This window comes from Bradyrhizobium sp. SRL28 (genome assembly GCF_018596315.1).
Classification (GTDB): domain Bacteria; phylum Pseudomonadota; class Alphaproteobacteria; order Rhizobiales; family Xanthobacteraceae; genus Bradyrhizobium.
Genome location: NZ_JAHEAG010000024.1, coordinates 57,672 through 114,435, shown reverse-complemented (window position 1 = coordinate 114,435; position 56,764 = coordinate 57,672). Strand labels below are relative to the sequence as shown.

The 56,764-nt window shown below is 63.2% G+C and carries 52 protein-coding genes and 2 pseudogenes (2 of these 54 only partly in view); 36 read left to right on the top strand and 18 right to left on the bottom strand.

Translation table 11 applies throughout. The features are described from left to right. Positions 1–304: the beginning of an MFS transporter gene (locus KIP88_RS32235; RefSeq protein WP_214492184.1), read on the bottom strand. The gene continues 1,061 nt to the left of window position 1, outside the view; 304 of the gene's 1,365 nt are visible here — the first part of the coding sequence; it begins with the start codon at positions 302–304; its stop codon lies beyond the left edge, outside the window. Between the two features lie 238 nt (positions 305–542). Then, the gene (locus tag KIP88_RS32230) at positions 543–1,388 is read right to left on the bottom strand and encodes a uroporphyrinogen-III synthase (protein ID WP_214492183.1); all 846 of its coding nucleotides are present in this window, start codon (positions 1,386–1,388) and stop codon (positions 543–545) included. Between the two features lie 143 nt (positions 1,389–1,531). Here KIP88_RS32230 and purU point away from each other — a divergent pair, with 143 nt between their 5' ends. After that, positions 1,532–2,395: a formyltetrahydrofolate deformylase gene (gene purU, locus KIP88_RS32225; protein ID WP_214492182.1), complete on the top strand. Its 864-nt coding sequence runs from the start codon at positions 1,532–1,534 to the stop codon at positions 2,393–2,395. Between the two features lie 112 nt (positions 2,396–2,507). Here purU and KIP88_RS32220 read toward each other — a convergent pair whose 3' ends face one another. Beyond that, positions 2,508–2,786 carry a hypothetical protein gene (locus tag KIP88_RS32220; protein WP_214492181.1) on the bottom strand — a complete coding sequence of 93 codons (279 nt, stop codon included), beginning with the start codon at positions 2,784–2,786 and terminating at the stop codon, positions 2,508–2,510. 407 nt (positions 2,787–3,193) lie between these two features. Between KIP88_RS32220 and KIP88_RS32215 the strand changes: the two genes are divergently transcribed. The 7 genes from KIP88_RS32215 to KIP88_RS32185 all read left to right on the top strand — a co-directional run bounded on the left by KIP88_RS32215 (position 3,194) and on the right by KIP88_RS32185 (position 10,139). Beyond that, a complete protein-coding gene (locus KIP88_RS32215; protein WP_374226535.1) occupies positions 3,194–4,318 on the top strand; it encodes an ABC transporter substrate-binding protein in 1,125 nt (374 codons plus the stop codon). Positions 4,319–4,461: 143 nt separating this feature from the next. Further along, positions 4,462–5,331, top strand: coding sequence for a branched-chain amino acid ABC transporter permease (locus tag KIP88_RS32210; RefSeq protein WP_214492179.1), 870 nt, complete (start codon positions 4,462–4,464; stop codon positions 5,329–5,331). Between the two features lie 7 nt (positions 5,332–5,338). Further along, positions 5,339–6,370, top strand: a complete 1,032-nt coding sequence (locus KIP88_RS32205; RefSeq protein WP_214492178.1) for a branched-chain amino acid ABC transporter permease — start codon at positions 5,339–5,341, stop codon at positions 6,368–6,370. Next, positions 6,367–7,119: an ABC transporter ATP-binding protein gene (locus KIP88_RS32200; RefSeq protein WP_214492177.1), complete on the top strand. Its 753-nt coding sequence runs from the start codon at positions 6,367–6,369 to the stop codon at positions 7,117–7,119. Before KIP88_RS32205 ends, KIP88_RS32200 begins: the two co-directional genes overlap by 4 nt. Next, complete coding sequence (locus tag KIP88_RS32195; protein ID WP_214492176.1) at positions 7,112–7,825, top strand: ABC transporter ATP-binding protein; 714 nt, start codon at positions 7,112–7,114, stop codon at positions 7,823–7,825. The genes KIP88_RS32200 and KIP88_RS32195 overlap by 8 nt, the downstream gene beginning before the upstream one ends. Positions 7,826–7,845: 20 nt before the next feature. Beyond that, positions 7,846–8,964: a cobalamin-independent methionine synthase II family protein gene (locus KIP88_RS32190; protein ID WP_214492175.1), complete on the top strand. Its 1,119-nt coding sequence runs from the start codon at positions 7,846–7,848 to the stop codon at positions 8,962–8,964. 38 nt (positions 8,965–9,002) lie between these two features. After that, positions 9,003–10,139, top strand: a complete 1,137-nt coding sequence (locus tag KIP88_RS32185) for an NAD(P)/FAD-dependent oxidoreductase (protein WP_214492174.1) — start codon at positions 9,003–9,005, stop codon at positions 10,137–10,139. Here the strand turns inward: KIP88_RS32185 and KIP88_RS32180 are convergent. Continuing rightward, complete coding sequence (locus KIP88_RS32180; RefSeq protein WP_214492173.1) at positions 10,048–11,892, bottom strand: caspase family protein; 1,845 nt, start codon at positions 11,890–11,892, stop codon at positions 10,048–10,050. The two genes, KIP88_RS32185 and KIP88_RS32180, sit on opposite strands and share 92 nt — an antisense overlap. A gap of 185 nt (positions 11,893–12,077) precedes the next feature. Here KIP88_RS32180 and KIP88_RS32175 point away from each other — a divergent pair, with 185 nt between their 5' ends. The 5 genes from KIP88_RS32175 (at position 12,078) to KIP88_RS32155 (ending at position 18,251) form a co-directional block, all read left to right on the top strand. After that, on the top strand, positions 12,078–13,430 hold the full coding sequence (locus tag KIP88_RS32175; RefSeq protein WP_214492192.1) for a hypothetical protein: 1,353 nt from the start codon (positions 12,078–12,080) through the stop codon (positions 13,428–13,430). Positions 13,431–13,487: 57 nt separating this feature from the next. Next, positions 13,488–14,681, top strand: a complete 1,194-nt coding sequence (gene metK, locus KIP88_RS32170; protein ID WP_214492172.1) for a methionine adenosyltransferase — start codon at positions 13,488–13,490, stop codon at positions 14,679–14,681. Between the two features lie 90 nt (positions 14,682–14,771). Continuing rightward, the gene (gene ahcY, locus KIP88_RS32165; protein ID WP_214492171.1) at positions 14,772–16,202 is read left to right on the top strand and encodes an adenosylhomocysteinase; all 1,431 of its coding nucleotides are present in this window, start codon (positions 14,772–14,774) and stop codon (positions 16,200–16,202) included. Positions 16,203–16,475: 273 nt separating this feature from the next. Beyond that, a complete protein-coding gene (locus KIP88_RS32160; protein ID WP_214492170.1) occupies positions 16,476–17,942 on the top strand; it encodes an NAD(P)/FAD-dependent oxidoreductase in 1,467 nt (488 codons plus the stop codon). 156 nt (positions 17,943–18,098) lie between these two features. After that, entirely contained in the window at positions 18,099–18,251 is a 153-nt protein-coding gene (locus KIP88_RS32155) for a hypothetical protein (protein WP_214492169.1), read from the top strand. Positions 18,252–18,995: 744 nt separating this feature from the next. Here the strand turns inward: KIP88_RS32155 and KIP88_RS32150 are convergent. Continuing rightward, positions 18,996–19,160, bottom strand: coding sequence for a hypothetical protein (locus KIP88_RS32150; RefSeq protein WP_214492168.1), 165 nt, complete (start codon positions 19,158–19,160; stop codon positions 18,996–18,998). Between the two features lie 170 nt (positions 19,161–19,330). Here KIP88_RS32150 and KIP88_RS32145 point away from each other — a divergent pair, with 170 nt between their 5' ends. Then, a complete protein-coding gene (locus tag KIP88_RS32145; RefSeq protein ID WP_374226534.1) occupies positions 19,331–19,660 on the top strand; it encodes a hypothetical protein in 330 nt (109 codons plus the stop codon). 23 nt (positions 19,661–19,683) lie between these two features. Here the strand turns inward: KIP88_RS32145 and KIP88_RS32140 are convergent, their stop codons facing one another. Continuing rightward, positions 19,684–20,130, bottom strand: coding sequence for a hypothetical protein (locus KIP88_RS32140; RefSeq protein WP_214492167.1), 447 nt, complete (start codon positions 20,128–20,130; stop codon positions 19,684–19,686). A 372-nt stretch (positions 20,131–20,502) separates the two neighbouring features. Further along, positions 20,503–20,817 carry an EthD family reductase gene (locus tag KIP88_RS32135; protein WP_214492166.1) on the bottom strand — a complete coding sequence of 105 codons (315 nt, stop codon included), beginning with the start codon at positions 20,815–20,817 and terminating at the stop codon, positions 20,503–20,505. Between the two features lie 435 nt (positions 20,818–21,252). Between KIP88_RS32135 and KIP88_RS32130 the strand changes: the two genes are divergently transcribed. After that, the gene (locus KIP88_RS32130) at positions 21,253–22,266 is read left to right on the top strand and encodes a fatty acid desaturase (protein WP_214492190.1); all 1,014 of its coding nucleotides are present in this window, start codon (positions 21,253–21,255) and stop codon (positions 22,264–22,266) included. Positions 22,267–22,350: 84 nt separating this feature from the next. Here KIP88_RS32130 and KIP88_RS32125 read toward each other — a convergent pair whose 3' ends face one another. The 3 genes from KIP88_RS32125 to galE form a co-directional block, all read right to left on the bottom strand. Beyond that, positions 22,351–23,052 carry a fumarylacetoacetate hydrolase family protein gene (locus KIP88_RS32125; RefSeq protein ID WP_214492165.1) on the bottom strand — a complete coding sequence of 234 codons (702 nt, stop codon included), beginning with the start codon at positions 23,050–23,052 and terminating at the stop codon, positions 22,351–22,353. A gap of 45 nt (positions 23,053–23,097) precedes the next feature. Continuing rightward, complete coding sequence (locus tag KIP88_RS32120; protein WP_214492164.1) at positions 23,098–24,918, bottom strand: ABC transporter ATP-binding protein; 1,821 nt, start codon at positions 24,916–24,918, stop codon at positions 23,098–23,100. Between the two features lie 103 nt (positions 24,919–25,021). Continuing rightward, complete coding sequence (gene galE / locus KIP88_RS32115; RefSeq protein ID WP_214492163.1) at positions 25,022–26,035, bottom strand: UDP-glucose 4-epimerase GalE; 1,014 nt, start codon at positions 26,033–26,035, stop codon at positions 25,022–25,024. Between the two features lie 184 nt (positions 26,036–26,219). On the opposite strand from galE, the gene KIP88_RS32110 reads away from it, so the two are divergent. Continuing rightward, positions 26,220–27,266: a glycosyltransferase family 4 protein gene (locus KIP88_RS32110; RefSeq protein ID WP_214492162.1), complete on the top strand. Its 1,047-nt coding sequence runs from the start codon at positions 26,220–26,222 to the stop codon at positions 27,264–27,266. On the opposite strand, the gene waaF is transcribed toward KIP88_RS32110, so the two are convergent. Further along, positions 27,248–28,315, bottom strand: coding sequence for a lipopolysaccharide heptosyltransferase II (waaF, locus tag KIP88_RS32105; protein WP_214492161.1), 1,068 nt, complete (start codon positions 28,313–28,315; stop codon positions 27,248–27,250). The genes KIP88_RS32110 and waaF overlap by 19 nt on opposite strands. Positions 28,316–28,496: 181 nt before the next feature. Here waaF and rfaD point away from each other — a divergent pair, with 181 nt between their 5' ends. From rfaD to KIP88_RS32075, 6 genes and pseudogenes are all read left to right on the top strand, one after another. Further along, positions 28,497–29,474, top strand: a complete 978-nt coding sequence (rfaD, locus tag KIP88_RS32100; RefSeq protein ID WP_214492160.1) for an ADP-glyceromanno-heptose 6-epimerase — start codon at positions 28,497–28,499, stop codon at positions 29,472–29,474. 18 nt (positions 29,475–29,492) lie between these two features. Beyond that, positions 29,493–30,965 carry a D-glycero-beta-D-manno-heptose-7-phosphate kinase gene (gene rfaE1 / locus KIP88_RS32095; protein ID WP_214492159.1) on the top strand — a complete coding sequence of 491 codons (1,473 nt, stop codon included), beginning with the start codon at positions 29,493–29,495 and terminating at the stop codon, positions 30,963–30,965. Positions 30,966–31,039: 74 nt separating this feature from the next. After that, a pseudogene (locus KIP88_RS32090) lies at positions 31,040–31,477 on the top strand (O-antigen ligase family protein); the annotation flags it as partial. 26 nt (positions 31,478–31,503) lie between these two features. Next, on the top strand, positions 31,504–32,790 hold the full coding sequence (locus tag KIP88_RS32085; RefSeq protein WP_214492189.1) for an O-antigen ligase family protein: 1,287 nt from the start codon (positions 31,504–31,506) through the stop codon (positions 32,788–32,790). Positions 32,791–32,878: 88 nt separating this feature from the next. Continuing rightward, on the top strand, positions 32,879–34,795 hold the full coding sequence (locus tag KIP88_RS32080) for an SDR family NAD(P)-dependent oxidoreductase (RefSeq protein WP_214492158.1): 1,917 nt from the start codon (positions 32,879–32,881) through the stop codon (positions 34,793–34,795). A gap of 46 nt (positions 34,796–34,841) precedes the next feature. Next, complete coding sequence (locus KIP88_RS32075) at positions 34,842–36,044, top strand: glycosyltransferase family 4 protein (protein ID WP_214492157.1); 1,203 nt, start codon at positions 34,842–34,844, stop codon at positions 36,042–36,044. On the opposite strand, the gene KIP88_RS32070 is transcribed toward KIP88_RS32075, so the two are convergent. Continuing rightward, positions 36,041–37,063 (bottom strand): glycosyltransferase family 4 protein, encoded by a 1,023-nt coding sequence (locus KIP88_RS32070; protein WP_214492156.1) that lies wholly within the window; start codon positions 37,061–37,063, stop codon positions 36,041–36,043. The genes KIP88_RS32075 and KIP88_RS32070 overlap by 4 nt on opposite strands. Before the next feature lie 29 nt (positions 37,064–37,092). After that, the gene (locus tag KIP88_RS32065; protein WP_214492155.1) at positions 37,093–38,052 is read right to left on the bottom strand and encodes a lysylphosphatidylglycerol synthase transmembrane domain-containing protein; all 960 of its coding nucleotides are present in this window, start codon (positions 38,050–38,052) and stop codon (positions 37,093–37,095) included. Between the two features lie 181 nt (positions 38,053–38,233). Between KIP88_RS32065 and KIP88_RS32060 the strand changes: the two genes are divergently transcribed. The 7 genes from KIP88_RS32060 to KIP88_RS32030 all read left to right on the top strand — a co-directional run bounded on the left by KIP88_RS32060 (position 38,234) and on the right by KIP88_RS32030 (position 47,772). Beyond that, positions 38,234–39,223 carry an NAD-dependent epimerase gene (locus KIP88_RS32060; protein WP_214492154.1) on the top strand — a complete coding sequence of 330 codons (990 nt, stop codon included), beginning with the start codon at positions 38,234–38,236 and terminating at the stop codon, positions 39,221–39,223. Between the two features lie 7 nt (positions 39,224–39,230). Continuing rightward, positions 39,231–40,643, top strand: a complete 1,413-nt coding sequence (locus KIP88_RS32055) for a mannose-1-phosphate guanylyltransferase/mannose-6-phosphate isomerase (RefSeq protein WP_214492153.1) — start codon at positions 39,231–39,233, stop codon at positions 40,641–40,643. A 161-nt stretch (positions 40,644–40,804) separates the two neighbouring features. After that, positions 40,805–41,821 (top strand): Gfo/Idh/MocA family protein, encoded by a 1,017-nt coding sequence (locus tag KIP88_RS32050; protein WP_214492152.1) that lies wholly within the window; start codon positions 40,805–40,807, stop codon positions 41,819–41,821. Between the two features lie 30 nt (positions 41,822–41,851). Beyond that, a complete protein-coding gene (locus KIP88_RS32045) occupies positions 41,852–43,003 on the top strand; it encodes a DegT/DnrJ/EryC1/StrS aminotransferase family protein (protein ID WP_214492151.1) in 1,152 nt (383 codons plus the stop codon). 36 nt (positions 43,004–43,039) lie between these two features. Beyond that, positions 43,040–44,581 (top strand): murein biosynthesis integral membrane protein MurJ, encoded by a 1,542-nt coding sequence (gene murJ / locus KIP88_RS32040; RefSeq protein WP_214492150.1) that lies wholly within the window; start codon positions 43,040–43,042, stop codon positions 44,579–44,581. 330 nt (positions 44,582–44,911) lie between these two features. Further along, the gene (locus KIP88_RS32035) at positions 44,912–47,221 is read left to right on the top strand and encodes a xanthine dehydrogenase family protein molybdopterin-binding subunit (protein ID WP_214492149.1); all 2,310 of its coding nucleotides are present in this window, start codon (positions 44,912–44,914) and stop codon (positions 47,219–47,221) included. A gap of 104 nt (positions 47,222–47,325) precedes the next feature. Next, complete coding sequence (locus KIP88_RS32030) at positions 47,326–47,772, top strand: cytochrome c (protein WP_214492148.1); 447 nt, start codon at positions 47,326–47,328, stop codon at positions 47,770–47,772. Between the two features lie 82 nt (positions 47,773–47,854). Here the strand turns inward: KIP88_RS32030 and KIP88_RS32025 are convergent, their stop codons facing one another. Then, positions 47,855–48,277, bottom strand: a complete 423-nt coding sequence (locus KIP88_RS32025; protein WP_214492147.1) for a CHRD domain-containing protein — start codon at positions 48,275–48,277, stop codon at positions 47,855–47,857. 166 nt (positions 48,278–48,443) lie between these two features. On the opposite strand from KIP88_RS32025, the gene KIP88_RS32020 reads away from it, so the two are divergent. Then, positions 48,444–49,379: a cytochrome c gene (locus KIP88_RS32020; RefSeq protein WP_214492146.1), complete on the top strand. Its 936-nt coding sequence runs from the start codon at positions 48,444–48,446 to the stop codon at positions 49,377–49,379. A 20-nt stretch (positions 49,380–49,399) separates the two neighbouring features. Here KIP88_RS32020 and KIP88_RS32015 read toward each other — a convergent pair whose 3' ends face one another. Continuing rightward, positions 49,400–50,215: a J domain-containing protein gene (locus KIP88_RS32015; RefSeq protein WP_214492145.1), complete on the bottom strand. Its 816-nt coding sequence runs from the start codon at positions 50,213–50,215 to the stop codon at positions 49,400–49,402. Positions 50,216–50,500: 285 nt separating this feature from the next. Here KIP88_RS32015 and KIP88_RS32010 point away from each other — a divergent pair, with 285 nt between their 5' ends. Together KIP88_RS32010 and KIP88_RS32005 are read left to right on the top strand one after the other, a co-directional pair. After that, on the top strand, positions 50,501–50,797 hold the full coding sequence (locus KIP88_RS32010; RefSeq protein ID WP_249791162.1) for a lanthionine synthetase LanC family protein: 297 nt from the start codon (positions 50,501–50,503) through the stop codon (positions 50,795–50,797). A gap of 178 nt (positions 50,798–50,975) precedes the next feature. Continuing rightward, positions 50,976–51,338, top strand: coding sequence for a DUF6665 family protein (locus KIP88_RS32005; RefSeq protein ID WP_214492144.1), 363 nt, complete (start codon positions 50,976–50,978; stop codon positions 51,336–51,338). A gap of 33 nt (positions 51,339–51,371) precedes the next feature. On the opposite strand, the gene KIP88_RS32000 is transcribed toward KIP88_RS32005, so the two are convergent. Both KIP88_RS32000 and KIP88_RS31995 read right to left on the bottom strand, forming a co-directional pair. Then, positions 51,372–52,409, bottom strand: coding sequence for an Ldh family oxidoreductase (locus KIP88_RS32000; protein WP_283848545.1), 1,038 nt, complete (start codon positions 52,407–52,409; stop codon positions 51,372–51,374). 113 nt (positions 52,410–52,522) lie between these two features. Further along, a complete protein-coding gene (locus KIP88_RS31995) occupies positions 52,523–52,768 on the bottom strand; it encodes an Lrp/AsnC ligand binding domain-containing protein (protein ID WP_214492143.1) in 246 nt (81 codons plus the stop codon). A gap of 160 nt (positions 52,769–52,928) precedes the next feature. On the opposite strand from KIP88_RS31995, the gene thiD reads away from it, so the two are divergent. Beyond that, positions 52,929–53,729, top strand: coding sequence for a bifunctional hydroxymethylpyrimidine kinase/phosphomethylpyrimidine kinase (gene thiD, locus KIP88_RS31990; RefSeq protein WP_214492142.1), 801 nt, complete (start codon positions 52,929–52,931; stop codon positions 53,727–53,729). A gap of 277 nt (positions 53,730–54,006) precedes the next feature. On the opposite strand, the gene KIP88_RS31985 is transcribed toward thiD, so the two are convergent. Beyond that, entirely contained in the window at positions 54,007–54,582 is a 576-nt protein-coding gene (locus tag KIP88_RS31985; protein ID WP_214492141.1) for a hypothetical protein, read from the bottom strand. A gap of 90 nt (positions 54,583–54,672) precedes the next feature. On the opposite strand from KIP88_RS31985, the pseudogene KIP88_RS31980 reads away from it, so the two are divergent. From KIP88_RS31980 to KIP88_RS31970, 3 genes and pseudogenes are all read left to right on the top strand, one after another. Further along, positions 54,673–54,883 (top strand): annotated as a pseudogene (locus KIP88_RS31980) (bifunctional hydroxymethylpyrimidine kinase/phosphomethylpyrimidine kinase); the annotation flags it as partial. A gap of 293 nt (positions 54,884–55,176) precedes the next feature. Then, the gene (locus KIP88_RS31975) at positions 55,177–55,989 is read left to right on the top strand and encodes a UDP-2,3-diacylglucosamine diphosphatase (RefSeq protein WP_214492140.1); all 813 of its coding nucleotides are present in this window, start codon (positions 55,177–55,179) and stop codon (positions 55,987–55,989) included. Beyond that, positions 55,986–56,764, top strand: the 5' portion of a protein-coding gene (locus KIP88_RS31970) for a glycosyltransferase family 1 protein (protein WP_214492139.1). The gene runs 280 nt beyond the window's last position; 779 of the gene's 1,059 nt are visible here — the first part of the coding sequence; it begins with the start codon at positions 55,986–55,988; its stop codon lies beyond the right edge, outside the window. The genes KIP88_RS31975 and KIP88_RS31970 overlap by 4 nt, the downstream gene beginning before the upstream one ends.

The following is a 56,764-nucleotide window of genomic DNA, read 5'->3' as shown; positions in this document are numbered from 1 at the left end:
TACGCAGCAGCGTCTTGCGCGCTCCGATCCTCTCCAGCAACAGGTTGCTCGGAACTTCGAACAGAAAGTATCCCACGAAGAAGATGCCTGCGCCGAGCCCGTAGACGGCATCGCCAAAGGGCAGCGTCTGCTTCATCTGCAGTTGCGCGTAGCCGATGTTGATGCGGTCGAGGTAGGCGATCATGTAGGCGATCAGCAGCAACGGAAGGATCCGCCAATTGACCTTCGAATAGATCGATTCGACGGCCCCAACATTGGGCGGCAGTGGTTGTGATCGTTCGGCGGTTGCTGCGGTCGTGCTCATGAAGCCCCCGTAGTTGGTGTCGCGTATCCTCAAGATGCGGATTCAACGACACCTCTTTGGGTGTCTTTACGTCGAGCAGGCCGGCGACCTCAGCCGCTGGGACAGGAGCCTTGACCTGTTGCTCATCGCGCTCAGCGATCTCCGACAATTGGACCAAGGGTCTCGCGTGTCAACAACTCGTTCTTGCGTTCAGACTCTGTCGGTGTGTGGATGGTGCGGCGATTGCGCGCCGCTCTGGTCAGTTTCCTTCAGCCGCGCGCGGCGGGTTCTTGCCAAGCGCCGCCGCCATCGCCGAGATCAGCGGCCGCATGAAGAACGCGTCTTCAGCCGGATAGATGTCGGTGCGCAGGCCGTGCGATTTGAGTTCGTCCGATACTGCCGGTCCGACGGACGCGATAGGCGTACATTCAAGCCCTTCGCGTAGCCGGTCCTCGCAGCCTCTTGCGCGGGCGACCTCGATCAGGCGGCGGATCTGGCCGAGATTGGTCAGCGCGATCGCATCGATGCGACCTTCCGCCATCTCGTCGATCGCGGTGATGATGTTGGCGTCGGCGGCCTGGGCGTCATAGGCATAGGGCAGCACGGTATCGACCTCGGCGCCTTGCGCCTTGATCGCGCCGATCAGGACGCTGTGATCCTTGTCAGGGTAAAGCTGCAGGCCGAGGCGATGGCCGCCAAGATCGAGGCGCGACAGCATCTCGGCGATGCCTTCGGAGGTTGGCATTTCCGTCGTCATCTGCGGTTCCAGCCCGATTTCGCGCAGCGCCTTGCCTGGTTTGGGCCCGCGCGCGAATTTGCGCGCCTTGCCGAGGGCGGCAATGAACTCCTGTTCGACACCGATGCGGCGGACCACCTTCATCAGCCGGCGCAGGCCTTCGCCCGTCATCAGCACCAAATCATCGAGGGGCTTTTCAATGCACCGCCCGATCCAGGCTTCGACCGGCGCAGGGTCTGGCGCGTCGTGGATGGTGAACATCGGACATTGCAGCACGTCGGCGCCCTGCTCGGTGAGCAGGCGGGAAAACTGCGCTTCCTCGCGCGTTTCCAGGATCAGGATGCGGTAACCGTTCAATCTGTCAGCCATGATCTCGCTCCAACGCTTTTGCTTCGCGCTTTGTTCATCCTTCCTCCGGTTTCGGGATTGGCGCAAGCGCATGCGCGGTGATAGAGCAGGGCGCAAATCCGAGGTTTTCACCCTTCTGCCTGAATTGTAGTCAAGTCCGCGCCATGCCCGATCATCAATTCGTTCTGACCCTGTCCTGCCCGGATCGCCCCGGCATCGTTTCCGCGGTGTCGACCTTTCTCGCCCATAACGGGCAGAACATTCTGGACGCCCAGCAGTTCGACGACATCGAGACCGGGAAATTCTTCATGCGGGTGGTGTTCACCGCCGCCGATCTCGCGGTCGAATTGCAGGCCCTGCAGACCGGCTTTACCGCGATCGCCGATCGCTTTGCCATGGAATGGCAGATGCGCGACCGTGCCAATCGCCGGCGCGTGATGCTGCTGGTTTCCAAATCGGATCATTGCCTGGTCGATATCCTCTATCGCTGGCGCACCGGCGAACTCGAGATGATCCCGACCGCTGTTGTCTCCAACCACCCGCGCGAGACCTACGGCAATCTGGATTTCGGCGAGATCCCGTTCCACTACATGCCGGTGACGAAGGAAACCAAGCGCGAGCAGGAAGATGCGGTCTGGAAGCTCGTCCAGGACACAAAGACCGATCTCGTGGTGCTGGCGCGTTATATGCAGATCCTGTCGGACGAGATGTCGGCAAGACTGTCGGGGCGCTGCATCAACATCCACCACTCGTTCCTGCCGGGCTTCAAGGGCGCGCGGCCCTACCACCAGGCGCATGAGCGCGGCGTCAAGCTGATCGGCGCCACCGCGCATTACGTCACGCGCGACCTCGACGAAGGCCCGATCATCGACCAGGACGTCGCGCGCATCAGCCACCGCGATACGCCGGAAGATCTCTCGCGCAAGGGCCGCGACATCGAACGCCGCGTGCTGGCGCGCGCCATGCGCCATCACCTCGAGGACCGCGTCATCCTCAACGGCCGTAAGGCGGTCGTGTTCATGGACTGACGTAGCGTTTTCGAGCGAAGCATGCCCTCGTACTTGATCCGGGGGTGGGTACCGGTTCGCGTGAAGAAAACGCGTCAAAAAGGGAATCTAGAGCCTGATCATTGATCAGGCTCTAGCGAGCCGCGCCCTGCGTGGCGGGCGCGGGCTTGGCTTCCTCGCCGCGTTCAGAGGCCGGCAGCAGGCGCTTTCGCTCGCGCTCCCGCATGTACTCGTCGTACTTCGCGGTGCCGGGGCGCGGCGGCGCGTCCGCGGGCAGGCCGCCGACCGCCGCCGGAATGGCGTCGCTGACCCCGGCTGCGATTTTCTCGTTGATGGTGCCGCAACCGGCCAGGCCGCAGCCCGCGAGGGCAACGGTGAGGATCGTGACAATACGGCGTGCGCTGGTCGGCATGGCGGAAGGATACACCCAGACCGTTTAAGGATGATGGATTTAGGGCGCTGCCTTTCGGGAACCGGCAAGGCGCTTCTTTGTTGACAGGACCATTTGATTTGTACAATCGTACAAATAGACCGATCACGGGGAGGCGTCGGGCGGCGATATCGGATTATACTATAATACCGTCGCGTATTTCATGACAGTTCCGGCTGGGCCTGGCCGCTTCGCCGCGACAGCCAATGGTCCGATTGACAAAAGGGCGGTCAAGGACGCCATGTTGCCGCGCTACCCGGCCGAAAAATCTGGGTTATGGTGAGATCAAGGGCCGGGGACTCGGTTCGAGGACACAAGGCCGATCAGGGGGAGAGATGTTCATGTCTATTCGCAGTCACATGTTGCTGGCCGCCGGCGCCGTCGCCGGGATGCTGGCGCTCGCGCCGGCTCACGCCCAGGAGACCGTCAAGATCGGTCTGATCCTGCCGATGACCGGCGGCCAGGCATCGACCGGCAAGCAGATCGACAACGCGGTCAAGCTCTACATGCAGCAGAACGGCGACACCGTCGCCGGCAAGAAGATCGAAGTCATCCTGAAGGATGACGGGGCGGTTCCCGACAACACCAAGCGCCTCGCGCAGGAACTGATCGTCAACGACAAGGTCAGTTTCATCGCGGGTTTTGGCGTGACGCCCGCTGCGCTCGCGGCGGCGCCGCTGGCGACGCAGGCCAAGGTTCCGGAAATCGTGATGGCGGCGGGCACCTCGATCATAACCGAGCGTTCGCCCTACATCGTGCGCACTTCTTTCACGCTGGCGCAGTCGTCGACCATCATCGGTGACTGGGCCGCCAAGAACGGCATCAAGAAGGTCGCAACGCTGACCTCCGACTATGCGCCCGGCAACGACGCGCTGAACTTCTTCAAGCAGAACTTTACCGCCGGCGGCGGCGAGATCGTCGAAGAGGTGAAGGTGCCGCTGCAAAACCCTGATTTCGCACCGTTTCTGCAGCGCATGAAGGACTCCAAGCCCGACGCCGTGTTCGTGTTCGTGCCGGCGGGACAGGGCGGCAACTTCATGAAGCAGTATGCCGAACGCGGGCTCGACAAGGCGGGCATCAAGGTGATCGGCCCCGGCGACGTGATGGACGACGATCTGCTCAACGGCATGGGCGATGCAGCGCTCGGCACCGTCACCGCGCATCTCTATTCCGCAGCGCATCCCTCGGCCGCAAACAAGGAATTCGTCGCTGCCTACAAGAAGGCTTTCGGCTCGCGCCCGGGCTTCATGGCGGTCGGCGGCTATGACGGCATCCGCCTGATCTACGAGGCGCTGAAGAAGACCGGCGGCAAGACCGACGGCGATGCGCTGATCGAGGCGATGAAGGGCATGAAGTGGGAAAGCCCGCGCGGCCCGATCTCGATCGATCCGGAAACCCGCGACATCGTGCAGAACATCTACATCCGCAAGGTCGAGAAGGTCGACGGCGAACTCTACAACGTCGAATTCGCGACCTTCGAGGCGGTGAAGGATTCCGGCAAGACGAAGAAGTGACGGCGAAGCCGTCATCTCAGATGTGCAATTGCACATCTGAGGGCGCGCGGAGCGCGAACCCGGGATCTCGAGATTCCGGGTCTGGTCCTTCGGACCATCCCGGAATGACGACGATTTCTGTTTAGAGGCTTGAACCCCGATCGATGACTACGCTGTTCACCATCCTGTTCGACGGTGTCGCCTACGGCATGCTGCTGTTCGTGCTGGCCTGCGGGCTGGCGGTGACGCTGGGACTGATGAATTTCGTCAATCTCGCCCATGGCGCCTTCGCCATGACTGGCGGCTATATCTGCGCCGTGCTGGTGAACAATTCCGGCTGGCCGTTCTTCGCAGCGCTGCCGCTCGCCTTTGTCTCGGCCGCGGCGATAGGGGTGCTGCTGGAACGCACGCTCTACCGCCACCTCTACACCCGCAGCCATCTCGACCAGGTGCTGTTCACAATTGGTCTGACTTTCATGTCGGTGGCGGCGGTGGACTACATCATGGGGTCGTCGCGCATCTTCATCAAGCTGCCGGCGGCGCTCGAGGGCCAGTTCGATTTCTTCGGCGTCGGCATCGGCCGCTACCGGCTGATGATCATCGTGATCTGCGGCCTGCTGACGGTGGCGCTGCAATTGATCCTGGCGAAGACCCGCTTTGGCAGCCGCCTGCGGGCTGCGGTGGACGATCCGCGCGCCGCCAGCGGCCTCGGCATCAACGTGCCGCAGGTTTTTGCGTTCACGTTTGCTTTTGGTTGCGGCCTGGCGGGTCTCGGCGGGGCGCTCAGCGCCGAGATCCTCGGGCTCGATCCGTATTTTCCGCTGAAATTCATGATTTACTTTTTGATCGTGGTCACCGTCGGCGGCTCCTCCAGCATCACCGGGCCGTTCCTCGCTTCGCTGTTGCTCGGCATCGGCGACGTCGCCGGCAAGTATTACGTGCCGAAGATGGGCCCGTTCGTCATCTACACCATCATGATCGTAATCCTGATCTGGCGTCCGAACGGCCTGTTCGGCCGCGCTGCCGCGCGGTGAGCCAGCGATGACCGCAGTCTCCGATGTTTCATCCCATGCCATCGCCCGCGCCCGCTGGCGTCCGGCCGAAATCGTGTTCTGGGTTCTCGCAGCGTCCTGCGCGTTCCTGTTTCCGTCCCGCTACCTGATCATGACCGATATCCTGCGGCTGGCGTTGTTCACGCTGTCGCTCGATCTGATCCTCGGCTATGCCGGCATCGTCTCGTTGGGGCACGCCGCCTTCTTCGGCGTCGGTGCGTACTCGGCAGGGCTGCTGGCGCTGCACGGCATCATCAACGAGCCGGTCATCGCGCTGGTCGTAGCCGGGCTGATCGCCATGGCGCTCGGCTTCCTCACCAGCTTCCTCGTCATCCGAGGCGTCGACCTGACCCGGCTGATGGTGACGCTCGGTATCGCGCTGCTGCTGGAAGCGCTCGCGGAACGTTTCTCCAACATCACCGGCGGCACCGATGGCCTGCAGGGCATCGAAATGCAGCCGATCCTCGGCCTGTTTGCGTTCGACATGTTCGGCAAGACCGGCTTCTTTTACTCGCTGATCGTGCTGTTCCTGCTGTTTCTCCTGGCGCGGCGGATCGTGAATTCGCCGTTCGGCCTGTCGCTGCGCGCGATCAAGAACAATCCGTTGCGGGCGTCCGCGATCGGTGTACCCGTGAACCGCCGCCTGATCGCGATCTATACGGTGGCGGCGTTTTACGCGGGCATTGCCGGGGCGCTGTTCACCCAGACCACGGCGCTGGCCTCCCTCGACGTGTTCGCATTCGAGCGCTCGGCCGATCTGATGCTGGTGCTCGTCATCGGGGGCACCGGCTATCTCTATGGCGGATTGATCGGTGCGGTCGTGTTCAAGATGCTGCAGGAACTGTTTCAGACCATCACGCCGCAATACTGGATGTTCTGGATCGGGCTGGTTCTGGTCGTGATCGTGCTGGTGGGCCGCGAGCGCATCCATCGCTGGGTGCTTTGGGGGCCGAACCTCGTGATCCGTCGGGTCTTTGGACGCAAGGCCGTCGTGGCCGTTCCCGAAAGCGATGCGCCATGACGATCGCGCTGGAAACCAGAGGGTTGGAAAAATCCTTCGGCGGCTTGCGCGTCACGCGCGACCTGTCGCTGAAGGTGGAGCAGGGCGCCCGCCACGCCCTGATCGGGCCAAACGGCGCCGGCAAGACCACCGTCATCAATCTCCTGACCGGCGTGCTCAAGCCGAATGGAGGGCGGATCCTGCTCGAAGGCAACGACATCACTGACCTTGCGGTTCACACGCGGGTGCTGCGCGGGCTCTCGCGCACCTTCCAGATCAACCAGCTCTATGCCGATCTGACCCCGCTCGAAACGATCGGGCTCGCCGTCTCCGAACGGCTCGGCCGCGGCGGCGACTGGTGGCGGCGGATGGGCACGCGCGCCGACGTCAACGAGGAGATTGCCGAGACGCTCGGGCGCTTTCATCTGCTCGACGTGATGAACGAACGCACCGCAACGCTTCCTTACGGCAAGCAGCGCCTGCTCGAGATCGCGGTCGCGATTGCGACCAAGCCCCGCGTGCTGCTGCTTGACGAGCCTGCTGCCGGCGTGCCCGAGAGCGAACGCCACGATATTCTGGCGGCGGTCGCCGCGCTGCCGCGCGACGTTACCGTGCTGCTGATCGAGCACGACATGGATCTGGTGTTCTCATTCGCCGACCGTATTTCCGTCCTCGTCAACGGCGCCATGCTGGTGGAGGGACCGCCCGACGAGGTGGCCAGGGATCCGCAGGTCAAGGCGGTCTATCTCGGTGAGGCGGCCGATGCCTGAGCTTCTTGCCATCGACAGCCTTCGCGCCGGCTACGGCGAAGCCGTGGTGCTGCCCTCGATGTCACTGACCCTGGGCGAGGGCCAGGTGCTGGCGCTGTTGGGGCGCAACGGCACCGGCAAGACCACGCTGATCAATTCGATCGTCGGCATCACCCGCCGCTTTGGCGGCACGCTTGCGCTCGGCGGAGTGGACATCACCACGATGCGGCCGGACCAGCGGGCGCGGGCAGGGATCGGCTGGGTGCCGCAGGAGCGCAATATCTTCCGCTCGCTGACGGTCGAGGAAAACATGACCGCGGTGGCCCAGCCGGGCCTCTGGACCGTGGATAAGGTTTACGAAATGTTTCCGCGGCTGAAGGAACGCCGCAGCAATTTCGGCAACCAGCTTTCCGGCGGCGAGCAGCAGATGCTGGCGATCGGCCGCGCGCTCACCCTCAATCCCAGGGTTTTGCTGCTGGATGAGCCGACCGAGGGGCTGGCCCCGATCATTGTCGAGGAATTGCTGCGGGCGCTCGGCACCATCACCCGCTCCGGTGGCATCTGTTCGATCGTCGTCGAGCAGAATGCGCAAAAGATTCTGGGGCTGGCCGATCGGGTTGTGATATTGGAACGCGGCGCAATCGTGCATGATGCGCCAAGCCACGCGTTGAAGGCCGATCCCGCGGTGCTCGAACGCTATCTCGGCGTCGCCGGCGCTGCGCACTAGATTTGATGGGAGTTGAGACCATGCAGAGAACCAAGGCCCCGTTCCGCGCCGACGAGGTCGGCAGCCTGTTGCGGCCGCAGCGCATCAAGGAAGCGCGCGCGAAGCTTGAGAAGGGCGAGATCACGGCGGAGGACCTGCGCAAGGCCGAGGACCTCGAGATCGAAAAGGTCGTGCACAAGCAGGCTTCCATTGGGCTGAAGCTCGCGACCGACGGCGAATTCCGCCGCTCCTGGTGGCATTTCGATTTTCTCGCCAAGCTCGGCGGCTGCGAGCTGTTTCACCCCGAGACGGGTATTCAGTTCGCGGGTGTCGAGACCCGCCATGACGCCGTCCGCGTGATCGGCAAGCTCGACTTCCCGGACGACCATCCGATGCTGGATCACTTCCGCTTCCTGAAGAAGCAGGCCGACACAGCTCACGTCACGGCGAAGATGACGATCCCGTCGCCCGCGGTGCTGCATTTCCGCGGCGGCCGCAAGTCGATCTCGAAGGAGGTCTATCCCGATCTCGAGGAGTTCTATGCGGATCTCGGCAAGACCTATCGCAAGGCGGTGAAGGCGTTCTACGACGCCGGCTGCCGCTACCTGCAGTTCGACGATACCGTGTGGGCCTATCTGTGCTCGCAGGAGGAGTTGCAGAAGTCGCGCGATCGCGGCGACAACCCCGATGGCCTGCAGGAAATCTACGCGCGCGTCATCAACTACGCGCTGGCCGAGCGTCCGGCCGATATGGTGATCACCACGCATGTTTGCCGCGGCAATTTCCGTTCGACCTGGATCTCGTCCGGCGGCTACGAGCCGGTGGCCGAGACCATGCTGGCCGGCACCAATTACGACGGCTATTTCCTCGAATATGATTCCGATCGCGCCGGCGGCTTTGAGCCGCTGCGCTATCTGCCGAAGGGCAACAAGGTCGTGGTGGTCGGCGTCATCACGTCGAAATTCGGCGAGCTCGAGAAGAAGGACGACATCAAGCGCCGTCTCGAAGAGGCCGCCAAATTTGCCCCGCTCGACCAGCTTGCGGTCTCGCCGCAATGCGGCTTTGCCTCGACCGAGGAAGGCAACATCCTGTCCGAGGAAGAGCAGTGGGCCAAGCTCAGCCTCGCGGTCGAGGTCGCCAACGAGGTGTGGGGGAAGTAAGCGCGTCTCCATCGTAGCACGACGGCGGGAGGGATCTCGTGACGCCCACTCCTGACGCCATCATCGTCGGTGCGGGCCCTGCGGGGCTCGCCTGCGCCGTGACGATGCGGGCGGCGGGGCTTGATGTCATGGTGCTGGAGAAAGCCGGTCAGGTCGGCGCGGTGTGGCGGCGGCATTACGACCGGCTTCATCTGCATACCGACCGCAACCATTCCGGCCTGCCGGGGATGCCGATGCCGCCGGACTATCCGGCCTATCCGTCGCGGGCGCAGGTGGTTTCCTACCTCGAAAGCTACGCGGCCCGCTTTCAGATCAAGCCGGTCTTCAACACCAAGGTCTCGCGCCTCCGGCGCAACGCCACGCGCTGGCTTGCCGATACGTCACTTGATGCGATTTCGGCGCTGGTCGTGGTGGTGGCAACGGGGATTGCGGATGCGCCCTACCGTCCGTCCTGGCCGGGAATGGATATCTATTCGGGCGTGGTCGTTCACAGCAGCAACTATCGAAATCCCGAGGCGTTTTCCGGCAGGCGCGTGCTGGTCATCGGCTTCGGCAATTCTGGCGGCGAGATCGCGCTTGATCTCGCCAATAACGGCGTCGATGTCACCCTGGCCGTTCGCAGTCCCGTCCAGATCATCCCGCGCGATCTGCTCGGCTTTCCGATTCTATCGTGGGCGATCCTGTACCGGCGGTTGCCCGCGCGTTTCGTCGATTTCATCAACGCGCCGGTGCTGCGGCTGGCGGTGGGCGATTTCGAGAAGCTTGGTCTCAAGCGCGCCGCGAAGGGACCGCGCCAGATGGTGGAGGAGGATGGACGCGTGCCGCTGATCGATATCGGCACGCTCGCCAAAATCAGAGACGGCGCGATCAAGGTGCGCGGCGGTGTCGACCGCTTCACGGCTGACGGTGTCGTCTTCAGTGGGACGGGCACCGAAAAATTCGACGCCGTCATTCTCGCAACCGGCTTCCGCCCCGATCTGCGTCGGCTGGTCCCTGATGTCGGGGGCGTGTTCGATGACCACGGCATGCCGCTGGTCACGGGAGCGGCGACCAATGTGCCGGGGCTCTACTTCTGCGGCCAGATCACGGTGCCGACCGGGCAGTTGCGCGAAATCGGCATCGAGGCGCGGCAGATCGCGACGGCCGCGAAGGCTTATGTGGCGCGCGCGGCCTGATTAATTTCTCCGCCAGATAGACTTCACCCAGCAGCGACGAGTTCGACCACGGCACCTGCTTGCCCTTGGTCGCCGCGACGACCTCGGCGCGTACGCGCGTCAGCATCTGCTGCACCTCCAGGCCGGGCGTACCGATATGGCGCGTCAGCGCCGCCGAGAACGGGCTGTTGGCGCCTTCGCCGTCGAGCGCGACCTGTCCGGGCGCGGTTGCAAATGCGATCAGCGTGCCCGCACCCAAGGTCGCGCCGGCGCCGAGCGAGGCAGGCGCGGCCAGTCCCGAGCCGGCTTCCATGCCGCGGGCTGGACCTGCGGAAGCCAGCTTCGGTGCCATCGGGTTGTTGCGGCAGGCATCGAGGATCAGGATATTGGTACGGACCTGGTCGTCGAGACCGGCCATGATCGTATCCATGTCCATCATCGCTTCCGTCATGCCGCTGCCGGCCTGAAACTGGATATCGATCGGCGCCAGGTAATTGCGGCCGTCGATCTGTACGCCGTGGCCGGCGTAGTAAACCACCGCTACCTGCGACCGCGCGGCATCGCGCAGGAAGTTGCGGATCGTCGCCTTCATCGCTCTGCGGTCGAGGTCGCTGCCCTCCGTCACCACGAATCCGATGTCGCGCAGGCTCTTTGCCATCGCGCGCGCATCGTTGGTCGGGTTGGGTAGCGCTCGGACATGCGCATAGGCGCCGTTGCCGATCACAAGCGCGACGCGTCTGCCAGTCTCTCTGTCGGTTTCTGCACGCTTGCGCTGCTCCGCTGCGGGAGGAGGGGACGGGCTTGCTGCGCCCGCCGGCGAAGCTGGCGCCGCTGCGCTGTCTCGCCGCGATGGCGCTGCGGGTGTAGTTCGCGGGGGTGGTGGGACCGTTTCCGACAGCAGCGACAGGCGAACCTTCGCGGTTGCCTGGTTGGCCTTGCTGCCGGCGTCGGAGGCTTGGCCTTCAAGGGCCGCGGCGTAATCCTGCCTGGCGCGGTCGAGATCGCCTTTGGCCTCGTAGGAGAGGGCGCGCTGGCTATAGGCCGAGATCAGCACGCTGCCCGGCGGCGTCATGATGTTGACCGGCGCTTTTGCTTTTGCGAGCCGGATCGCTTCGGTCGTGTCGGCAATGGCGCGATCGAGGTCGCCTTTGGCGCGCCAGATCACCGCGCGGCTGGTCAAAGGTTGCGGTAACGTGGGATCGAGCCGGATCGCTTCATTGATGTCAGCCAGCGCGCCGTCGAGATCGCCGAGTGCTCGTTTCGAAATACCGCGGTTCTGCCAGGAGAACGCCGACGGCGGTCCGAGCTTGATCGATTGATCGTAGTCGGCGATCGCCTTGGCGAATTCGCCCTTGGAGCGCCAGGCGTTGCCGCGGTTGTGAAAGATGATGCCGCTCGGCGGCCCGATCCGGAGCGCGTCGTTGAAATCCGCGATCGCGATGTCGTCCTCGCCCTTGTCGTAATAGGCCGAGCCACGCAGATTGTAGAGGGCGACGCTGGGATGCAGGCGGATTGCCTCGCCGGCATCCGCGATCACCTGCGTGTAATTGCCTTTCTTGTTCCAGCCGACCGCGCGCCAGAAATAGATGGTCGCGAGCTTCTCGCCGGCAAACACTTTCAGCGCGATGATCTTGTTGCAGGCGTCGATCTGCTGATCCGCCGGTGTGGTGTCGGTGGTGCAGAGCGGTCCGAGTTGCGCGCGCGATTGGGCGAGGGAAGGCGCCGACCAAAGCGCGGCGGCGAGCAGGGTAAGTATCTGGATTGCGCGGCGCATCAGGTCCCCGTGAATGGCGGTCGCGAGTGGCGGATACCGCTTTGTTGCCCCCCGCGGAGCGGGGGTTCAAGCAAGGACGCTGATCCATGCCGGACGCAAACGGCGGGGTTTCCTCCGTTGGGCAGATGGTGGTAGGACGGGCGGGTCATCTCGTCCTGCCCACCGGTGCTTCCCAAACCTACTTTATGAAGAACGACCAGATTCTCAGCCAGATAACGGAATTCTGCCGCCAGGCCGACATGGCGGAGACGACGTTCGGCCGCCGGGTGGTCAACGACGGCAAGCTGGTGCACCGGCTGCGCGAGGGCAAACGCATCACCGTCGACACGCTGGACCGCATCCAGGCCTATATCGCAGCGTCCACCGGCGCTCTGCCGCCGCCCCGCGGCCTCGAAGTGCCACCCGAAAAGCGCGATCCGCGGGGCAACTTCCGCTTCTTCGAGAACCGCCAGAAATACCTGCTGTTCGTCCATACCTGCAGCGAGAAGCGGGTGATTGCCGAGCGGGTGGCGCTGGAACTGTCCAGCCTGCACCCGCGTCCGCCGGCGCTTAGGGTGTTCGACGCTGGCGTCGGCGACGGTACGGTGCTGGCGCGGGTGATGCGCTCGATGCACGGCCGATTTCCCCATATGCCGTTCTATATCGCCGGCAAGGAGTTGAGCCTGGAGGACGTCCGGCTGACGCTCGACAAGGTGCCAGACCGGCTGTTCGAGCACCCGGCGACCGTCGTTGTACTGACCAACATGCATTACGCCGAGGCGCCCTGGCTGACGCCGGCCTCGCCGGCGGCCGCCGCGGGCATGATCTGGCATGAGGTCGCCCTGCGGGGGGCCTCCTCGGGCGAATTCGAGGTCCAAATCGCCGAATTGGGACCGTTTCTGGAGCAAAACTGGCGGGCCAACATCAGCCCCAAATCGGGCATGCCGATCTATGAACGCCCGGTGGCGCTGGTGCTGTACCGGGAGGACCACCGGTTCCTGCTTGATTCGATCATCCCCCGGGCCGGCCGAACCGAGGCCAATTTCGACCTTGTGATCGCTTCCCAGCCCTATCGGGCGAAATCCTCTGTGAATTTCCGCGCCAAGCGGATCATTGCGCCGCTGGCCCGTTCCCTGCGGGCAGGGGGCCGTTTGATTGGAATTCACTCCCACGGGCAGGATCCGGGCCTGGAAATCATCCAGTCGGTCTGGCCGGGAGAAAATCCTTTCGCCGTGAGCCGTCATGAGCTATTGCGCGCGGTGAAATACGAGCTGGGATCGGCCGGGCGCGACCTTAACTTTAATGCCTACGCCGATAACCGTTCCATCTTCCGTTATGATATGGAAGCGCTGCCCAACGAGGTCACCGGCCAGATCGGAACCTCGACGGCTTTTGCAGCGTGGAATGCGGCGGTGTATGTCGCCCAGATCGAAGACGACCGGTTGACGGAAATGACTGAAAACAGCCGAACCCTCGATGCCACCAGAGAGGTTCTGCGCAAGCATAATGGGCTTTGGTTTTACGACGAATCCTACGTCATTTCGCGCCGTCGCGACTGACATTCCAGGATAGATCACAGACAGCCGCCGGCAGCCGGCGGGAACAAGGGGTTGTTGATGCGCGCGTCTTATTTGTTCACCAGCGAGTCGGTTTCCGAGGGGCATCCCGACAAGGTCTGCGACCGGATTTCCGACGAAATCGTCGATTTGTTCTACCGGGAGGGGCCGAAGGCGGGCATCGATCCATGGGCGATCCGTGCCGCCTGCGAAACGCTCGCAACCACCAACAAGGTGGTGATCGCCGGCGAAACCCGCGGCCCGGAATCGGTCACCAATGACCAGATCGAGAGCGTTGTTCGCGAGGCCATCAAGGACATCGGCTACGAGCAGGACGGTTTCCACTGGAAGACCGCCGACATCGAAATCCTGCTGCATCCGCAGTCCGCTGACATCGCGCAGGGCGTCGACGCCAAGCAGCCCAGCAACCAGGAAGAGGGCGCGGGCGACCAGGGCATCATGTTCGGCTACGCCACCAACGAAACGCCGGACCTGATGCCGGCGCCGATCTTCTACGCCCACAAGATCCTGCGGCTGATTTCCGAAGCGCGCCACTCCGGCCGCGAAAAGGTGCTGGGTCCGGACTCCAAGAGCCAGGTCACCGTGCAGTACGAGAACGGCAAGCCGGTCGGCGTCCGCGAGATCGTGGTCTCGCACCAGCATCTGGTCGAGGACCTGACTTCCAATCAGGTTCGCGACATTGTCGAGCCCTATGTGCGCGAGGCGCTGCCGAAGGATTGGATCAACGGCAAGACCATCTGGCACATCAATCCGACCGGCAAGTTCTACATCGGCGGCCCCGATGGCGACTCCGGCCTCACCGGCCGCAAGATCATCGTCGACACCTATGGTGGCGCGGCCCCGCACGGCGGCGGCGCCTTCTCCGGCAAGGATCCGACCAAGGTCGACCGCTCGGCAGCCTATGCGGCGCGCTACGTCGCCAAGAACATCGTCGCGGCCGGCCTCGCCGACCGCTGCACGCTGCAGCTTGCTTACGCGATCGGTGTGGCGCGGCCGCTGTCGATCTATATCGATACCCATGGCACCGGAAAGGTGTCGGAGGACCAGCTCGAGAAGGCGGCTGCGCAGGCGATGGATTTGACGCCGCGCGGCATCCGCACCCATCTCGATCTCAACCGGCCGATCTACGCGCGTACCTCGGCCTACGGCCATTTCGGTCGCACGCCCGACAATGAAGGCGGCTTCTCCTGGGAGAAGACCGATCTGGTCGAACCGCTCAAGCGCGCGGTCTGACTTTCTCCGTAACTCTTGTCCGTTTTCGCCTCGCGTGTTCCGGAAAGCTGTAAGCGCTTTTCGGAATACGCTTTTTAAGGGATCAACCGCATGACCGCTGCCGCCAAGAAGCCCGCCTTCACCGACTACGTCGTCAAGGACATCTCGCTCGCCGAATTCGGCCGCAAGGAAATCTCGCTGGCCGAGACTGAAATGCCCGGCCTGATGGCGACGCGCGAGGAATACGGCCCGAAGCAACCGCTGAAGGGCGCCCGCATCGCAGGCTCCCTGCACATGACGATCCAGACCGCGGTCTTGATCGAAACGCTTGCCGCGCTCGGCGCCGACATCCGCTGGGTGTCGTGCAACATCTATTCGACGCAGGACCATGCTGCGGCGGCGATCGCCGCTGCCGGCATTCCGGTGTTCGCCGTGAAGGGCGAAACGCTCGCCGAATACTGGGACTACACCGCAAAGCTGTTCGACTGGCACGGCGGCGGCACGCCCAACATGATCCTCGATGACGGCGGCGATGCCACCATGCTGGTGCATCACGGCCTGCGCGCCGAGAACGGAGACGTCAAGTTCCTCGACAAGCCGGAGTCGGAAGAAGAGGAAGTCTTCTTCGCGCTGATCAAGAAGCTCCTGAAGGAGAAGCCGAAGGGTTATTTCGCCGAGATCGCCAAGAACATCAAAGGCGTTTCCGAAGAGACCACCACGGGCGTGCACCGGCTCTACAATATGGAGAAAGAAGGCAAGCTGCTGTTCCCCGCCATCAACGTCAACGACAGCGTCACCAAATCGAAGTTCGACAACCTCTATGGCTGCCGTGAATCGCTGGTCGACGGCATCCGCCGCGGCACCGACGTGATGATGTCCGGCAAGACCGCGATGGTCGCGGGCTTCGGCGACGTCGGCAAGGGCTCGGCCGCCTCGCTGCGCCAGGCCGGCTGCCGCGTCATGGTCTCCGAAGTCGATCCGATCTGCGCGCTGCAGGCGGCGATGGAAGGCTATGAAGTCGTGACCATGGAAGACGCCGCCCCGCGCGCCGACATCTTCGTCACCGCGACCGGCAACAAGGATATCATCACCATCGACCACATGCGCGCGATGAAGGATCGCGCCATCGTCTGCAACATCGGCCACTTCGACAACGAGATCCAGATCGCGGGGCTTCGTAACCTGAAGTGGACCAACATCAAGCCGCAGGTCGACGAGATCGAATTCCCCGACAAGCACCGCATCATCCTGCTGTCGGAAGGCCGCCTGGTGAACCTCGGCAACGCCATGGGCCATCCGTCCTTCGTGATGTCGGCCTCGTTCACCAACCAGACGCTGGCGCAGATCGAGCTCTGGGCCAACAACAAGGACGGCAAGTACGAGAAGAAGGTCTACGTGCTGCCGAAGACGCTGGACGAGAAGGTGGCTCGCCTGCACCTCGCCAAGATCGGCGTCAAGCTGACCGAGCTGCGCAAGGACCAGGCCGAGTACATCGGCGTCAAGCCGGAAGGCCCGTTCAAGGCGGATCATTACCGGTATTGATTTCAGGCAGGACGCGCCGCTGCGCGCGTTGTCCTGAAGTAAACGCCAGAGCCTCAGAAAGCCCCGGAGCGATCCGGGGCTTTTTCCTTGTCCGCCACCAGGACAACGGACTGTCTATGGAGATGCCTGAAGTCGATTTCCGGTGCTTTCGCGACGGAAAGGCCGCTGAATTCCACCTATATCTCGATACAACCTGTATCGCCGCTGCAACCTGACAATGCGAGTTGCAGTTTCTACCTGCTGGCCATTAGATCGTGCGGCAGGGAGATCGCCATGACCGAAGCGGCAGAACATTTCGACGTCCTCATTGTCGGCGCCGGCCTGTCCGGCATTGGCGCGGGGTATCACCTGCAGGAGAAGTGTCCCGGCAAGAGCTACGTGATCCTCGAGGGTCGCGATTGCATCGGTGGCACCTGGGATCTGTTTCGCTATCCCGGCATCCGATCCGACTCGGACATGTATACGCTCGGCTATTCGTTCAAACCGTGGACCGAACCGAAGGCGATCGCCGACGGGCCGCGGATCCTGAACTATGTGCGCGAGACAGCCGTCGACAATGGCATCGACAGGAAGATCCGCTTCCACCACCGCGTCAAACGCGCGTCGTGGTCGTCGCCGGATGCGCGCTGGACGGTGGAGGCCGAACGCAACGTAGGCGAGGGCGCGACCGAAATCGTCAGCTTCACCTGCAATTTCCTGTTCATGTGCTCGGGCTATTACAAATACGAGGAAGGCTACACGCCGGAATTTTCCGGCACGGCCGACTTCGCCGGCCAGATCGTGCATCCGCAGAAATGGCCTGAAGACCTCGACTATGCGGGCAAGCGCGTGGTGGTGATCGGCTCGGGCGCCACGGCGGTAACGCTGGTGCCGGAGATGGCGAAGGTAGCGTCGCACGTCACCATGCTGCAGCGCTCGCCGACTTACGTCGTCGCGCGTCCGGCGGAGGATGCGCTCGCCAACAAGCTGCGCAAGAATCTCTCGGCGAAGCTCGCCTATCACATGATCCGCTGGCGCAACGTGCTGTTCGGCATGTATTTCTTCCAGCTTTGCCGCCGCAAGCCGGATCGTGCCAAGCAGTTGATCCTCGGCGGCGTCAAGATGGCGCTGGGGCCGGAATACGATGTCGGCAAGCACTTTACGCCGCGCTACAATCCCTGGGAGCAGCGGCTGTGCCTGGTGCCCGACGGCGACCTGTTCAAGTCGATCCGCGACAAGCGCGCCTCCGTCGTCACCAACGAGATCGACACCTTTACCAAGGGCGGCATCAAGCTCAGGGATGGCAGCGAGCTCGAGGCCGACATCATCGTTACGGCGACCGGGCTGAACCTGCAGGTGCTCGGCGGGCTCGAAGTCAGCGTCGACGGCCGCACGGTCGATTTCGCGCGAACGCTGAACTACAAGGGCATGATGTATTCTGATATCCCGAACATGGCCTCGGCGTTCGGCTACACCAACGCGTCGTGGACGCTGAAATGCGATCTCACCTGCGAGTATGTCTGCCGGCTGATCAACTACATGGACCGCAACGGCTACAAGCAGTGCATGCCGCATAATGTCGATCCTGATGTCACGGAACTGCCGTCGCTGGATTTCTCCTCCGGCTACGTGCAGCGCTCGATCGCAAAACTGCCCAAGCAGGGTTCGAAGCGGCCGTGGCGGCTGTATCAGAACTACGCGCTCGACATCGTCACGCTGCGCTACGGCAAGGTCGACGACGGGGTGATGCGGTATTCGTGAGCGGTTCCGCCGCGCGAGGTGCGTCGCGTCCCATGCGTGATTTCGCGTATACGTAGGTGAGCGCGAATCGTTCAAGATGTCCTCACGGTTAACGCCGGATTAACCGGCGTGCCCCACGCTGTTTGGCTTGTGGCCCCTGACAGCACGAGGAAGCCCATGGACGCCCAGCGAATTGCCGTCGATGCCATCGTGGCGCTGACCGATTGCGACCGCGAGGCCGCAGCCGCCTTCATCCGCAAGTTCTATCTGGCCGGTGTCCGGGACCCGAAGCGCCTGACCTTCAAGGGCCTGCAGGCGCTGCGGGGCTGAGGGCAGGGCTCTCTCCTCCGTCGTCCCTGCGAACGCAGGGACCCATAACCACCGATATTTGTTGCTGACGCAAAGCCGTCGACCATCCTTCCAAGACAACATCCGCCGCGGCGCATGGGTCCCCCGATGTGCAATTGCACATCTGAGATCGCGCTTCGCTTGTCCGGGACGATGTGGTTCAATTCTCAAGAGCCAAGCGTCCGCATTCTCGCGGCGCTGATCGCCCGAGGCTTGCATCTTCGTTTGCCCTCCTTGAGAACAAGGGCGCAGGGAATGCCGGGTGCTTGCTGCACCCGTGGTCTCGCGTGCCATTTGCGCTAAAGAAAATGCACACGAGCATACAGGTTCAGCGGAAACACTCCGGCCTTCCCTGCGCAATGCCTTTACGGCTTACTTCGTGCTCTCCCCGGTGAACACCGTCGCTCCACGAGATAACCCGTGAAACTTAGCGCCAGCACCGCGGCGTCAGGACCACACGACTTGATGTCTAGGCGTTTTTTCGGCCTGTTGAAAACGGCGGAAGCGTCGGAAAATAAAGGCATTTTTCGATGTCTGCCGGACGAACGAAAGGCCGCCGGAAGCCGCCGGGCTCCGATAGGCCCTAGTTCACACTGTAAGCGCCGGCGCGTTCCGGACCAAACCTAAGATGTCTGGATCACTATTGTCGATCCTCAATGCCAGACGAAGCAGCCGACGCTCGGTACACAAAGGCGCGCACATTAGCGCCTTAGCGGTCGGCCCACTTCACTGCGGCAAATCCTTGCAAAGCTTGATCACGATCATGACCGTCGAACCGACTGCTACGACCACCGGGCAGATAAACGGCAACTCTTCGAGCAGGCCGACGACGGCCGCCCGGACGCGGAGACTTCTCTTTACATGCGCTAAGCGCCAGCCTGCCACACTCATCGGACATCCCCATTTGGCCCCCAGCAGCAGTCTGATTTTCAACGCGAAGCGAGCCCTGGCTATTGCCAGTTCGGGTGTTCCCTAGATCAGGGTGAAGGAACCCTTGCAGGAGAGAATGAGGGAGCAGATGGCTGCCCGTCATGACGGCCACGCGGCTTTGATTGGACATCGTGAACACTGTGGTCGTTGATGTGATCCCTGATGTACGCCGTTCGCCTGGCTGGGATTATCGCATCATGTGGAACTGGATGATGCTGGGGCTAGAAAGCAACCGCGTGATCGGACTGCGGATCGCGAAGTTGATGCGCGGCGGCAAAGCGGCGCAACGCGAAGCCCGCCGCATGGTCAGTGAAAAAATGTTTGCTGCGGCGAAGGCCGGTACAAGCCTGATGGCTGGGGCCTCCGGCGACAAGATTGTTGAGCAATATCGAAGAAAGGTGGCGGCCAACGCCAAACGGCTCAGCCGCACACGAACCCGGCGCAAACGAAAATCACGCTGACCCTTTCGGCTGACGATCTCATCTCACTTGCTCCACTGCTTAAGCGCCCACAATCTGTACGCTTCCTCAATGAACGGGTCTGGCTCGGTCGGTTCCGGTATCAGCTTCGCACCTTCGCGACGAAAATGATCGAGACCACGACCTAGCTTGCGACCGGCCAACGTGTGCTGATCGTTGGCCCAGTCGGGGATTGTCGGCGCGAAGTCCTCCAGCAATGACCGCAAACCGATGGCGGCTGCGAAGTGGCAGCCGGCGCGCGACTTTGGCGACCGGCACATGATCCTGATCGCGTTGCCGACCATCAGCCGGGCTTCACCGATCGACTTCGCGTAGCGGTCCCGTGACGCGGCGAGCGATGCGGCGACGAACGGGAACACCTGCGGCGCAGCCGACGACTGAGGGTAGAAGAAAAACCCTTGCAATAAAGGGTTTTGTTGCTTGCAGGGCCTTTCACCGGATTTCAGGCCCACACGACTTCGCCGTACGCTTCAGGCGCGTACGTCTCGCGCCATTTGCGTCCATCGCATCTCACCGCACGTTGTGACGATCGCGAGTGTCCCTCATCTGCCGTGAGACGGGCGGAGTTATGCGGGTGATTTGCGTGACAATTTAAGCGGAATATTTTTGCGGGAAGGGTTGGACAGGTTTTTACTGATTTGCCCGTCGTGCCAATGTGCCGCAGTTGCGTATCGAGATTGCGCTTGCGCGGAAGGCAAATCAGTCCGCGATCCGTAGGGTGGGCAAGCGATAGCGCGCCCACCATTCACGACGATTGCTGCGGATAGATGGTGGGCACGTCGCTACGCTCCTTGGCCCACCCTGCGGTTGCTGCAGCTACGCCGTCAGCCTACGACGACTTCGCTGATCTGGATGACGGGAGACTGGTCGGTATAGTTCGGGATGTCGGCCATGATCTCCTTGGCGTGAGGCCCGAAGCCGGTCTGGAAGGCCTCGATCGAGTCGCAGAAGATGTGACACATTCCGACATAGGTCGCGGCAGCGCCGGGGGCACCGCCGGCCAGGCCCTTGTCGACCGTGTAGGACTTGCAGGCATCGCCCATGCGCGCTTTCACGAGCGGCATATGCTTGTCGCGGTAGTAATCGTGATCGAAGCGGCCGCCGGGCGTATTGGGATACATTACGCTTACCTTGATCATGGTGTGTCCTCCGATCCGATGTTCGCCGTTTAACCGGCAGTATCCAAAATCTGCGGCAGTTTTGCGAATCTTGCAACCAGGCGGCGGCTTGTGTCCGGCGAGCGGGGCAAAGCGGACGTCATTCGCCATCGCGCATGTTCAAAATTGACCAACGGGGACACCGGGAGCGTGGTATTGCAGTCCTTGACGTCACCCCAATTCGTGTCCATATCGGGTAATCGACACTTGGCCGAACGACTGGGCCGCTTTGCCTTGCGCTACTGACAGGCACGCACGTTTCAGACCCTTCTCCAAAAATCGATTAACCGACGAAGTTGCCGATCCCTCGGTGCTTCGATCTTCCGTGCACTGTCAGAAGGAACTATCTCCGTGCATCAGAGAGCTGTGCAGTGCTCTAACGGGCAAGACGGCCCTGGCCTCATTCAGCCTGCTTCCATTCAATCTCCAGGTGGCGGCGATGACGTTCTCGACGCTCGTCGCTGGACGCGCATTTTGAGCAACTACAGCACCCCAAGTCGGCTGCGCAGCGTTGCCGAGTTGGCGATCACGGCTTTGCCGCTCATCTTGCTGTGGACTGCGGCCTGGTTCACGTTCTCCCTCGGCCATGCCTGGGCTTCATTGCTGATCGCAATTCCGGCTGCCGGCTTTCTCGTACGCCTGTTCATGATCCAGCACGACTGCGGTCATGGCACCTTTTTCCCCAGCCGTCTGGCGAATGACTGGGTCGGCCGCGTCATTGGCGTGCTCACGCTCACGCCCTACGACTGCTGGCGCCGTATGCATGCGACGCATCATGCCACCACCGGCAACCTCGACCGCCGCGGTATCGGCGATCTCGATACGCTGACAGTGCGCGAATACCGCGCCCTTTCCTGGTGGGGTCGTCTGAAATACCGTCTTTACCGCCACCCGCTGATCATGTTCGGGGTCGGACCGGCCTACCTGTTTCTTTTGCAACAGAGGCTCCCGGTCGGCCTCATGCGCAATGGTTGGCAGCCCTGGGCCAGTACAATGGCAACCAATCTCGCGATTGCCGTCATCGTCGCTGTTCTCACATGGTTTATCGGCATCAAGGCGTTCCTGCTCGTGCACCTTCCGATCATACTCCTCGCCGCCACGGCCGGCGTATGGCTGTTCTACGTGCAGCATCAGTTCGAGCATACGACCTGGGAGCGCGACGAGAGCTGGAACCTGCATCAAGCCGCGCTGCACGGCAGCTCACATTACGAACTGCCGGCGCTGCTGCGCTGGTTCACAGCCAATATCGGCATTCACCACGTGCATCATCTCTCCAGCCGCATTCCCTATTACCGGCTGCCGCGCGTGCTGCGCGACTACCCTGAACTGCGCGACGTCGGCCGCATCACGCTCCTGCAGAGCTTTCAATGCGTACGGCTTGTGTTGTGGGACGAGGCGCAGCGCCGCCTGGTGTCGTTCCGGGAAATCTGAACCCGGGACTTTCAGGAAGCCGCACCAACAAAAAAGCCCCGGATCTGATCCGGGGCTTTGTGTTTGGTGCCGTTTTCGCGTCGCCTATTCCGGCTTGCCGATCGCAACCTTCAGCGTGCCGACGCCGTCGACGCCGCACTCGATCTGGTCGCCGGGCTGGAGCTGGGAGACGCCGGCCGGCGTGCCCGTCATGATGATGTCGCCGGCGGCGAGTTTTACCTGCTGCGAGAGCTGCCAGATGATTTCCGGCACGTTCCAGATCAGTTCGGTGAGATCACCTTTTTGCGTTTCCTTGCCGTTCACGGTCAGCCAGATCTTGCCTTTGGTCGGGTGGCCGATCTTCGAGGCCGGCTGGATCGCGGAGCAGGGCGCGGAGTAATCGAACGACTTGCCGACTTCCCACGGTCGCTCCTTCTTGCGCGAGGCGATCTGCAGGTCGCGGCGGGTGAGGTCGATGCCGACCGCGTAGCCGTAGACGTGCTCTAGCGCCTTGTCAGCGGGAATATTGAGGCCGCCGCTCTTCATCGCGACGATCAACTCGACCTCGTGATGAAAATCCTTGGTCAGCGGCGGATAGGGGATGGTGGCGCCATCGGGCACCAGCATGTCGGCGTGCTTGCCGAAGAAGAACGGCGGCGCGCGCTCGTCATTGCCCATCTCGCGGATGTGCTCGAGATAGTTGCGCCCGACGCACCAGATGCGGCGGACCGGATAGGTGCCTGGCTCGCCGACGACGGGAAGCGTGGGCTGCGGGGCTGCTGATATGACGTAGGAGGCTGCGTTCATGAAAAGGATCTCAACGGGTTACGGTTGGAAATTCGGGAATAGCCTTTACGCGGTTGCGCTGACGGGCGCCAGACTGGGATGGCCGGCGTCGCGCTGTTGCAGGCGGAAGAACGAGGCATAGCGGCCGCCGCGCCGCAGCAAATCGTCATGCAGGCCGCGCTCGACGATCTCGCCGCCCTCGACCACCAGAATGGCGTCGGCGTGCATGATGGTGTGCAGGCGGTGGGCGATCACGATGGTGGTGCGGTTCTGGCAGAGATGGTCGATCGCCTCCTGCACCGCTTTTTCGGATTCCGAATCCAGCGCCGCGGTGGCCTCGTCGAGCAGGATGATCGGCGCGTTCTTGATCAGCGCCCGGGCGACTGCGATGCGCTGGCGCTGGCCGCCGGATAGTTGCGTGCCGTGCTCGCCGACGGGCGTGTCGTAGCCGAGCGGGAAGCCCATGATGAAATCGTGCGCGCAGGCCGCTTTCGCAGCCGCCACGATCTCGTCCTGCGTGGCGTCCGCCTTGCCGAAGGCGATGTTGGCGCCGATCGAGTCGCGGAACAGATAGACGTCCTGCCCGACATAGCCGGTCTGGGCGCGCAGCGAATGCCGCGACACGCCGGAGATGTTCTGGCCGTCGATCAGGATTTCGCCCTGCTTCACCTCATAGAGCCGCAGCAATAGCGCCAGCACCGTGGATTTGCCGCCGCCGGAGGGGCCGACCAAAGCGGTGGTCTTGCCGGGCTCGGCGACGAAGCTCATGGCATTCAGCACCGGTTCGTCCGGCCGATAGGAGAAATTGACGTCGCGGAACTCGACCCGCGCGTTCGAGAGCTTGAGCGCCGGCTTGTCGTTATCGACAGGCTCGCTCGCCGGGCTGTCGACGATCTCGAGCAGCATGCGCGCGCCGACCAACTGGCTGTTGAGATCGATGTTGAGCCGCGCCAGGCGCTTGGCCGGCTCGGTCGCCAGCAGGAACGCGGTCATGAAGGAGAAGAACTGTCCGGGCGTGGCGCCGAGCGCGACCACGCTGTAGCCGCCATAGAGCAGGCAGCCGGCGACCGCAAAGCCGCCGAGCATTTCCATCAGCGGGTTGGAGCGATTGGAGACCCGCGCCATCTTGTTGGCGTTGTTCTCGACGATCGCGATATTCTCGTCGATGCGCCGCTGCATGGTCGCTTCCAGCGTGAACGCCTTCACGGTGCGGATGCCCTGCAGCGATTCCTGCATGGTCTCCATGATGTCGGCGCTGCCGGTGAACTGATTGTGGGCGAGGCCCTTGATGCGCTTCACCAGCTTGCGCAGGATCAGCATCGCCGGCGGCACCACCACGAGGCCGATAAACGACAGAACCGGATCCTGCGTCACCATCACGAATATCAGGCTGACCAGCAGCAGCACGTCGCGTCCGACCGCGTTGATGAGTAGCGTCAGCACGTCGGTGATGGATTTTGCGCCCGATGTCAGCCGCGCCAGGAACTCGGAGGAATGCCGCGCGGAATAGAATCCGATGCTTTCGCTCATCAGCTTGGCAAACAGCCGCCGCTGGTTGTTGGCGAGAATGGCGTTGCTGATCTTCGACAGGATCACGGTGTGGCCGTAGGTCGCCAGACCCTTGATGAACAGCAGCACCACGGTGACGCCGGAGAGAATGGCGATGCCCGTGACGTTCTTGTCGATATAGGCCTGATTGATCACCTGGCCCAGGATATAGGCGGAGCCCGCGGTGGCGCCGGCGGACACGCCCATCAGCGCGAACGCGGTCAGATAGCGCCGCCAATAGACAAAACCCTGTTCCATGACGAGGCGGCGAATCAGGATCGCCGCGCCATACGGGTCGTCGGTAATTTTTCGGGTCGGTTTGCTTGGGAGTTCGGTCATCCGCGTTCCATTGACGGGGCCGGTAGACCGGCGCGTCAGGGCTGCTGCGGATTAGTCCTTGCCCGCTTGGCGGGGCTTTTTCAAGCCAAATAAGCGCTTGATTTCAGGCCGATTCCGCATGCTGCGGAAGGCCGCCGCGGTCGCGGAACAGCTTCTGTTCCCAGGCCAGCGCGTGGGTGGCGATGGTCTCGAGATCGTTGTATTGCGGCGTCCAGTCCAGCGTCGCATGGATGCGGCTGACATCGGCGACCATGGTCATGATGTCGCCAGGGCGACGCGGCGCATAGGAAACCGCGAAATTGCGCATCGAGACACGGCGGACGGCCTCGATGGTCTCGAGCACCGAATAGCCGCGGCCGTAACCGCAGTTCAACGTGATCGAGCCTCTCGCGCCGCGCAAATAGGCCAGCGCAGCGCGATGGGCCTGCGCGAGGTCGCTGACATGGATGAAGTCGCGAATGCAGCTTCCATCCGGCGTCGGATAGTCGGTTCCGAACACATCGACTTTGGCGCGCTGCCCGGTGGCGGCCTCGACCGCGATCTTGAGCAGATGCGTAGCCCCAACGGTGGCGATGCCGCAGCGGCCTTTCGGATCGGCGCCGGCGACGTTGAAGTAGCGCAGCACGACATAGTTCATGCCGTGGGCGGAAGCCACATCGTGCAGCATGATTTCCGTCATCAGCTTCGAAGAGCCATATGGCGAGGCCGGCCGGGTCGGCGCATGTTCCGGCACCGGCACCTGGTCCGGATTGCCGTAGACGGCAGCCGTCGACGAAAAGATGAAGCGGTTGACGCCACCCTTGACCGCGGCATTCAAGAGGCTGCGGGTCGTCATGGTGTTGTTGCGGTAATAGCCGAGCGGATCGCGCACGGAATCCGGCACCACGATGGAGCCCGCGAAATGGATGATGCTCTCGATGCCGTGCTGGGCGATCACGCCTTCGACGAGGTTTTCATCGCCGGCGTCGCCGATGAACAGCGGCACGCCTTCAGGCAGGAAGGCGGAGAATCCGGTGGACAGATTGTCGATCACGACGACGCTTTCGCCGGCATCCGCCAGCGCATGAACCATGTGACTTCCGATATAGCCGGCGCCACCGGTGACGAGCACGGTCATGGGCCACCTCTCGCTCTTGAATTTGGAGCGCGCCCGGACGCAAAATCCGGTTTCCACTTTATGCTGGTCGCGCTCTATTGGAGGCGATGCTAGCGGGGCTGCGGTGAAGAGTGGGTTTCGGCGCCGGCGAACTGGCCACTATGCTTAATGTTGCGTATAGGAACTGGCCTGAACGGAGCCGGACGTGCCGATCGAGAACAATTTGGCCAGTGATCTGCAACTGATCGTGCCGAATCTGCACAGGCGTTATTCGGGCGTCACGGCGACCAACCGCATGGTGGCGCCGAAGCTTGCCACAATGTACCGCGCGGCGTGGCTCGGCCCCCACGCGCCCGACGGCATCGCGCGGATGGGTTTTGCGGATCTTTTGAAACTCTGGCGCCGCCGCAACTCCCTGATCTGGCACGCGCGCCGCAATGACGAGATGATCGCGGGGCTATTGCTCCGCGCGCTCGGCTGGCCGCTGAAGCTCGTCTTCACCTCGGCCGCACAGCGGCATCACAAGCGGCTGACCCGCTGGCTGATCCGGCAGATGGATGCGGTGATCGCCACTTCCGAACTCTCGGCGTCGTTTCTCAAGCGCAAGGCGACGGTGGTGATGCATGGCGTCGATACCGATGCTTACGCGCCACCGGTCGATCGCGCGGCGGCGTTTGCGGAAGCCGAACTGCCGGGGCGTTACGCGATCGGCTGCTTCGGCCGGGTGCGCGCGCAAAAGGGCACGGACGTCTTCGTCGAGGCGATGTGCCGGCTGCTGCCGCGCTATCCCGATTTCACGGCCGTCATCGTCGGCGCGGTCGTGCCGGAGCAGCAGGGATTTGCCAACGGCTTGAAGCAGCAGATCGAGGCGGCCGGGCTGCAATCGCGCATCGTCATCACGGGCGAGCTTGCGATCGAGGAAGTGCAGCGCTGGTATCAGCGGCTGACGATCTACGCCTTCACGTCGCGCAATGAAGGCTTTGGCCTGACGCTGATCGAGGCGATGTCCTCAGGTGCGGCGCTGGTGGCGGCGCGCGCGGGGGCTGCCGAATTCGTGGTCGAGGACGGCGTGACCGGCGTGCTGACGCAGCCGGGTGATGCTGAGGCGCTGGTCGCCGCACTGGAGCCATTGATGCGCGATCCGGTCTCGGCGCATGCGATCGGCGAACGTGCGCGTGCGCGCGTGCTGCAAAAGTTCAGCCTCGAGGCTGAAGCGAATGCGATCGCCGCAGTCTATCGTGCGCTCGGCTGAGTGACCAGCAGGCGATGCGCGACCTCGGCCACGTAGGAAGGGTCGATGTCGCGCATGCAGCGATGGTCGTTCATGGTGCAGACGGTGCGTTGGCAGGGCTGGCAGGGCAGCACGGCCTTGGTCTGAAGAACCGTGGCCGCGAGACCGTTCAGCGGCGCCCATAGATAGGGGCTGGTGGGGCCGAAAATGCCCATGGTCGGCGTGCCGATCGCCGCCGCGATATGCATCAGGCCGGAATCGTTCGAGATCGCGACGCCGGCCGCCGCCATCGCCAGAATGCCGTTGCGCAGATCGGTCCCGGTGAGGTCGCGGACCTTGCTGCCGCCGGCGGCAACGATCTCCTGCGCCAGCGCCTTCTCGCCGGGGCCGCCGACCACCCAGACGTCGAGGCCGCGTTCGACCAGGAGCCGCGCGGCGCCGGGGTAATACGTCCAGCGCTTGGAGGCGCCGACGGACCCAGGAGCCAGCGCCACCGCGGGGCCAGTGCCGAGGTCGTTGGCCTGCCGCCAGCGCGCGATTTCCTCACGAGGCACGGCGAGTTGCGGCACCGGCCATTCCGGCGGCAGCGGCGCGCGCGCAGGCAGCGCCAGCGCGGCATTCTTGTCGATGAAGCGGGGCAGGGCTTTTTCGCCCCAGCGCATCCGGTTAATCAGCCCAAATCTCGCCTCGCCGAAAAAGCCGACTCGTTCCGGGATGCCGGCGAGCGCCGGCGCAATCGCGGCTTTCCAGGTGCGGGGCAGGACGAGGGCGGTTCCATACCCCCGGGAGCGCAATTCGGATGCGAGACGCCACTGTTTCGCCGGCGCAAGCCGGCTGCGGGGCAGATCCCAGACGATCCCGGCGCGGACACCCGGCATGTAATCGACCAGGGGCGCGCACAGGGAGGTCACCAGCAAATCGACCGGCCGGTTGGGCCAGCGCTGCTTGAGGACGCGGACAACCGTGTGACCCCGGACGAAATCGCCGATCCACATATAGGGTACGATCAGGATCGGCCGCGTGTCGGCGGCATCCTCCATGTCGATCCCATCAGGTGAATTCATATTCATACTTTATGTTCGGCGCCTTGAGGGCGATTCCGGCCCCGGAGGTAACCGCTCTGCAAGGGCAGGTAAAGTCGAGTGATCTGCCTTACCCCAAAAGCGATCCGCACCACCGTAAAGAAGCCAAGTTGCCTGCTAGGCAGGACTGGGGCAAAGGTCTTGCCGAACAATCATGGCAGGGGATGGCATGTTGCTGGTGACCGGGGGTGCCGGTTTTATCGGGTCGAACGTCGTGGCTGCGTTGAATGACGCCGGCCGGGATGTGGCCGTGTGCGACGTGCTCGGCCAGGACGGGAAATGGCGCAACCTGGCCAAGCGCCGGCTCGCCGATTTCGTTCCGCCTTCGGAACTGATGGACTGGCTGAAGGGCCGCCGGCTGGAGGCCGTCATCCATCTCGGCGCCATCTCCGAGACCACGGCGACCGACGGCGATCTGGTAATCGAGACCAATTTCCGGCTGTCGATGCGGCTCCTGGACTGGTGCACGGCGAACGCCACGCCGCTGATCTACGCGTCCTCGGCGGCGACCTATGGCGACGGTAGCGCCGGTTTTGGCGACGACCAATCCATGGATGCCTTGAAGAAGCTGCGGCCGATGAACCTCTACGGTTGGAGCAAGCATCTGTTCGACATGGCGGTCGCCGAACGCGCCGCGCGCGGCGAACGGCTGCCGCCGCAATGGGCCGGGTTGAAGTTCTTCAACGTGTTCGGCCCCAACGAATATCACAAGGGCACGATGATGAGCGTGCTGGCGCGGCGCTTCGACGACGTCAAGGCCGGGCGCCCCGTGCAATTGTTCAAGTCGCACCGGGAAGGGATCGCCGATGGCGACCAGCGCCGCGACTTCATCTATGTCGACGACGTCGTGCGCGTGACGATGTGGCTGCTCTCGACGCCCGGCGTCAGCGGGATCTTCAATGTCGGCACCGGCACCGCGCGCAGCTTTCGCGACCTGATGCTGTCGGCCTATGCCGCGCTCGGCGCCACACCGAATATCCAGTATATCGACATGCCCGAGCAGATCCGCGGCAGCTATCAATACTTCACCCAGAGCGACGTCGATCGGCTGCTGCGCGCCGGTTACAATGGCGGCTTCACCGCGCTGGAAGACGCGGTCGAGATCTACGTGAAAAATTTTCTCGATCGCACCGATCGCTTTCGCTGATGGGTACCAGGTAGACAGATGTTCGATTTTGAAACCCTGAGCCAGGCGATCCCGCGTCAGACGGTGCTCTGCATCGGCGACCTCATGCTCGACGAATTCGTCTATGGCGAGGTGTCGCGCATTTCGCCGGAAGCGCCGGCGCCCGTGATCGCCGTCCAGCGCAGCGAGACCAATGTCGGCGGCGCCGGCAATGTCGCGCGCAACATCGCTGCTCTCGGCGCGCGCTGCATCTTTGCCGGCCTGGTCGGCGAGGACGAGGCGGGCGCCAAGCTGAAGGCCGATCTGGCGCGGGAGAGCCTGATCGAGGCCGTGCTGGTCTCCGATTCCTCCCGCCCGACCACGCGCAAGGTGCGCTTCGTCTCCGAACATTTTTCCACCCACATGCTGCGCGCGGATTGGGAGCAGGCCGTTCCGGCCTCGGCAGAGATCGAGCAAAAGCTGATCGACGCGATCCTGCCGCTCCTGCCGCGCGCCGATATCGTGCTGCTGTCCGACTACGCCAAGGGCGTGCTGACGGCGCGCGTCATCCGCAACATCATCGATGCCGCCAAGAAGCTCGGCAAGCGCGTGATCGTCGATCCCAAGAGCGCCAATTTCGCGATCTATCGCGGCGCCACGCTGCTGACGCCCAACCGCAAGGAATTTGCGGAAGCCACCCGCAGCCGCGCCGATACCGACCTGAACATCGCAGCCGCGGCGCAGGACGCGATGGTTCTCGCCGATTGCGAGGCGATGCTGGTGACGCAGAGCGAACACGGCATGACGCTGGTGGCTCGCGGAGCTGAGGCGATCCACGTGCCGGCGTTGCCGGTCAAGGTGCGCGACGTTTCGGGGGCGGGCGATACGGTCGCCGCCGTGCTGGCACTGACGCTTGCGGCCGGGGCCGACTGGGAGACGGCGCTGCGGATGGCGAATGCGGCAGCCGCCGTCGCGGTCGGCAAGAAGGGCACCGCTACCGTGACGCCGGCAGAGCTGCGGAGGAGGATCCTGCCGCATGCCTCGCTGGCGGCCGAAGAGAAGATCGTGCCTGTTGGCGGCGATCTCGACGTGCATCTCTCGGATTGGCGCCGGCAGGGGCTGCGCATCGGCTTCACCAATGGCTGCTTCGACATCCTGCATCCCGGTCACGTCAAGGTGCTGACGGCCGCGCGCGGCGCTTGCGACCGGCTGATCGTGGGTCTCAACAGCGATGCCTCGGTGAAACGATTGAAGGGCGAGGGGCGCCCGGTTCAGGACGAAATCGCGCGCGCCGAAGTGCTGGCGGCGCTGGAGGCGGTCGATCTCGTCGCGATCTTCGAGGAAGACACGCCGATCGGTCTGATCGAGAAAGTGAGGCCAAGCGTGCTGGTCAAGGGCGGCGACTACGCCCGCGAGCAGGTCGTCGGCCACGAGATCGTCGAGGCTGCCGGCGGCGAGGTCGTGCTGGTCGACATTCTGCCGGGCCACAGCACGACCTCACTGGTCGATCGCGCGCGGGGAGGCAAGGTGTGACCGCGGTAACGGCCCCTCCGCCGATGTCCCTGGTGCGGCGCTACTGGGGAGACCGGGCGCTGTGCACTGTGAGATCGATTGGGCTTCGGCTCGATTTTTGGAAAAAATCCCTGGGGCTCCTTTCGGAGGCGCCGGTCGTCGGCCACGGGACGGGGTCGCTGCGCGGGCTCTTCGAGCGGGCCGCGACCGATTACTCCGATTCGGCCCGGAGCAAGATTATCAGGAATCCACACAACCAGACGTTGAATGTCGCGGTGCAGTGGGTTACTATCGGGGTCGTTCTGTTGTACGCGATGTGGTGGGTGCATCTGCTGCGGTTTCGTGGCGAGGGTCTCGTCGCCTGGATCGGATTGCTTGTCGTGGTGCAGAATATCTTCACCTCGCTGTTCAACGCCCACCTATTCGATTTTCATGAGGGGTGGATGTACGTGCTGGGCGTCGGGGTTGCCGGCGGTATGACGCTCGCGGCCAAGCAGCGCAGCCTGCCTGCGGCTCCGGTGGTGCCGCGATGATGGCGGCGGACCGCCTGCGCAACACGATGGGCTCGCTCGGCTCGATGGTTTCGTCGGTGTTTTCCGCCTGGCACGATCCGGCGGCGCGGATACGGAACGTCGATCTCATCGCGGTCCTGGTTGCGATCCTTTTGCCGTGGTCGACCAGCGGCGTCAGCGTCGGCATGATGCTCTGGCTTGCCGCCCTTGCCGTCACGCTGGAGCTGCGGCCGTTCCTGCATTCGTTGAAGCGCCCGATCTGTGTGTTTCCGATTGCACTCGTGGCATTGGCCGGAATGGGAACCCTGTGGTCGGACGCGCCTTGGAGTGCGCGCACATATGCCTTGAGCCCCGCGACGAAGCTGCTCGTATTGCCGTTCCTGTTCTATCATTTCGAGCGCTCGACGCGCGGCATGTGGGTATTCATCGCGTTCCTGGCGTCCTGCACGCTGCTGACGGTCGCGTCCTGGGTGGTTGCAATTGATCCCAGCCTCTCGCTGAAAGCTCCCAACGAGCCGCAAGGGCACGGCATCTTCGTCAAGAACTATATCGACCAGAGCCAGGAATTCTTGTTGTGCACGGTCGTGCTTGCTTTCCCCATCATCGCGCTGCTGCGAGAAGGGAAAGTCCGGCAAGCGCTGTTGCTGACGCTCGTCGCGGCGAATTTTGTCGTCAACATGGTGTTCGTCGTCGTGTCGCGGACGGCACTGGTGACGCTGCCCGTCATGCTCGCCGTGTTCGCGATGGCGCACCTGAAATGGCGAACCAACGTCATGCTGCTGGTTGCCGCCGTCGTATTCGGTGCGCTGGCCTGGACGATGTCGCCTCAACTGCAGGCGACGACGGACAAGTTCGCGCGGGATTACCGGATCTACAAGGAATTCAATCAGCCGACGTCGATCGGGCTGCGGCTCGAATTCTGGGAGAAGTCGTTGCGGTTCTTTGCCGAGGCGCCCGTCATCGGCCACGGCACGGGATCAACGCGACGGCTGTTCGAGGCGGCGGCGACCGGGCCTGCGGTGCTGGCGCAGGCGCAGGTGATCGGGAACCCGCACAACCAGACCCTCAACGTCGCGGTCCAGTGGGGCACGATCGGGGTCGTGATCCTGTACGCAATGTGGCTTTCGCATTTCTCGCTGTTTCGTGACGAGGGACTGGCGGCCTGGATCGGGCTGATGGTGGTGCTGCAGAACATGTTCAGTTCGCTGTTCAACTCGCATCTGTTCGATTTTCATGAAGGCTGGATGTATGTGCTGGGCGTCGGTATCGCCGGCGGCATGGTGCTGCGTGCCAGGTCAGAGGCTGCGGAATGTTCCGGAACAGCCCGGCCATGATCGCTGGCATGCGCGCCGCAGATAAGATATCAGCGGACAAGGGAACGCGCCTTGCGAATCCCCTTTCTTTCCGCAGCTGGCCATTGGAATGACGCCCCTTTCGCAACTGACCCGTCGCAACTACCTGATCGCAGCGCATGATGCGCTGGCGACAGCCGTTGCGCTGCTTGCAAGTTTCTATCTTCGATTTGACGGAGGCGAGGCCTTCTATGCCCGCTTGCCGCTGCTGCTGCGCATTCTGCCGCTCTTCATCGTGTTCAGCGTCGTCATCTGCTACGTTTTCAACCTGACCACGACGAAATGGCGTTTCATTTCGCTCCCCGATGCGTTGAACATCCTGCGCGTGGCGACCGTTCTGGCGGTAGCGCTCGTCGTGCTGGATTATGCCTTCATTTTCGGGACATCGAACGGCAAGGCGCCGGTCCTGTTCGGCCGTATCACCATTGTTCTCTACTGGTTCCTCCAGGTGTTCGCGCTCAGCGCCCTCCGGTTCGGTTACCGGTATTTCCGTTATTCGCGCGTGCGCCGTCATGCCCGGACCGAAGGGGCCGCATCGATCCTATTGATCGGCCGCGCTGCCGATGCGGAGGTGCTGTTGCGCGCAATCGAAAGCGGCGCCGTCAAGCAGCTTTGGCCGGTCGGCGTGCTGTCGCCGTCGGCCGCGGACCGCGGCCAGTCGATCCGCAACGTGCCGGTGCTCGGCGGCATCGACGATGTCGAGGACGTGGTGCGCGATTATGCCGGGCGGGGAAAACCGATTTCGCGGGTCGTCATGACCCCGTCGGCGTTCGAACCCGAGGCGCATCCCGAAGCGGTCCTGATGCGGGCCAAGCGGCTCGGCCTGTTCGTCAGCCGCCTGCCGTCGCTCGAAAGTGGCGACGTGCCGAGGCTGACCAATGTCGCCGTCGAAGACCTGCTGCTGCGGCCGAGCGAAAAGATCGATTACGCGCGGCTCGAATCGCTGGTGAAGGGCAAGGCGGTGATCGTCACCGGCGGCGGCGGCTCGATCGGTTCGGAGATTTGCGATCGCGTCGCGACCTTCGGCGCCGCGCGGTTGCTGGTGATCGAGCATTCCGAACCGGCGCTTTACGCGGTGACGGAGGCGCTGACCGCGCACGGAACCAATGCGGTGATTGAGGGCCGAATCGCCGATATCCGCGATCGCGATCGGATCATGAACCTGATGAGGGAATTCAAGCCCGATATCGTGTTCCATGCCGCCGCGCTGAAGCACGTGCCGATCCTCGAGCGCGACTGGAGCGAGGGCGTCAAGACCAACATCTTCGGTTCCGTCAACGTCGCCGACGCCGCGCGGGCGGCGGGCGCAACCGCCATGGTGATGATCTCGACCGACAAGGCGATCGAACCGGTCTCGATGCTGGGCCTGACCAAGCGCTTTGCCGAAATGTATTGCCAGGCACTCGACCATGACCTGATGACGCAATCGGAAGGCAAGCCGCACATGCGGTTGATCTCGGTGCGGTTCGGCAACGTGTTGGCCTCCAACGGATCGGTGGTGCCGAAATTCAAGGCGCAGATCGAGGCCGGCGGCCCGGTCACGGTGACGCATCCGGACATGGTCCGGTACTTCATGACCATCCGCGAAGCCTGCGATCTCGTGTTGACCGCGGCGACCCACGCGCTGACGCCGGCGCGGCCCGATGTCTCCGTCTACGTCCTCAATATGGGACAGCCGGTCAAGATCGTGGAAATGGCCGAGCGGATGATCCGCCTGTCCGGCCTCGAACCCGGCATCGATATCGAGGTGGTGTTCACCGGCATGCGGCCGGGCGAGCGGCTGAACGAGATCCTGTTCGCCAGCGAGGAACCGTCGGTGGAGATCGGCGTCGCCGGCATCATGGCGGCCAAGCCGAACGAGCCGCCGATGCAGACGTTGCGCAAATGGCTCGCGGCGCTGGAGGACGCGATTGCGCGGGATGATCGTTCCACCATCCGCGCGGTGCTCAAGGATGCCGTGCCCGAATTCGGATCGAACGCCGCCTGATCTTTTTCGGCGTCCGGTGGCCGTGCAGCCCGCTTCGAAAGCCATGATGCAGAAGTCCGGAAAAGTCGTCGTCGTCAGCCAGCATTATCCGCCGGATCCGAGCACGACGGCGGCGATCATGGCGGCGATCGGGGAACGCGTGGCGCAGGAAGCCGAAGTCCTGGTGCTGTCGGGAACGGCAGGCTCCGCCGCCACAGCGGCCGCCGGCAAGCCTGCGGTCGTCGAGGTAGCAAATTGGATGCCCGGCAAGGCCGCATTGCTCAAGCGCGCTTTGGCCGAACTGCTGTTCACGATCCGGATGTTCGTCGCGCTGCTGGCGAAGCTGCGGCGCGGCGACGTCGCGCTCACCGTGCCCGCACCCTTCATGCTGCCTTACGCCTTTGCCGCCGCCGCCAAATTGAAAGGCGCGAGGTCGGTGCTGATCATGCATGATCTCTATCCCGACGTCCTCATCATGGCAGGCCTCCTGAAGCCGCATTCGTTGCCGGCAAGTGCGATGCGCGGCCTGAACGCGTTAATGTTTCGCGCGCTCGACGCTGTCGTCATCATCGGCCGCGACACCGAAAAGCTGCTGCTGCGCTATGGCGGAATGACGAGCGACAAGATCCGTTTCATTCCGAACTGGGCGACGCTCGATCGCGGCGTTCGCGCGGTCGATCCTGACAATTCGTATCGCCGTCCGCTTTCCGCCCGCTTCGTCGTCGGGCTATCAGGCAATCTCGGCTTTACCCATGACCCCGTCATCGTGTTCGAGGCGGCGCGCCTGTTGCGCGACGACAAGGATATCCACTTCCTGCTGTCGGGCTGGGGAGTGGGCTTCGACCAGTTGCGCGAGATGCAGTCCGAGGCAAAGCTTCCGAACGTCACCCTGGTCGACCGCGTCGAGGACGAACAGCTAGAGGTGTTTCTTTCGGCTGCGGACGTCTGGATCATTCCCTACCGCAGGAACGTCGCCGGGGTATCGGTGCCCAGCCGGTTCTACAATCTGCTGGCGATCGGCCGCCCGGTGATCCTGGTTTCAGAAGCGAATGCCGAGGCGGCGTTGACGGTGACGGAATACGATGTCGGCTGGGTCGTCGAACCCGGCAGAGCCGATGAGCTCGCGAAAACGATCAGTCGCGCCGCCGGCGCCAAGGACCCGCAGCGGGCCGAGCGCGCGGCCGAAATCGCAGGGCGTTTCGATTTTGAGACCGCCATGGCCGGCTATTGCGGCCTGATCCGCGAACTCTTGCAAAAGCAGCCGGCTTAGCCTGACGACGGCCGCCGGCGCGAGAAGCGGTGCATCAGAAGCGCCGTGGCGATGCCGCCGACGAACAAAAGCAGGATTGCGATAGCCGTCGACGAGGTCATGACCGAGCCGATTGCCAATGCGGCCAGCAGGATGTTGAGCGCAAATACTTCGCTCACCACACGCGGTACGGAAAATCCGTTGTCGGTGGCGCGCTGGTAGAAATGGGTACGATGCGCCGCCCAGAACGGCTCGCGCCTTGCCATCCGCCGAAACAGCGTGACGGTCGCATCGGCCAGATAATAGAGCGGCAACAGCAGGGCGGCTGCGAAGTGCTGATGCCAGGCGAGCTGCAGCAGGCACCAGCCAACGAGCAGGCCGATCGGCAGGCTGCCGACATCGCCGAGAAAGATTTTTGCTACCGGCCGGTTGAAGGGCGCGAAGCCGAGCATTGCTCCGAACAGCGCCGCGGCAGCGACCGTCGTGGGCGCGGGAAGTTCGGCGAGCCAGCCGAGCAGAACGAGCGCGCCGGTGACGGGCACGATCTCGGCGACCGTCATCAGGTCCAGCCCGTCCATGAAGTTGACGAGGTTCACGAACCACAGGCCTGCGAGGAACAGCAAGCTGCGCTCGATCCAGAGCGGGCAGGCCGGGACGATCCGCAGGCTTTCGGGCGCGGCGAGGAGCACCGCGGCGACGGCGAGCCCCTGCAGCAGCAGCCGCGGCACCACTGGGATGGAATTGACGTCATCGGCAAAGCCTACGGCCGCGATGAACAGCGTCGCGCCGAATACCGCGACGGGAATTTTCATCTCGGCCGCGCCGGCAAATGCGATGACCGTGACGGCCGCGACCAGCGTGGCCGCGATCACCGCGATGCCCCCACCCTGCGGTGTCGGAATGCGATGGGAGGAGCGCGCATTCGGCCGTGCCAGCGCTATTCGCACGAGCAGCGGCCGGATCACCCATGTCAGGACGCCCGACAACAGCGCCGCCGGCACTGCGGCGGCCAACGACAGCAGTATTTGCGAACTGGCCATTCTATCCGCGTGGAAAGTTGCTCGAAAGATTATTTGGGAACTGCGATGGGCACCGTGCCCTGATCGGCTTTCTCGACGCTCAATATCCAGACCAGCCCGCCGACCAAGCCGACGATGAAGGATACCGCGCCAAAGAGCAGGGAGATGTTGACACCCTCGTTTGTCATCAGGCCGGCATAGCCGAACGCCAGCCCCATGGTGGCCTCGCGGACGCCCCAGCCGGCAATCGAGATCGGCAGCATGGTGATCAGCATGACAGGCGGAACGAGCTGGAAGATCTGGCCGAACAGCACCGGGGCTGCGATCGATTGCACCACGCACCAGGCGATGACGACAGTGAGCACATGCACGAGCAACGACAGCACCGCGACTTTCGGGCCGTGGGCGCAGCTGAACAGCACGCGGTTGGCGATCACCGAACAGGCGTGGATGTGGTGGGTGCCCCACCAATGCTTCAGCCATGGCCACGGCAGCCGGCCGAGCAGAAGAAATCCGAGGCCGCCGGCAAGGGCTGCGAAATCGACGAACAGCAGCGCCGACCTGCCGTGCGGATCGGTGATCAGGCGGTAGCTCCAGGGCAGGCTCGCGACGATGACCACCGCGAGCGCGATCAGGCCGATGGCACGGTCGACGAAGATGGAATAGGTCGCGGCCCGCCAGCCGGCGCCGCTGCGCGCCACCAGCCACAGCCTGACCGCGTCGCCGCCGATCGAGGAGGGCAGCGTCTGGTTGAAGAAGGTTCCGATCACGTTGAAGCGCATCGCCTGCCTGGTCGGCAGCGGCGCGCCGCACTCCGCGCTGATCTCGCGCCATCGCAGGACGCCGACGAATATCTGCAGGAACGTCACGGCAATCGCCACGCCGATCCAGCCCAGGCTGGACACGTCGATGCGGGCGACGAGTTCGGCAAGGTCGATCTTGCGCAGCGAGAAATACAGGAGCGCCGCCGAGACCACAATCTTCAACGTCGAAAACAGGATACGGCGCATCTCGCCTGTGCTGGGTTTGAGAAGGGGTGCAAAAAGCGATGCAATTCGGCGCCTTGGTATGGTTTTCGAGCCGATCTGGCAATAGCGGGGCTGCTAGGTGTTGCGGCGGCCTCGGCAACGCAGGTAAAGAGGCCCGGACAGAGATTTTCAGGCCTTTGAGCGGCGCCTTCTAGGGGATATGATGCCGGATCAACCCATATTGGTCACCGGAGCTGCGGGTTTCATCGGCTTCCACGTCGCGCGCCGGTTGCTCGCCGAAGGCCGCGCCGTGGTCGGCCTCGACAATCTGAACGATTATTACGATCCGGCGCTGAAGACGGCGCGGCTGGACATCCTGCGCGGGGAGCAGGGCTTTGCGTTCGAACAGATCGATCTCGCCGATCGCGCATCAATGGGGCGCCTGTTCGAAAAACACCGCTTTCCAAAAGTGGTGCATCTCGCGGCGCAGGCCGGCGTGCGTTATTCGATCGACCAGCCGCACGCCTATGTCGACGCCAACCTCCAAGGCTTCGTCAATGTGCTGGAAGGTTGCCGGCATCATGGATGCGGCCATCTGGTCTATGCGTCGTCCTCGTCGGTCTACGGCGCCAATACCAAGCTGCCGTTTTCGGTGAACGACAAAGCCGATCATCCGGTCAGCCTCTACGCCGCCACAAAGAAGGCCAATGAGCTGATCGCGCATTCCTACAGCCATCTCTACCGGCTTCCGGCGACGGGCTTGCGGTTCTTTACCATCTATGGGCCATGGGGACGGCCCGATATGGCGATTTTCCTGTTCACCAAAGCGATCGTGGAAGGGACGCCGATCCGGCTCTTTAACCATGGCCGGATGCGGCGTGACTTTACCCATATCGACGATGTGACGCGGGTCGTCTTGCAACTGGTCGACCAGGCCCCGCGCGACGGCGGCGAGGGCGCCGGGGCGCCGGCAAGGATTTACAATGTCGGCAACAATCATCCGGAAGAACTGACCCATGTGGTAGCAGTTCTGGAGCAGGAATTGGGCCGCGCGGCGGTCAAGGAGATGCTGCCGATGCAGCCCGGCGACGTGACCGAGACCTTTGCCGACGTCGCCGAATTGATGCGCGACACCGGTTTCAAGCCGCAGACTTCAATCGAGGACGGGCTTGCCGATTTTGTCGCCTGGTATCGTGACCACTACAGGATTTGAGACGCCGATGAACCGACGAATTATCCCCCTGATCATGTGCGGCGGCGCCGGAACGCGGCTGTGGCCGGCATCGCGCGAGGTCCACCCCAAGCAGTTCCTGTCCCTGTTCGGGGCGCGCTCGACGTTCCAGGACACGCTGTTGCGGGTTTCCGATGCGACGCTGTTCGAACGGCCCGTCATCATCACCAACAACGCCTATCGCTTCATGGTGCTCGAGCAACTGGCGGAGATCGGGCTCGAGGCCGACGTGCTGCTCGAACCGATGCGGCGCGATTCCGGGCCCGCGATCGCAGCCGGCGCCGCCTTTGCGCAAGCGCGCGACAAGGATGCGATCGTGCTGGCGCTCGCCGCCGACCATGTGGTGAGCGACACGCCCGCTTTCCTCGCCGCCTGCCGCGAGGGACTGACCGCGGCCGAAGCCGGGCACATCGTGACGTTCGGCGTGCAGCCCGAACGCGCCGCCACCGAATATGGCTACATCAATCCGGGCGAGGTCATTGCCGGCAAGGTCCGCGCGGTCGCGAAGTTCGTCGAAAAGCCGGACCCGGCAACAGCCGCGCGCTATGTCGAGGCCGGCTATCTCTGGAACAGCGGCAACTTCATGTTCCGCGCCGCCGTTTTGTCGGATGAATATCGCAAGGTCGACGCCGACAGCGTCCAGGCCGTGAGCGATGCGGTGGCGAAGGCGGGCACCGACCTCGGATTCGTCAAGCTCGAGGAGGCCGCGTTCGGATCGGCGAAGTCGATCTCGATCGATTATGCCGTCATGGAAAAGACCGCGCGCGCCGCGGTCGTGCCGGTCGCGTGCGGCTGGTCCGATGTCGGCTCCTGGCATGCGGTGTGGGAATTGTCCGGCAAGGACGGTGAGGGCAACGCGGCGCGCGGTGCTGCGGTGTTCGAGGATTCGCGCAATTGCAACGTATCGACCGACCGCGCGCTGGTCGCGCTGGAAGGCGTCGACGATCTCGTGGTGGTCGCAACCCAGGACGCCGTGCTGGTAAGCAGGCAAAAGGACGCCAACGGGTTGAAGCGGCTGGTGGCAAAGCTGAAGACGGTCGCGCCGCAGGTAACCGAGGACCATATCAAGGTGCATCGTCCGTGGGGGTCCTATCAGTCGGTCGACAATGGCGACCGTCACCAAGTCAAGCGCATCATCGTCAAGCCGGGCGGGCGGCTCTCGCTGCAGAAGCATCACCACCGCTCCGAGCATTGGATCGTGGTGCGCGGAACCGCGCAGGTCACCGTCAACGAACTGATCAAGACCGTGCACGAGAACGAATCGATCTACATCCCGATCGGCGCGGTGCACCGGCTGGAGAATCCCGGCAAGATCCAGCTCGAACTGATCGAGGTCCAGACCGGCAGCTATTTCGGCGAGGACGATATCATCCGCATCGAGGACGACTACAAGCGCAGCTGAGCGAACAGTAGTTTTACCGGCCCGGCGGCTGTAATTGTTTGAATCAAAACGTGTCCGAAAACGGTCGATCGCGTTCGCCTCATCTGTGACGGCATGGTAGAGAACCGCCGGGGACATCGCCGGCGCAAATCTGCCGAAAATCTGCTTGGGGTCTACAAATCATGAGTTCCAAAGGGTCCGCATTTGAGGCGAAGACCGACGCAACACGCGGCCTGCGCGTTGGCGTGGTCGGCGCGGGTGTGATGGGCAGCAACCATGCCCGCGTGCTGGCCGGTCTGCCCGGGGTGACGCTGGTCGGCATCGTCGATCCGTTGCCGGAACACCGCGCGCGCGCCACCGAGCTCGTCGGCTGCCGCGCGTTCGCCGATCTCAATGAACTGTTCGACGAGGGCGCCGACGCGATCACGATCGCGGCGCCGACCCATCTCCATCACGAGATTGCGCTCGCCTGCATCACGCGCAACATCCACATCCTGGTCGAGAAGCCGGTTGCCACGACGGTGGAGGAGGGGCGGGACATCGTCAACGCGGCGCGCAGCGCCGGCGTGACGCTGATGGTCGGCCATGTCGAGCGGTTCAATCCGGCGGTCGCCGCGATCAAGCAGGCGATCGCGGGCGAGGATATTCTTTCGATCGGCATCACCCGCGTCGGACCGTTTCCGCCGCGGATGTCCAATGTCGGCGTCGTGATCGATCTGGCCGTGCACGATATCGACCTGATCCGCTGGTTCACCGAATCCGATATTGTCGAGGTGCAGCCGCAGCTTTCCAGCGCGGTCGCCGAGCGCGAGGACATCGCGCTGCTGCAGTTCCGCACCGCCTCCGGCGTGCTCGCCCACATCAACACCAACTGGCTGACGCCGTTCAAGGCGCGCAGCGTCACCGTCGCCACCCGCGGCAAATATGTGATGGGCGATCTCCTGACGCGTCAGGTGACCGAGTGCTTCGGCTTCAAGCCCGACGGCAGCTATTCGATGCGGCATCTGCCGGTCGGCCATGACGAACCGCTGCGCGCCGAGCTGATCGCGTTCCTCGATGCCGTCCGCACCGGAAATGTGCCGGCGGTTTCCGGCGACGAGGGCGTCGCAAGTCTCGAAATCGCGATCCGCTGCCTCGAGCAGCCCGCCAAGCCCGCGGCCTCCGCCGCGCGCAAGGGACCGCGCCGCATCGCCGGCTGAACTCTCTCATTCCGATCCAAGCAAGGCTCCATGAACCAGCACATGCGTCCAGAACCCGTTCCCTTCTATGACCTCGGATCGCAGCGCCGGTGGCTCGGCGCATCGATTGATGAGGCGATCTCGCGTGTGACGAGCCATTGCCTCTTCATCAACGGTCCGGAAGTTGCCGTGCTGGAGAAGGCCTTGGCGGATTTCTGCGGCGCCAAGCATGTCGTGAGCTGCGCGAGCGGCACCGACGCGCTTCTGATGGTGTTGATGGCCAGGGAAGTCGGCCCGGGAGACGCCGTCCTGTGTCCATCGTTCACGTTCTGCGCGACCGGCGAAGCCGTGGCGCTGACCGGCGCGACACCGGTGTTCGTCGATGTCGACGAAGCAACCTTCAATATGGATGCCGCCTCACTCAGGCGCGGCATTGCGACGGCGAAGCAGCGCGGCCTGAAGCCGCGGGCCGTGATCCCCGTCGACCTGTTCGGCCAAAGCGCCGACCACGATGCGATCGCCGAGGTCGCGCAGGCCGAGGGCCTGTTCGTGCTCGATGACGCCGCGCAGGGTTTTGGCGCGAGCTACAAGGGCCGCCGGATCGGCTCTTTGGGACTTGCGACCGCGACCAGCTTCTTCCCCACCAAGCCGCTCGGCTGCTTTGGCGATGGCGGCGCTATCTTTACCGATGATGACGAACTTGCCGAGACGCTGCGCAGCATCCGCGTTCACGGCCAGGGCTCCGACAAGTACGACAATGTGCGACTCGGCTTGACCGGACGCCTCGATACTATGCAGGCGGCGGTCCTGATCGAGAAATTGAAGATTTTCGAGGACGAGATCGCGGCCCGCAACCGCGTTGCGGAGCGCTATGCGCGCGGTCTCGGTAACGTCGTGACCGTGCCGCGGCTGGCTTCCGGATGCACCTCGATCTGGGCGCAGTACACCATCCGTCTGCCCGAGGGGACCGATCGCGACGGCTTTGCGGCAGCGCTGAAGGCGCAGGGCATTCCGACGATGGTCTATTATACGAAATCGATGCATCAGCAGACCGCGTACAAGGGTTTCCCGGTGGCGGATGGCGGGCTGCCGGTGAGCGAAAAGCTCTCGGACGATGTCATTAGCCTGCCGATTCACGCCTATCTCGACGAGTCGGCGCAGGATCGCGTCATCGCGGCGGTGCGCGGCGCGCTTTCTTCCTGATTTCCTCCTCTCGCGAATATGCGCTAGAAGCGGCGCATGCTCGGACGCATCTTCACCGTCGGCGGTTACACGCTACTCTCGCGGCTGACCGGTTTCGCGCGCGACATCATGCTCGCCGCCATTCTCGGCGCGGGGCCGGTGGCGGATGCGTTTTTCGTGGCGCTGCGGCTGCCCAATCATTTTCGCGCGATCTTCGCCGAAGGCGCCTTCAACGCCGCCTTCGTGCCGGCCTATGCGCATCTGCACGGCAAGGGCGCAGCGTCGGCAAAGCTGTTCGCCGACCGTATCTTCACGCTGCTGTTTGGGGCGCAGGTCATCCTGCTCGTCCTGGCCTGGTGGTTCATGCCGGAGGTCATCGCCGTCCTCGCGCCCGGGTTCAAAGACGATCCGGCGCGCGGCGAGCTGGCGATTTCGCTGACGCGGATCACGTTTCCGTATTTGCTGCTGATCACGCTGGTGACGCTGTACGGCGGCATGCTCAACGTGATGCATCGCTTTGCGAGTGCTGCCGCCGCGCCGATCTTTCTCAATCTGTCGATGATGGCGACGCTGGCGCTCGCCGCGTTCTTTCCGGGCGCGGGCTACGCCGCCGCATGGGGCGTCCTGCTCGCCGGCATCATCGAGTTCCTGCTGCTGGCCGGTGATGCGGCAAAGACCGGCATCCTGCCGAAATTCGCTGCTATCAAATTCGACGAAGACGTGCGTGCGTTCTTTCGAGCGCTGGGCCCCGCGACCATCGGTTCGATGGGAACGCAGATCGCGCTGTTCGCGGACACCATCATCGCGACCTTTCTGGCGGCGGGCGCGCTTTCGGCGCTGTATTACGCCGACCGTCTCAACCAGTTGCCGATCGGCGTGATCGGGATTGCGATCGGCACCGTGCTGTTGCCGGAAATGTCACGGCGTCTTGCCGCGAACGATATCACTGGGGCATCGGCCGCGCAGCGGCGGGCGTTCGAATTTTCGCTGTTGTTCTCGGTGCCGTTCGTCGCCGCCTTCCTGACCGTACCTGACGTCATCATGCGTGCGATGTTTGCGCGTGGCGCGTTCTCGAACGCGGATGCCGCAGCCGCGGGCGCCACGCTGGCCGCTTACGCGATCGGACTGATTCCGTTCGTGACCATCCGCAGCGCGGTGGCGACCTTCTATGCCCGTCATGACACCGCGACGCCGGTCAAGGCGGCGCTGACCGGCGTGGCCGTCAACGTGGCGCTGAAGGTCGCGTTGATGGGCGCGCTGGCGCAAATCGGCCTGGCGCTCGCCACCGCCGTCGGGGCCTGGGTCAATCTGTTGCTGGTGCTCTTCTTCGCGGTGCGTGCAGGTTATCTCGAACTCGACCGCGCCTGGATGATTTCGCTCGCCAAGTTTACGGCGGCCGGTGTCCTGCTCGCTGCAGCGTTGTGGGGCATCGCCCGATTCGCCAGCGTCTATTTCGCGCAAATGCACACCTTCCGGGACGAGACCGTGTTGCTGCTGCTGATCGCGGCAGGCGCCTTTGTGTACGGGGTCTTGATTCTGCTGCTGTTCGGCAGGGGGTGGCTATTTGTGCTGGTCCGCGAGCGCCAATCCCGGGGCTAAACTTCTGTGAATAAACGAAATTTTCTAGAAGTGGCGCGGTCGCCGCGTTGACGCAGTTCGCGTCTGCCGCCGAAAAAACGGCGGCATTGTGAGCCGGGCATCATCAAGTTTTCTTGTTGTGCAGGTGCGGAAAATCCGGCCGCTGGAATAGTGGTCGCCGCCCAAAGCGGTTTGCGCTGACGCGCGAACCGCTGCAATATGGAATGCTTCTAGAGCATGACCCGGAAAAGTGGGTACCGGTTTTCCGAAAGGGTCATGCTCAAACAAAAAGATGGGGCGGGATGACGGTTCGAAGAGGCGTCATCGTGCTCCAGGACAATTGGAGATACGATGGCAGCTCCCATCAAATTCGGCGTCGGTCAAAGCGTTCTCCGCAAGGAAGATGACGCGCTGATTCGCGGCAGGGGCCGCTATACCGACGACCATTCGCCACAGCCTGCGCTGCACGCGCTGATGCTGCGCTCGCCGCATGCGCATGCGAAATTCACCATCAACGTCGCCAAGGCCCGCGGGATGCCGGGCGTGTCGCTGATTCTGACCGCGGCCGAAGTCGGTGATCTCGGCGATCTGCCGTGCCTGTTCAACCTGGAAACCGATCCCTTCACCGGCCCGCCATACCCGATCCTCGCCAAGGACGAGGTGCGCCATGTCGGCGACGCCGTGGCCTTCGTGGTCGCCGATTCCATCGACCAGGCCCGCGACGCGATCGAGGCGATCGACGTCAAATGGACGCCGCTTCCTTCGGTGGTCGGCGTCGTCAACGCCGTCAAGCAGGGCGCGCCGCAGGTCTGGCCCGACAAGCCCGGCAACGTGCTGTTCGACGTGCCGGTCGGCGACAAGAAAGCAACCGATGCCGCCTTTGCGAAAGCACATGCGGTCGCCGAAGTATCGATCGTCAATCCGCGCGTCATCACCAACTTCATGGAAACGCGCGCAGCCGTCGCCGAATACGACGCCAAGCGCGATCATCTGACGCTGACCATCGGCAGCCAGGGCAGCCATCGCCTGCGCGAAATCCTGTGCGGCATGGTGCTGAAGATGCCGATGGAGAAGATGCGGGTGATCTGCCCCGACGTCGGCGGTGGCTTCGGCACAAAACTGTTTCCGTATCGCGAATACGCGCTGATTTCGGTTGCCGCGAAAAAGCTGCGCAAGACCATCAAATGGACCGCCGACCGCTCCGATCACTTCATGGGCGACGCGCAGGGCCGCGACAACGTCACGACCGCGAAGATGGCGCTGGCCGAGGACGGCAAGTTCTTAGGCATGGACGTCGACCTGATGGGCGACATGGGCGCCTATCTCTCGACCTTCGGGCCTTACATTCCGCATGGTGGCGCCGGCATGCTGCCCGGGCTCTATGATATCCAGGCCTTCCACTGCCGCGTCCGCACCGTGTTCACCAACACCGTGCCGGTCGATGCCTATCGCGGCGCGGGCCGCCCTGAAGCTGCGTATGTGATCGAACGGCTGGTCGACGCGGCGGCACGCAAACTTGGGCTGACGCCGGATGCGATCCGGCGCAAGAACTTCATTCCGCCGAAGGCGATGCCCTACAAGACCGCGACCGGAAAGGTCTACGATTCCGGAGACTTCACGGCGCATATGAAACGCGCAATGGAAGTCGCCAACTGGAAGGAGTTTCCCAAGCGCGCCAAAGCGGCGAAGAAGGCTGGCCTCGTGCGCGGCATTGGCCTCGCCAGCTACGTCGAGGTTTGCGGCACCATGGGCGAGGAGACGGCGAATGTCGCGCTCGATCCCAATGGCGACATCAGCATTCTGATCGGCACTCAGTCGAGCGGGCAGGGCCATCAGACGGCTTACGCGCAACTGGTCGCCGAGCAGTTCGGGGTGCCGCCGGAACGCGTCCACGTCCTGCAGGGCGACACCGACAAGATCGCCACCGGTCTCGGCACCGGCGGCTCGGCGTCGATCCCGACCGGCGGCGTCAGCGTCGAACGCGCGACCCGCGATCTCGGGGCTAAGCTGAAGGAGATCGCGGCCGAGGCGCTCGAGACCAGCGCCGGCGACCTCGAGATCAGCAATGGGCTCGTGCGCATCGCCGGCACCGATCGCTCGATCAGCTTCGCTGACCTCGCCAAACGGCCGGGCGTCGATCCGTCGAAGTTGAATGCGAGCGCGACCTTCGCGCAGGCCGACGGCACCTATCCGAACGGCACGCATCTCGCCGAAGTCGAGATCGATCCCGCCACCGGCATCATCAAGATCGTCAACTATGTCATCGTCGATGATTTCGGTGTGACGCTCAATCCGCTGCTGCTCGCCGGCCAGGTGCATGGCGGGGCGATGCAGGGGATCGGCCAGGCCTTGATGGAGCAGGCGGTCTACAGCGCAACCGACGGCCAGCTCGTCACCGGCACCTTCATGGACTACGCGCTGCCGCGCGCATCCGACGGCCCGTCATTCCATTTCGAAACCCACAACGTGCCGTGCACGACCAATCCGCTCGGCGTCAAGGGTGCGGGCGAGGCCGGCGCGATCGGCTCCTGCCCCGCGGTGGTCAACGCAATCATCGAGGGGTTGTGGCGCGAGTACAAGATCGACCACATCGATATGCCGGCCACGGCCGAACGGGTCTGGATCGCGATCCGCGAGGCGCAGAAGCAGCATAATCTCTGATATTTTGTCGCATGCGGAATGATGCACCGCGTGCGGTGTTGGCAAAATCAGGCGGGCTCGCGGTGGTCGCGGGTCCGTATTTTGGCTTAAGAAGGGGCAAGCGAATGAAGCGAATGTTGGTAGTCGCGGGAGCATTGCTCCTGAGCGTCGGTGCAGTTGTCGCCCAACAGGACGTGGCCAACCAGACCCAGACAACCATGAAGGCAACCGGAAGGGCCTTGGGCGCGGTCTTGAGTCCGATGGTCAAGGGTGAAAAACCCTATGACCAGGCCGCCGTCACTACGGCCCTCGGCCAACTGGAAGAGACGGCAAAGAAGCTGCCGACGATGTTTCCGGAGAGCATCAAGGGTGTGAAGATCGAAGGTGACTACAGTTCGTCGCCGAAGATCTGGGAAGACAAGGCCGGCTTCGCTGCGAAGATCGACAGCTTCGCCAAGGTCGTGACCGAAGCCAAGGGGAAGATCAAGGATCTCGACTCGCTCAAGGCGAACGTGCCTGCCATCGGCAAGGAATGCAGCGGCTGCCACGAGACGTTCCGCCTCAAGATCTAATTCGGATCAGAAAAAGAGGGCGGCGTGTGAAGCGTTCCGCCCTCTTTTTAGTTTGCCGTCATTCCTGCCGTCAGCCGTGAATTTACTTCGTTACCTGACCGCGGATTTCGCCACCCGGATTGGCTGCGGTGTGAATGTTGACGTAGTACTTGCCGGCCACGAGGTCCGCGGCCTGCGCATCGGTCAATGTCGCGCTGCCCTCGACCGGGCTCGACGTCGCATTGGGGATGGCGACCGCAACGCCGGCATTCTTGCCGGCTTCGGCGGGACCGTGGAAATGCGCGGCGGTGGCGGGGCCTGACAGGCCGGAATAGCTCAGCTTCCAGCTCAGCTTCTTGCTGGCGGGATCGTAATCGATATCGGCGGTTCCGGTGGCCGCGCTGGTGTTGGGCGGCACCTGGGCCTTGCCGTCGAGTGCGGCCTTCATCTTGTCGGCAAAGGCGGGTCCGGCAAACGCAATCGCTGCCCCGAGCGCAAGCGTGACAAGCATGGTCTTGTTCGACATGGTGTTTCTCCTTGTTGACGTCAAACGGCGATGTCAGCCTCAAAACAACGACTTCACGAATTTATTCCCGAAACGCCGAGAAAGGCCTGAAATTTCGTGGAAGCCTCTGGCGCAAAGTGCGTTCATACTGGTCGTTGAATTGCGAAGCTTGATGACGGATCGGTGAATGCTGCGACGAATTCTCCTTGTCTTGATCCTGGCTGGCGCCCTCGGTGCCGGCATCTTCTGGTGGCTGACGGTCCCGGCGGTCGTTGCCCCGACCTCGCTTTCTCCCCGCACGCCGAACCTTGCCAATGGCCTCACAACGTTCAATGCCGGCGGCTGTTCCTCCTGCCATGCCGTTCCCAACCAGCCCGATCGGCTGAAGCTGGGTGGCGGGCTTGCAATGCCGTCGCCGTTCGGGACGTTCTACGTCCCCAACATCTCGCCTGATCCCACTTCCGGTATTGGCCGGTGGAGCGAAGCGGATTTCGTCACGGCGGTGCTCAAGGGGACTTCGCCGGACGGCGCGCATTATTTCCCGGCCTTTCCATATGCGTCCTACCAGCATGCGACGGTTGACGACGTCCGCGACCTCTTTGCCTATCTGAAGACGCTGGCGCCGGTGGCCGGCAAGCCGCGCGACCACGACGTGCCGTTTCCATTCAACATCCGCCGTAACGTCGGCATCTGGAAATGGCTGTTCATGGACGACAAGCCTTACACGGCGGACGCCTCACATTCGGCGTCGTGGAATCGCGGCGCCTATCTCGTCAATGGTCTGGGCCATTGCGCCGAGTGTCACAGCCCTCGCAACTTCCTCGGCGGTATCGTCGAGGCGCAACGCTTCGCAGGCGGGCCCAATCCGGAGGGCGAGGGCTGGGTGCCCAACATCACCCAGAAGAGACTGGACGAGTGGAGCGCGAAGGACATCGCCTACTTCCTCGAAACCGGGCAAACGCCTGACGGTGACACCGCAGGCGGATCGATGGTGCGCGTCATCAAGAACACGTCGCAATTGCCGCCGGAGGATCGCGCGGCCATCGCGGAATATGTGAAGTCGTTGCCGCCGGTTGAGGGACCGCCGCGGCCGAAGAAGGCAAAGGATGCTGAGAAGTCATGACCGGCGCGTTGCGCCTGCACTCAGGGCGTCAAGGCCGCAGTGATCGGCATTCGCCTCTCTGGCGGCGCAACGGACGCAATGGGAGGCAGGATCGGCAGTGGCTTGCGCGGCACAGGTGTGGCGATCTTTGCCCGCCTCGAATCCGTATTCGGTTTGGGGGAAACGAGAGCGGCGGTCGGGTCGAAATCGCCGACGCGGTACAGGACGATGCCGCGGTCGAAATTGGCAGTTGCGAAGCGCGGATAATACTGAATCGCCAGATTGTATGAGACGAATCCTGGCACCGGCTCGAAACGGCCGATAGAAGCGGCGTTTGCCTCTTTCGCTGCGGGCGCAACCGCCGATGTCACGGCGGGCTCGACGGTCGATGCGTTGCCCTCGCGTTGGACGCGCGGTTCAACCGAAGCGGTGACGTCAGGATGCAGCGCTGCGACGACTTGCGCTTCGCCGAGGATCTTGTCGGGCGCGATTTCCGCTGCGCCAGGTGGTTTTGAAAATATTCCGAACAGGACGTAGCCGCCGACCAGCACCGCCGAAATGACCGTTGCCGCCATCGTGTTGGAAGCAACCTTGCCGATGACCTCATAGGTCCGCACGGCCTTCGCGACCGGGGCTGGCTGAAGCGCAATGGCGAGCAGTTGATCGTAGGTCTCGCGCTGTTCGGTATCGGTCAGGATGTCGTAGGCGCGCACCAGCTCCCTGAACCGCAGCGCAGCATCGGGATTGTCGGGATTGATATCGGGATGCGTCGCCTTCGCGGCCTTGCGGAATGCAGTCCGCAAGCCCTCGGCGTCGTCGCTCGGAAGGGCTCCGAGCAAATCGTACAGCGTCCCCATGGTGGTACTCGCGACTATTTCCCCCTCGGAATGTCCCCCGCCGCGGAGCCTCCGATTGACGACGCCCTAGCTAATCAAAAATATCTAGGCGGTAGAATGATCCTCTTATGGCAAAAGCGTGCAAATCGCGTGGGATGGTTAACGGGCGAGCGAAACGAAGCCCGGTGACAGGCTGGGATCGAGGGCCTTTTTGGGCGGCCTGGTAGTCGGCGACGACCCATGCTGCTTTGGGTTGCCGCGCGTCGCACGTATGGAATACGTTGCGTTTAATCGCGCGATCCTTGCTTGGATGCCGGTCGCTTCACGTGGGCCGCCGGACCGCTCGCCAAGGGCTCGAACCTTTGCCACGGCACGGGCGGGAACGGCTACACGTTTCTCAAGCTCTACCGCCGCACCAACGATCCGGTTTGGCTGGACCGCGCACGCCAATTCGCCATGACGGCCATCGTCCAGTATCGCGGCGCTCAGATAGCCGTTGGCCGCGGACGGTATTCGCTTTGGACCGGCGACGTCGGCCTTGCAATTTACCTTTGGGATTGCATCACAGGGGAGCCGCGTTTCCCGACGATCGATGTGTTCTGACCCGAACACGGCGACACGTCAGAGCGTAGGGCGGATTAGCGACAGCGTAATCCGCCGTTCGAACCGAAGACGAAAATGGCGGATTACGCCTTCGGCTAATCCGCCCTACGGCCCTTGAACGGCTTCCTGCCGACCAATATTATGAGATAGTTGGCAGGCCACGTTTCGGAGCGCCCATATGGCGTTGGATTTACTTCGATCCGGATACGCAACGCTCGAATACGAGATCGCCGAGGAGAGGGCGTCAGCACTCGGGCGGCTTGGACGGCGGCTTGAGGCCGCGCTGGCGGCACTTGCCGCATGCCCGCGGACGGCCAATTCCGATCGCAAAATCCGCGATGGTCTCGTCGAACAGGCGGGATATGCACTCTGGCTGTTCGTCGTGCAGCGCGAGGCCTGCGGTCTCAGAAAAATCGACCACGTGATACAGGTCTACGGGGTGCCGAACGAGGTGGTTGCCCGCATGGGGCCATTGGCCAAGCCGAGCATCCATCCGACGAAGACCGTAGGAATTGAGGCAGCGCTGCCGCCAATGTTCTGAAACTCGCCTTTCGCGGCGGGTCGCCGCGACGCTCTAATTCACAAGCCTCGGTATTCCCACCTCGTCGGCGACCTGGTCCAGTCCGCGCAGCAGCGCGGGTGCAATGGGAATGCCAAGGTTCGTCCGCCTGAGGCGCGTTTCATGGCTGCGTTCGCCGGGCATCCAGATGCGGTCCACGCCGGGGATGCGCTGGCTGTTGCGGAAGTCGCGCACCAGCGCATCGACGCTTCGCTTGAAGATGGCAATGTCGCCGAAGGCCGAGATGTTGATCGCGGCGATCGCCTGTCCGGTGTTGGTGACGCTGTCGTCGTCGTGATTGAAGTCGATCACGTCGCGGCCCATCGCGGCGCCGCCGAGCGTGCCTGCGAGCAGGCCGATGATCAGCGCAAGGCCGTAGCCCTTGTATCCAGCCTCCATGCCGCCCAGCGGCAGCAGCATGCCTTCGTCGGCGCGTTTCGGGTCGGTCAGCGGCTTGCCTTCGCGATCGATCATCCAGCCCTCCGGCATGGTCTCGCCGCGCAATGCCTTGGTTTTCACCTTCCCATAGGCTGCGACTGTCGTCGCCATGTCGAGCACGATCGGCCTTTCGTCGCCGGCTGGAATGGCCGCCGCGATCGGGTTGGTCGACAGCAGCATGTCGAGGCCGCCCCAGGGCGGGAGGTGATTGGCATTGCCGACCGCGAAATAGAGCCCGATCATGTCATGGGCGAGCGGCATCGTGGCGTAGAGCGAGGCGGGGCCGGCATGGTTGCTGAACTGCGAGTTGACCCAGCCTATTCCGCTGCTGCGCGCCTTTTCGACAGCCATCTCGGCCGCGCGTTTCATGACGAGGTGGCCCATGCCGTTGTCGCCGTTCAGGACGGCCGTGCTGGCGTGCTCATGCACGACGTGGATGTTCGGCCGGACGTTGAAGCCGCCGGCCTTGATCCGCCTGACATATTGCGGCAACCGGCTCACGCCGTGCCCGTCCGACCCCTGCAGGTCGGCCGCGGCCATCAGGCCCGCGACCGTCGCAGCATCGGCGTCCGGCAAGCCCACCGCGGTGAGCGCCTGTTCAATGAAGGCCTTCAGCCGGCCAAAAGTGACTGATGTCTCGGACAGGACAGGTGCTCCGTGCGGCCCGCAGGCGTGGCCGCGCGCCGGGCAAAGTCGACGGCGATTGCGGGCAGGCGGGGCCGCCGTTGCTAGCCGGTGCCGAATGCCTTGAAGGTGATGATGGTGTGGGTGTCCTGGATGCCCGGAATCACCTGCACCCTCTCGTTGACGAAATGGCCGATGTCGGTGTCGTTATCGACGTAGAATTTGACCAGCAGATCGTAATCGCCGGCGGTGGAATAGATCTCCGAGGCGATCTCGGCCTCCGCGAGCGCATTGGCGACGGCGTAGGACTGGCCGAGCTTGCATTTGAACTGGACGAAGAAGGGAACCATCGCTGTCGTCTCCAAAAATGTTGGCCCCAATAGGCCAAAAACCGCTGATAATGGCAAGCCAGCTTGCCGCCAATGGGCGGGCGCGTTAGGACAAGCCACTTAGGACAAGCCACTTAGAACAAGACATGGCCCTGAACACAGCATTTTCACGAGACTTCTGATGACGACGCCGATTGCGCTCACCATCGCCGGCTCCGATTCCTCAGGGGGCGCGGGCATCCAGGCCGACCTGAAGACGTTTGCTGCGCTCGGCGTCTACGGCGCCTCCGTGATCACGGCGCTGACGGCGCAGAATACCCAAGGCGTCAGCGGCATCCACCAGGTGCCGGCGGAGTTCGTGACCGCGCAGATCGATGTGGTGTTTTCCGATCTGGCGGTGGGAGCGGTCAAGATCGGCATGGTGGCGCAGCCCCCGATTATGGATTCTATCGTCGCCGGGCTGGCGCGCTGGTCGCCGAAGCATGTCGTGCTCGATCCTGTGATGGTCGCAACCTCGGGCGACCGGCTGCTCGCGGCTGAAGCGGTGGACGCGCTGCGGACCAGGCTCATTCCGTTGGCGTCGGTGATCACGCCCAATTTGCCGGAAGCCGCAGCGCTGCTCGACGAAGGCGTGGCAGCGGACGAAGCCGCCGTCGAGAAACAAGGCCAGCGATTGCTGGCCCTGGGCTGCAAGGCGGTGCTGATCAAGGGCGGCCACGGGGAGGGCGCCGAGAGCATCGACTATCTGATCGATTCCTCTGGTGTCATCGTACTCGCCGCGCCGCGCATCGCTACCAAAAATACGCACGGCACCGGCTGCTCGCTCTCCTCGGCGATTGCCGCAGGGTTGGCAAAGGGCGAGGACATGGAAAGCGCCGTGCGCAACGCCAAGGCCTGGGTCAGCGCCGCGATCGCCGCTGCAGACCGCTTCAGCGTCGGGCATGGCCACGGCCCGATCCATCATTTTCAGAAGTTTTATTGAAGTCCTATCCGCCGTCGTCCCTGCCTAGTGCGCAATTGCGCACGGGCGCAGGGACCCATACCGCGTTGTCCCATCGATAGAAGCGAGATGGCTGACGTCTTCCAAAACAATTGGTGCCGCGGCGTGTGGGTCCCTACTTTCGTTCGCAGGGACGGCAGCGAAAATGTCGCTGCTCGCTTGTCGCCTATCTGTCGCATCGCGCTGCTATCCGCTGAAGCCGGGCGGACGCCCTGCCAGAATCCGCTCGCTCGATATCAATAAATTACGGTTCGCTTTTCTATAGCGACGGCAAATGAGCCGCTATTTCAGCCGTGATATCCCGGACGGGTCGGGTGCCATCGATGCGCACGATGGGGCAGGTCAGCGTGCTAAACCACGCCTCATGGCCCGGCCGAGTGCGAGCCTTTGCGGCGCCGTCGTCGTAGCCAGCCGCAGTTGAATAAAGATCGAGTGTGTTGGCGTAGTTCCAGCCACCCGGCGCCACAGCATTCGGGCCGAATTGACGGTCCTGGCGTAGTCGAAGCCGCTCCATGCGAACCTCGGTTGGTACAGTCAGGAAGGCGACAAGATCAATCGCGGGGACGATCTCGGGCGCCCAAGCTTCGATCTTGCCCGAACTGAATACCCACGCGTCACGATCGAGAAACAATTCTCGCATCAGCCTCACTCGATCTGGACGAGGGCGAGGTTGGCGATACGGTGGGTTCGTCGGGATCCAGTAGAAATCGTCAGCGTCGAAATGCGGGATTGCGAGATGGTTAGCAAGCGCACGGCCAATTGTCGTTGTTCCGCCGCCGGGTGCGCCGGCAATGTGAACCCGACGAAACGGCAGCCGCTGCCCTTCGAACGTCATGATGTAATCCGCAGTCCTCTGTTGAAGTTGTGATCCTAAGCAGACGCACCCGGAAGGCGCAAGGTTTGTCCATGATGGTTCGGCTTGGGGGCACTAGCCGCGCCGCGCGTCGCCACCAAAATGGCCACGGCACCGGTTGCCGCTTTCCTCGGCGATTGCCACGGGGCTGGCAAAGGGCGAGGACATGGAAAGCGCCGTGCGCAACGCCAAGGCCTGGGTCAGCGCCGCGATCGCCGCTGCAGACCGCTTCAGCGTCGGGCATGGCCACGGCCCGATCCATCATTTTCAGAAGTTTTATTAGCGGTTGCTAATGCGGACGTTTGTAGCCCGGATGAAGCGAAGCGCAATCCGGGGTAACCGAATCCGCATGCGTGACCGGCCCCGGATTGCGCTTCGCTCCATCCGGGCTACGCACATCATCGCATGTCGCTTGCTTTCGCAGGGACGACAGCGAAATCTTGCCGCTCTCATGTCGCTTGGCTGTCGCATCGCGCTGTTATCCGCAAACCACGGGGCGCGGCATTGATTCTCGTGGGGCTATCAGTCGCGTGAACTAGTCATCGCCCTGTCACAGAAATCTGTCAGGGGACAGGTATGGGTAGTGACTCCTTGAGTGAAGACAGCCCGGAACGGCGTTTTCGCACCTTGTTTATCTCCGATGTCCATCTCGGAGCCCGCGGCTCGCAAGCCGACCGTTTGCTGGACTTCCTCAAGAGCCATGACGCCGACACCATCTACCTCGTCGGTGATATCGTCGATGGCTGGGCGCTGAAGTCGAGCTGGTACTGGCCGCAATCGCACAACGACTTCGTGCAGAAGATGCTGCGCAAGGCGCGCAAGGGCGCCAAGGTCATCTACGTGCCGGGCAATCACGACGAGTTCCTGCGCAATTACTACGGCACGCATTTTGGCGGCATCGACGTGGTGGAAAACACCATTCACGAGGGCGCCGACGGCAAGCGCTACCTCGTCATCCACGGCGACATCTTCGATCTCGTGGTGCAGAACGCGCGCTGGCTCGCCCATCTCGGCGACAAGGCCTACGACTTCGCCATTCAGATGAATCGCCTGGTCAATTTCTTCCGGCGCATGTTCGGCGTGCCCTATTGGTCGCTGTCGCAATGGGCCAAGCTGAAGGTCAAGAACGCCGTGAATTATATCGGCGCATTCGAGAAGACCCTGGCCGGCGAAGCGCGGCGCCACGGCGCCGACGGCGTGATCTGCGGCCATATCCACTACGCCACCATCCGCGACGAGCACGGCATCCGCTACATGAATTGCGGCGACTGGGTGGAAAGCTGCACCGCGCTCGCCGAGCATGAGGACGGCAGGTTCGAGATCATCACCTGGGCCGATCCGCAGCGAAGGGCGGCACCCGTTCCCCGCGTCGCGGCGCGCGCCGCATGACGCATATCCTGGTCGCAACCGATGCATGGCATCCCCAGGTCAACGGGGTGGTTCGGACGCTGACCGCGATGGCCGAGGCGGCCAAGGGTTTTGGCGTCGAGGTGAGTTTCCTGACGCCGCAATCGTTTCGCACCTTCGCGATGCCGAGCTATCCCGATCTGCGGCTGGCGCTGCCGTACCCAGCTAAAATCGCGCGACTGATCGAAGCGGCTAAGCCCGACAGCATTCATATCGCGACCGAGGGCCCGATCGGGCTGTTGGTGCGGCGCTATTGCCGCAAGCGCGGCCTGCCGTTCACCACGAGCTTTCATACTCGTTTCCCCGAATATGTTTCCGCGCGTTCGCCGATTCCGGAATCCTGGGTGTGGCGGGCGCTGCGCTGGTTCCACCGGCCGAGCCAGGCGGTGATGGCGGCAACGCCGGCGCTGGCGGCCGAATTGCGCATGCGCGGTTTTCGCAACGTGGTGCTGTGGTCGCGCGGCGTCGATACCTCGCTGTTTCATCCGCGCAGCGTCGATCTCTGCCTGCCGATGCCGGTATATCTCAGCGTCGGCCGCCTTGCGGTTGAAAAGAATCTCGAAGCCTTCCTCGACCTCGATTTGCCCGGCACCAAGCTCATCGTCGGCGATGGACCGGCCCGGACGGCGCTGGAGCGGAAGTATCCGGACGCCGTGTTTTTGGGCGCCAGGCACGGCGAGGAACTGGCCGAAATCTACGCGGCCTCCGATATTTTCGTATTTCCCAGCAAGACCGACACTTTTGGGCTGGTGCTGCT

Bases quoted from the DNA above. Each gene is read 5' to 3' on its own strand.
- KIP88_RS32230 (WP_214492183.1), bottom strand. From the start codon at position 1,388: ATGGCTGACAGATTGAACGGTTACCGCATCCTGATCCTGGAAACGCGC.
- purU (WP_214492182.1), top strand. From the start codon at position 1,532: ATGCCCGATCATCAATTCGTTCTGACCCTGTCCTGCCCGGATCGCCCC.
- KIP88_RS32220 (WP_214492181.1), bottom strand. From the start codon at position 2,786: ATGCCGACCAGCGCACGCCGTATTGTCACGATCCTCACCGTTGCCCTC.
- KIP88_RS32215 (WP_374226535.1), top strand. From the start codon at position 3,194: ATGCTGGCGCTCGCGCCGGCTCACGCCCAGGAGACCGTCAAGATCGGT.
- KIP88_RS32210 (WP_214492179.1), top strand. From the start codon at position 4,462: ATGACTACGCTGTTCACCATCCTGTTCGACGGTGTCGCCTACGGCATG.
- KIP88_RS32205 (WP_214492178.1), top strand. From the start codon at position 5,339: ATGACCGCAGTCTCCGATGTTTCATCCCATGCCATCGCCCGCGCCCGC.
- KIP88_RS32200 (WP_214492177.1), top strand. From the start codon at position 6,367: ATGACGATCGCGCTGGAAACCAGAGGGTTGGAAAAATCCTTCGGCGGC.
- KIP88_RS32195 (WP_214492176.1), top strand. From the start codon at position 7,112: ATGCCTGAGCTTCTTGCCATCGACAGCCTTCGCGCCGGCTACGGCGAA.
- KIP88_RS32190 (WP_214492175.1), top strand. From the start codon at position 7,846: ATGCAGAGAACCAAGGCCCCGTTCCGCGCCGACGAGGTCGGCAGCCTG.
- KIP88_RS32180 (WP_214492173.1), bottom strand. From the start codon at position 11,892: ATGCGCCGCGCAATCCAGATACTTACCCTGCTCGCCGCCGCGCTTTGG.
- KIP88_RS32175 (WP_214492192.1), top strand. From the start codon at position 12,078: ATGAAGAACGACCAGATTCTCAGCCAGATAACGGAATTCTGCCGCCAG.
- metK (WP_214492172.1), top strand. From the start codon at position 13,488: ATGCGCGCGTCTTATTTGTTCACCAGCGAGTCGGTTTCCGAGGGGCAT.
- ahcY (WP_214492171.1), top strand. From the start codon at position 14,772: ATGACCGCTGCCGCCAAGAAGCCCGCCTTCACCGACTACGTCGTCAAG.
- KIP88_RS32160 (WP_214492170.1), top strand. From the start codon at position 16,476: ATGACCGAAGCGGCAGAACATTTCGACGTCCTCATTGTCGGCGCCGGC.
- KIP88_RS32155 (WP_214492169.1), top strand. From the start codon at position 18,099: ATGGACGCCCAGCGAATTGCCGTCGATGCCATCGTGGCGCTGACCGAT.
- KIP88_RS32150 (WP_214492168.1), bottom strand. From the start codon at position 19,160: ATGAGTGTGGCAGGCTGGCGCTTAGCGCATGTAAAGAGAAGTCTCCGC.
- KIP88_RS32135 (WP_214492166.1), bottom strand. From the start codon at position 20,817: ATGATCAAGGTAAGCGTAATGTATCCCAATACGCCCGGCGGCCGCTTC.
- KIP88_RS32125 (WP_214492165.1), bottom strand. From the start codon at position 23,052: ATGAACGCAGCCTCCTACGTCATATCAGCAGCCCCGCAGCCCACGCTT.
- KIP88_RS32120 (WP_214492164.1), bottom strand. From the start codon at position 24,918: ATGACCGAACTCCCAAGCAAACCGACCCGAAAAATTACCGACGACCCG.
- galE (WP_214492163.1), bottom strand. From the start codon at position 26,035: ATGACCGTGCTCGTCACCGGTGGCGCCGGCTATATCGGAAGTCACATG.
- waaF (WP_214492161.1), bottom strand. From the start codon at position 28,315: ATGAATATGAATTCACCTGATGGGATCGACATGGAGGATGCCGCCGAC.
- rfaD (WP_214492160.1), top strand. From the start codon at position 28,497: ATGTTGCTGGTGACCGGGGGTGCCGGTTTTATCGGGTCGAACGTCGTG.
- rfaE1 (WP_214492159.1), top strand. From the start codon at position 29,493: ATGTTCGATTTTGAAACCCTGAGCCAGGCGATCCCGCGTCAGACGGTG.
- KIP88_RS32085 (WP_214492189.1), top strand. From the start codon at position 31,504: ATGGGCTCGCTCGGCTCGATGGTTTCGTCGGTGTTTTCCGCCTGGCAC.
- KIP88_RS32080 (WP_214492158.1), top strand. From the start codon at position 32,879: ATGACGCCCCTTTCGCAACTGACCCGTCGCAACTACCTGATCGCAGCG.
- KIP88_RS32075 (WP_214492157.1), top strand. From the start codon at position 34,842: ATGCAGAAGTCCGGAAAAGTCGTCGTCGTCAGCCAGCATTATCCGCCG.
- KIP88_RS32070 (WP_214492156.1), bottom strand. From the start codon at position 37,063: ATGGCCAGTTCGCAAATACTGCTGTCGTTGGCCGCCGCAGTGCCGGCG.
- KIP88_RS32065 (WP_214492155.1), bottom strand. From the start codon at position 38,052: ATGCGCCGTATCCTGTTTTCGACGTTGAAGATTGTGGTCTCGGCGGCG.
- KIP88_RS32060 (WP_214492154.1), top strand. From the start codon at position 38,234: ATGCCGGATCAACCCATATTGGTCACCGGAGCTGCGGGTTTCATCGGC.
- KIP88_RS32055 (WP_214492153.1), top strand. From the start codon at position 39,231: ATGAACCGACGAATTATCCCCCTGATCATGTGCGGCGGCGCCGGAACG.
- KIP88_RS32050 (WP_214492152.1), top strand. From the start codon at position 40,805: ATGAGTTCCAAAGGGTCCGCATTTGAGGCGAAGACCGACGCAACACGC.
- KIP88_RS32045 (WP_214492151.1), top strand. From the start codon at position 41,852: ATGAACCAGCACATGCGTCCAGAACCCGTTCCCTTCTATGACCTCGGA.
- murJ (WP_214492150.1), top strand. From the start codon at position 43,040: ATGCTCGGACGCATCTTCACCGTCGGCGGTTACACGCTACTCTCGCGG.
- KIP88_RS32035 (WP_214492149.1), top strand. From the start codon at position 44,912: ATGGCAGCTCCCATCAAATTCGGCGTCGGTCAAAGCGTTCTCCGCAAG.
- KIP88_RS32030 (WP_214492148.1), top strand. From the start codon at position 47,326: ATGAAGCGAATGTTGGTAGTCGCGGGAGCATTGCTCCTGAGCGTCGGT.
- KIP88_RS32025 (WP_214492147.1), bottom strand. From the start codon at position 48,277: ATGTCGAACAAGACCATGCTTGTCACGCTTGCGCTCGGGGCAGCGATT.
- KIP88_RS32020 (WP_214492146.1), top strand. From the start codon at position 48,444: ATGCTGCGACGAATTCTCCTTGTCTTGATCCTGGCTGGCGCCCTCGGT.
- KIP88_RS32015 (WP_214492145.1), bottom strand. From the start codon at position 50,215: ATGGGGACGCTGTACGATTTGCTCGGAGCCCTTCCGAGCGACGACGCC.
- KIP88_RS32005 (WP_214492144.1), top strand. From the start codon at position 50,976: ATGGCGTTGGATTTACTTCGATCCGGATACGCAACGCTCGAATACGAG.
- KIP88_RS31995 (WP_214492143.1), bottom strand. From the start codon at position 52,768: ATGGTTCCCTTCTTCGTCCAGTTCAAATGCAAGCTCGGCCAGTCCTAC.
- thiD (WP_214492142.1), top strand. From the start codon at position 52,929: ATGACGACGCCGATTGCGCTCACCATCGCCGGCTCCGATTCCTCAGGG.
- KIP88_RS31985 (WP_214492141.1), bottom strand. From the start codon at position 54,582: ATGACGTTCGAAGGGCAGCGGCTGCCGTTTCGTCGGGTTCACATTGCC.
- KIP88_RS31975 (WP_214492140.1), top strand. From the start codon at position 55,177: ATGGGTAGTGACTCCTTGAGTGAAGACAGCCCGGAACGGCGTTTTCGC.